Annotated in this window: 53 protein-coding genes (2 of these 53 running past the window's edge); 20 read left to right on the forward strand and 33 right to left on the reverse strand. The window is 66.5% G+C overall.

Annotation, left to right across the window (positions count from 1 at the left end):
- Together ACFW6D_RS17000 and phoU are read left to right on the forward strand one after the other, a co-directional pair.
- On the forward strand, nt 1–1,865 hold the 3' portion of the coding sequence (locus tag ACFW6D_RS17000; RefSeq protein WP_379329122.1) for an LCP family protein. Its footprint begins 241 nt before the window's first position; the window shows 1,865 of its 2,106 coding nt (coding positions 242–2,106); its start codon lies beyond the left edge, outside the window; it ends in the stop codon at nt 1,863–1,865.
- An 83-nt stretch (nt 1,866–1,948) separates the two neighbouring features.
- Nucleotides 1,949–2,614, forward strand: coding sequence for a phosphate signaling complex protein PhoU (gene phoU, locus ACFW6D_RS17005; protein WP_379233889.1), 666 nt, complete (start codon nt 1,949–1,951; stop codon nt 2,612–2,614).
- A gap of 499 nt (nt 2,615–3,113) precedes the next feature.
- Here the strand turns inward: phoU and pstB are convergent, their stop codons facing one another.
- The 6 genes from pstB to ACFW6D_RS17035 form a co-directional block, all read right to left on the reverse strand.
- The gene (pstB, locus tag ACFW6D_RS17010) at nt 3,114–3,890 is read right to left on the reverse strand and encodes a phosphate ABC transporter ATP-binding protein PstB (protein WP_056818713.1); all 777 of its coding nucleotides are present in this window, start codon (nt 3,888–3,890) and stop codon (nt 3,114–3,116) included.
- Nucleotides 3,891–3,910: 20 nt separating this feature from the next.
- Complete coding sequence (pstA, locus tag ACFW6D_RS17015) at nt 3,911–4,816, reverse strand: phosphate ABC transporter permease PstA (RefSeq protein ID WP_379329124.1); 906 nt, start codon at nt 4,814–4,816, stop codon at nt 3,911–3,913.
- Entirely contained in the window at nt 4,816–5,787 is a 972-nt protein-coding gene (gene pstC / locus ACFW6D_RS17020; RefSeq protein WP_379329126.1) for a phosphate ABC transporter permease subunit PstC, read from the reverse strand. Before pstC ends, pstA begins: the two co-directional genes overlap by 1 nt.
- 91 nt (nt 5,788–5,878) lie before the next feature.
- Nucleotides 5,879–6,991, reverse strand: a complete 1,113-nt coding sequence (pstS, locus tag ACFW6D_RS17025; RefSeq protein WP_379329128.1) for a phosphate ABC transporter substrate-binding protein PstS — start codon at nt 6,989–6,991, stop codon at nt 5,879–5,881.
- Between the two features lie 296 nt (nt 6,992–7,287).
- Nucleotides 7,288–8,196 carry a mycothiol synthase gene (mshD, locus tag ACFW6D_RS17030; protein ID WP_379329130.1) on the reverse strand — a complete coding sequence of 303 codons (909 nt, stop codon included), beginning with the start codon at nt 8,194–8,196 and terminating at the stop codon, nt 7,288–7,290.
- Between the two features lie 167 nt (nt 8,197–8,363).
- The gene (locus ACFW6D_RS17035; RefSeq protein WP_379329132.1) at nt 8,364–9,128 is read right to left on the reverse strand and encodes a winged-helix domain-containing protein; all 765 of its coding nucleotides are present in this window, start codon (nt 9,126–9,128) and stop codon (nt 8,364–8,366) included.
- A gap of 224 nt (nt 9,129–9,352) precedes the next feature.
- Between ACFW6D_RS17035 and ACFW6D_RS17040 the strand changes: the two genes are divergently transcribed.
- The 6 genes from ACFW6D_RS17040 to ACFW6D_RS17065 all read left to right on the forward strand — a co-directional run bounded on the left by ACFW6D_RS17040 (nt 9,353) and on the right by ACFW6D_RS17065 (nt 13,468).
- The gene (locus ACFW6D_RS17040) at nt 9,353–10,204 is read left to right on the forward strand and encodes an LmeA family phospholipid-binding protein (RefSeq protein ID WP_379329134.1); all 852 of its coding nucleotides are present in this window, start codon (nt 9,353–9,355) and stop codon (nt 10,202–10,204) included.
- Nucleotides 10,201–10,635, forward strand: coding sequence for a thioredoxin family protein (locus ACFW6D_RS17045; RefSeq protein ID WP_379329136.1), 435 nt, complete (start codon nt 10,201–10,203; stop codon nt 10,633–10,635). The genes ACFW6D_RS17040 and ACFW6D_RS17045 overlap by 4 nt, the downstream gene beginning before the upstream one ends.
- Before the next feature lie 312 nt (nt 10,636–10,947).
- A complete protein-coding gene (locus ACFW6D_RS17050; protein WP_379329138.1) occupies nt 10,948–11,418 on the forward strand; it encodes a DUF4395 domain-containing protein in 471 nt (156 codons plus the stop codon).
- A 32-nt stretch (nt 11,419–11,450) separates the two neighbouring features.
- A complete protein-coding gene (locus tag ACFW6D_RS17055) occupies nt 11,451–12,284 on the forward strand; it encodes a sulfurtransferase (protein ID WP_379329140.1) in 834 nt (277 codons plus the stop codon).
- A 5-nt stretch (nt 12,285–12,289) separates the two neighbouring features.
- Entirely contained in the window at nt 12,290–12,595 is a 306-nt protein-coding gene (locus tag ACFW6D_RS17060) for a DUF1416 domain-containing protein (RefSeq protein WP_379329142.1), read from the forward strand.
- Nucleotides 12,596–12,775: 180 nt separating this feature from the next.
- Nucleotides 12,776–13,468 carry an FABP family protein gene (locus tag ACFW6D_RS17065; protein ID WP_379329144.1) on the forward strand — a complete coding sequence of 231 codons (693 nt, stop codon included), beginning with the start codon at nt 12,776–12,778 and terminating at the stop codon, nt 13,466–13,468.
- A 60-nt stretch (nt 13,469–13,528) separates the two neighbouring features.
- Here ACFW6D_RS17065 and ACFW6D_RS17070 read toward each other — a convergent pair whose 3' ends face one another.
- The 6 genes from ACFW6D_RS17070 to ACFW6D_RS17095 all read right to left on the reverse strand — a co-directional run bounded on the left by ACFW6D_RS17070 (nt 13,529) and on the right by ACFW6D_RS17095 (nt 21,841).
- Nucleotides 13,529–14,107 (reverse strand): Uma2 family endonuclease, encoded by a 579-nt coding sequence (locus ACFW6D_RS17070; protein ID WP_379233870.1) that lies wholly within the window; start codon nt 14,105–14,107, stop codon nt 13,529–13,531.
- A 322-nt stretch (nt 14,108–14,429) separates the two neighbouring features.
- Complete coding sequence (cydC, locus tag ACFW6D_RS17075; RefSeq protein ID WP_379329146.1) at nt 14,430–16,265, reverse strand: thiol reductant ABC exporter subunit CydC; 1,836 nt, start codon at nt 16,263–16,265, stop codon at nt 14,430–14,432.
- The gene (cydD, locus tag ACFW6D_RS17080) at nt 16,262–18,115 is read right to left on the reverse strand and encodes a thiol reductant ABC exporter subunit CydD (protein WP_379329283.1); all 1,854 of its coding nucleotides are present in this window, start codon (nt 18,113–18,115) and stop codon (nt 16,262–16,264) included. Before cydD ends, cydC begins: the two co-directional genes overlap by 4 nt.
- Nucleotides 18,116–18,304: 189 nt before the next feature.
- Nucleotides 18,305–19,342: a cytochrome d ubiquinol oxidase subunit II gene (cydB, locus tag ACFW6D_RS17085; protein WP_379329148.1), complete on the reverse strand. Its 1,038-nt coding sequence runs from the start codon at nt 19,340–19,342 to the stop codon at nt 18,305–18,307.
- 9 nt (nt 19,343–19,351) lie between these two features.
- The gene (locus ACFW6D_RS17090) at nt 19,352–20,800 is read right to left on the reverse strand and encodes a cytochrome ubiquinol oxidase subunit I (RefSeq protein WP_379329150.1); all 1,449 of its coding nucleotides are present in this window, start codon (nt 20,798–20,800) and stop codon (nt 19,352–19,354) included.
- 135 nt (nt 20,801–20,935) lie between these two features.
- Entirely contained in the window at nt 20,936–21,841 is a 906-nt protein-coding gene (locus ACFW6D_RS17095; protein ID WP_379329152.1) for an aminodeoxychorismate lyase, read from the reverse strand.
- Between the two features lie 122 nt (nt 21,842–21,963).
- On the opposite strand from ACFW6D_RS17095, the gene ACFW6D_RS17100 reads away from it, so the two are divergent.
- The 4 genes from ACFW6D_RS17100 (at nt 21,964) to ACFW6D_RS17115 (ending at nt 25,109) form a co-directional block, all read left to right on the forward strand.
- Nucleotides 21,964–23,073 (forward strand): YgfZ/GcvT domain-containing protein, encoded by a 1,110-nt coding sequence (locus ACFW6D_RS17100; protein ID WP_379329154.1) that lies wholly within the window; start codon nt 21,964–21,966, stop codon nt 23,071–23,073.
- Nucleotides 23,070–23,765, forward strand: coding sequence for an MOSC domain-containing protein (locus ACFW6D_RS17105; RefSeq protein WP_379329156.1), 696 nt, complete (start codon nt 23,070–23,072; stop codon nt 23,763–23,765). The genes ACFW6D_RS17100 and ACFW6D_RS17105 overlap by 4 nt, the downstream gene beginning before the upstream one ends.
- Complete coding sequence (locus tag ACFW6D_RS17110) at nt 23,762–24,712, forward strand: asparaginase (protein ID WP_379329158.1); 951 nt, start codon at nt 23,762–23,764, stop codon at nt 24,710–24,712. Before ACFW6D_RS17105 ends, ACFW6D_RS17110 begins: the two co-directional genes overlap by 4 nt.
- A gap of 175 nt (nt 24,713–24,887) precedes the next feature.
- Nucleotides 24,888–25,109, forward strand: a complete 222-nt coding sequence (locus tag ACFW6D_RS17115) for a DUF3073 domain-containing protein (RefSeq protein ID WP_379329160.1) — start codon at nt 24,888–24,890, stop codon at nt 25,107–25,109.
- Between the two features lie 204 nt (nt 25,110–25,313).
- Here the strand turns inward: ACFW6D_RS17115 and purM are convergent, their stop codons facing one another.
- From purM to purF, 6 genes are all read right to left on the reverse strand, one after another.
- Nucleotides 25,314–26,393, reverse strand: a complete 1,080-nt coding sequence (gene purM / locus ACFW6D_RS17120; RefSeq protein ID WP_379329162.1) for a phosphoribosylformylglycinamidine cyclo-ligase — start codon at nt 26,391–26,393, stop codon at nt 25,314–25,316.
- 88 nt (nt 26,394–26,481) lie between these two features.
- Nucleotides 26,482–28,146 (reverse strand): ABC transporter ATP-binding protein, encoded by a 1,665-nt coding sequence (locus tag ACFW6D_RS17125; RefSeq protein ID WP_379329164.1) that lies wholly within the window; start codon nt 28,144–28,146, stop codon nt 26,482–26,484.
- On the reverse strand, nt 28,139–29,083 hold the full coding sequence (locus ACFW6D_RS17130) for an ABC transporter permease (RefSeq protein WP_379329166.1): 945 nt from the start codon (nt 29,081–29,083) through the stop codon (nt 28,139–28,141). Before ACFW6D_RS17130 ends, ACFW6D_RS17125 begins: the two co-directional genes overlap by 8 nt.
- Nucleotides 29,083–30,123 (reverse strand): ABC transporter permease, encoded by a 1,041-nt coding sequence (locus tag ACFW6D_RS17135; protein WP_379329285.1) that lies wholly within the window; start codon nt 30,121–30,123, stop codon nt 29,083–29,085. The genes ACFW6D_RS17130 and ACFW6D_RS17135 overlap by 1 nt, the downstream gene beginning before the upstream one ends.
- A gap of 53 nt (nt 30,124–30,176) precedes the next feature.
- Nucleotides 30,177–31,772 (reverse strand): ABC transporter substrate-binding protein, encoded by a 1,596-nt coding sequence (locus ACFW6D_RS17140; RefSeq protein ID WP_379329168.1) that lies wholly within the window; start codon nt 31,770–31,772, stop codon nt 30,177–30,179.
- A gap of 259 nt (nt 31,773–32,031) precedes the next feature.
- The gene (gene purF / locus ACFW6D_RS17145) at nt 32,032–33,612 is read right to left on the reverse strand and encodes an amidophosphoribosyltransferase (protein WP_379329170.1); all 1,581 of its coding nucleotides are present in this window, start codon (nt 33,610–33,612) and stop codon (nt 32,032–32,034) included.
- 143 nt (nt 33,613–33,755) lie between these two features.
- Between purF and ACFW6D_RS17150 the strand changes: the two genes are divergently transcribed.
- Complete coding sequence (locus ACFW6D_RS17150) at nt 33,756–35,168, forward strand: YhgE/Pip domain-containing protein (RefSeq protein WP_379329172.1); 1,413 nt, start codon at nt 33,756–33,758, stop codon at nt 35,166–35,168.
- Between the two features lie 5 nt (nt 35,169–35,173).
- On the opposite strand, the gene ACFW6D_RS17155 is transcribed toward ACFW6D_RS17150, so the two are convergent.
- Nucleotides 35,174–35,569 carry a sterol carrier family protein gene (locus ACFW6D_RS17155; RefSeq protein WP_379233839.1) on the reverse strand — a complete coding sequence of 132 codons (396 nt, stop codon included), beginning with the start codon at nt 35,567–35,569 and terminating at the stop codon, nt 35,174–35,176.
- Between the two features lie 58 nt (nt 35,570–35,627).
- Between ACFW6D_RS17155 and ACFW6D_RS17160 the strand changes: the two genes are divergently transcribed.
- Nucleotides 35,628–35,804 carry a hypothetical protein gene (locus tag ACFW6D_RS17160; RefSeq protein WP_379329174.1) on the forward strand — a complete coding sequence of 59 codons (177 nt, stop codon included), beginning with the start codon at nt 35,628–35,630 and terminating at the stop codon, nt 35,802–35,804.
- Nucleotides 35,801–36,001 (forward strand): hypothetical protein, encoded by a 201-nt coding sequence (locus ACFW6D_RS17165; RefSeq protein WP_379329176.1) that lies wholly within the window; start codon nt 35,801–35,803, stop codon nt 35,999–36,001. Before ACFW6D_RS17160 ends, ACFW6D_RS17165 begins: the two co-directional genes overlap by 4 nt.
- Here ACFW6D_RS17165 and ACFW6D_RS17170 read toward each other — a convergent pair.
- Together ACFW6D_RS17170 and ACFW6D_RS17175 are read right to left on the reverse strand one after the other, a co-directional pair.
- On the reverse strand, nt 35,991–36,539 hold the full coding sequence (locus tag ACFW6D_RS17170; protein ID WP_379329178.1) for a CPBP family intramembrane glutamic endopeptidase: 549 nt from the start codon (nt 36,537–36,539) through the stop codon (nt 35,991–35,993). The genes ACFW6D_RS17165 and ACFW6D_RS17170 overlap by 11 nt on opposite strands.
- Nucleotides 36,540–36,604: 65 nt before the next feature.
- On the reverse strand, nt 36,605–38,335 hold the full coding sequence (locus ACFW6D_RS17175) for an alpha/beta hydrolase (protein ID WP_379329180.1): 1,731 nt from the start codon (nt 38,333–38,335) through the stop codon (nt 36,605–36,607).
- Between the two features lie 128 nt (nt 38,336–38,463).
- On the opposite strand from ACFW6D_RS17175, the gene ACFW6D_RS17180 reads away from it, so the two are divergent.
- Nucleotides 38,464–38,751, forward strand: a complete 288-nt coding sequence (locus ACFW6D_RS17180) for a YiaA/YiaB family inner membrane protein (RefSeq protein WP_379233830.1) — start codon at nt 38,464–38,466, stop codon at nt 38,749–38,751.
- A gap of 48 nt (nt 38,752–38,799) precedes the next feature.
- Here ACFW6D_RS17180 and ACFW6D_RS17185 read toward each other — a convergent pair whose 3' ends face one another.
- Entirely contained in the window at nt 38,800–40,545 is a 1,746-nt protein-coding gene (locus ACFW6D_RS17185) for an alpha/beta hydrolase (protein ID WP_379329182.1), read from the reverse strand.
- 77 nt (nt 40,546–40,622) lie between these two features.
- Nucleotides 40,623–42,917, reverse strand: a complete 2,295-nt coding sequence (gene purL / locus ACFW6D_RS17190) for a phosphoribosylformylglycinamidine synthase subunit PurL (protein ID WP_379329184.1) — start codon at nt 42,915–42,917, stop codon at nt 40,623–40,625.
- A gap of 162 nt (nt 42,918–43,079) precedes the next feature.
- Here purL and ACFW6D_RS17195 point away from each other — a divergent pair, with 162 nt between their 5' ends.
- Nucleotides 43,080–44,366, forward strand: a complete 1,287-nt coding sequence (locus ACFW6D_RS17195; RefSeq protein WP_379329186.1) for a glycosyltransferase 87 family protein — start codon at nt 43,080–43,082, stop codon at nt 44,364–44,366.
- Nucleotides 44,367–44,476: 110 nt separating this feature from the next.
- Here the strand turns inward: ACFW6D_RS17195 and ACFW6D_RS17200 are convergent, their stop codons facing one another.
- Nucleotides 44,477–45,763 carry a M18 family aminopeptidase gene (locus ACFW6D_RS17200; protein WP_379329188.1) on the reverse strand — a complete coding sequence of 429 codons (1,287 nt, stop codon included), beginning with the start codon at nt 45,761–45,763 and terminating at the stop codon, nt 44,477–44,479.
- Between the two features lie 62 nt (nt 45,764–45,825).
- Nucleotides 45,826–46,263, reverse strand: a complete 438-nt coding sequence (locus ACFW6D_RS17205) for a MarR family winged helix-turn-helix transcriptional regulator (RefSeq protein ID WP_379329287.1) — start codon at nt 46,261–46,263, stop codon at nt 45,826–45,828.
- Between the two features lie 60 nt (nt 46,264–46,323).
- Here ACFW6D_RS17205 and ACFW6D_RS17210 point away from each other — a divergent pair, with 60 nt between their 5' ends.
- Entirely contained in the window at nt 46,324–47,397 is a 1,074-nt protein-coding gene (locus tag ACFW6D_RS17210; protein ID WP_379329190.1) for a substrate-binding domain-containing protein, read from the forward strand.
- A gap of 15 nt (nt 47,398–47,412) precedes the next feature.
- Here the strand turns inward: ACFW6D_RS17210 and purQ are convergent, their stop codons facing one another.
- Nucleotides 47,413–48,090, reverse strand: a complete 678-nt coding sequence (gene purQ, locus ACFW6D_RS17215; protein WP_378631755.1) for a phosphoribosylformylglycinamidine synthase subunit PurQ — start codon at nt 48,088–48,090, stop codon at nt 47,413–47,415.
- Complete coding sequence (gene purS, locus ACFW6D_RS17220) at nt 48,087–48,323, reverse strand: phosphoribosylformylglycinamidine synthase subunit PurS (RefSeq protein WP_056818769.1); 237 nt, start codon at nt 48,321–48,323, stop codon at nt 48,087–48,089. The genes purQ and purS overlap by 4 nt, the downstream gene beginning before the upstream one ends.
- Nucleotides 48,324–48,420: 97 nt before the next feature.
- On the opposite strand from purS, the gene ACFW6D_RS17225 reads away from it, so the two are divergent.
- Nucleotides 48,421–49,065: an MBL fold metallo-hydrolase gene (locus ACFW6D_RS17225; RefSeq protein WP_379329192.1), complete on the forward strand. Its 645-nt coding sequence runs from the start codon at nt 48,421–48,423 to the stop codon at nt 49,063–49,065.
- Nucleotide 49,066: 1 nt separating this feature from the next.
- Here ACFW6D_RS17225 and ACFW6D_RS17230 read toward each other — a convergent pair whose 3' ends face one another.
- The 5 genes from ACFW6D_RS17230 to ACFW6D_RS17250 all read right to left on the reverse strand — a co-directional run bounded on the left by ACFW6D_RS17230 (nt 49,067) and on the right by ACFW6D_RS17250 (nt 55,433).
- Nucleotides 49,067–50,410 carry a dipeptidase gene (locus ACFW6D_RS17230; RefSeq protein ID WP_379329194.1) on the reverse strand — a complete coding sequence of 448 codons (1,344 nt, stop codon included), beginning with the start codon at nt 50,408–50,410 and terminating at the stop codon, nt 49,067–49,069.
- 10 nt (nt 50,411–50,420) lie between these two features.
- Nucleotides 50,421–50,858: a hypothetical protein gene (locus ACFW6D_RS17235; RefSeq protein ID WP_379329196.1), complete on the reverse strand. Its 438-nt coding sequence runs from the start codon at nt 50,856–50,858 to the stop codon at nt 50,421–50,423.
- Complete coding sequence (locus tag ACFW6D_RS17240; protein ID WP_379329198.1) at nt 50,855–52,279, reverse strand: APC family permease; 1,425 nt, start codon at nt 52,277–52,279, stop codon at nt 50,855–50,857. The genes ACFW6D_RS17235 and ACFW6D_RS17240 overlap by 4 nt, the downstream gene beginning before the upstream one ends.
- 161 nt (nt 52,280–52,440) lie before the next feature.
- Nucleotides 52,441–53,142, reverse strand: a complete 702-nt coding sequence (locus ACFW6D_RS17245; protein ID WP_379329200.1) for a DUF2334 domain-containing protein — start codon at nt 53,140–53,142, stop codon at nt 52,441–52,443.
- Between the two features lie 143 nt (nt 53,143–53,285).
- Nucleotides 53,286–55,433 carry a S9 family peptidase gene (locus tag ACFW6D_RS17250; RefSeq protein ID WP_379329202.1) on the reverse strand — a complete coding sequence of 716 codons (2,148 nt, stop codon included), beginning with the start codon at nt 55,431–55,433 and terminating at the stop codon, nt 53,286–53,288.
- Between the two features lie 114 nt (nt 55,434–55,547).
- On the opposite strand from ACFW6D_RS17250, the gene ACFW6D_RS17255 reads away from it, so the two are divergent.
- A complete protein-coding gene (locus ACFW6D_RS17255; protein ID WP_379329204.1) occupies nt 55,548–56,585 on the forward strand; it encodes a DUF2330 domain-containing protein in 1,038 nt (345 codons plus the stop codon).
- 162 nt (nt 56,586–56,747) lie between these two features.
- Here the strand turns inward: ACFW6D_RS17255 and ACFW6D_RS17260 are convergent, their stop codons facing one another.
- Nucleotides 56,748–57,145: the final stretch of an alpha/beta hydrolase gene (locus tag ACFW6D_RS17260; protein WP_379329289.1), read on the reverse strand. The gene runs 535 nt beyond the window's last position; only the last 398 of its 933 coding nucleotides appear in the window; its start codon lies beyond the right edge, outside the window — the gene reads right to left on this strand; it ends in the stop codon at nt 56,748–56,750.

A 57,145-nucleotide genomic window follows, 5' to 3' on the forward strand; every position in this document is an offset into this window, starting at 1 on the left:
GCCGCGCCCGCGAACAGGCACCGCGGCCCACCCCGCGTCCCGATATCGCACCCCGCACCGACGGCTCGCCCGTCGTCGACGACATCGCGGGCACCAACCCTCCCGGCGCAAAAACACCCAGCGCAAAAACCCATCGCGCCGAATCCCCCGCCGACCGCACCGCGACCACCGCGCTGCCCGCCCAGGCGAACCCGTCCGTCCGCACCGCCGCACCCGCTCGCCGGATCGCCGACCAGACCGATCCGCCCACCGACATCCTGCCCCCGGTCACCGACACGACCGCCGCAGCGCCCCCCAAGCGGGCCAGGCCGGTCAAGACCACGGCCGCCGCACCGCCACGTCGCCCCGACGATCGCGCGGGACGCCGGAGCAAGCAGGCGCGCTACGCCGGGCGGGTCGCCCTGACGTTCGTCGCGGTCCTCGCCCTGGTGATCACCGGCGGCGGCTGGAGTTATCTGCAAGCCACCGGTAACAGCCTCAACCAGATCGACGCGCTCGGCGGCGGCGCCACCGGCGACGTCCTCGACGGTGACATGCAGCTCGGCGACGAGAACTACCTCATCGTCGGCACCGACACCAGAGCGGGCGTCAACGCCGACATGGGCGCAGGCTCGGCCACCGACACCGAAGGCGCCCGCGCCGACACGGCGATGCTGGTGCACATCCCGAAGAACCGTTCACGCGTCGTGGTCGTGTCCTTCCCGCGTGACCTCGATGTCACCCGGCCGGTGTGCGCGGCCTGGGACAACGAGAAGGCCGCCTACACCGACGAGAAACTCCCGTCGGCCATGAGCGACAAGCTCAACGCCGTCTACGCCCGCGGCGGGCCCAAGTGCCTCGTCGACGTGGTGCGCAAGATGTCGGGCCTGACCATCGGCCACTTCATCGGCATCGACTTCGCCGGCTTCGAAGCCATGGTCGACCAGATCGGTGGCGTCGAGGTGTGCTCGACCAAGCCGATCATCGACGGTGTGCTCGGCCCGGTGCTGGAGACCTCGGGCAAGCAGCGGGTCAGCGGCGAGACCGCACTCAACTATGTGCGCGCCCGGCATGTGGTCGGCGAGGAACGCAGCGACTACGACCGGATCAACCGCCAGCAGCGATTCCTCGCCTCGCTGTTGCGCGGTGCGCTGTCGAGCAAGGTGCTCTTCGATCCGGGCAAGCTCAACGGCTTCATCCAGGCGTTCAGCGCTCACACCTTCGTCGACAAGGTGAACCCGCAGGACCTGCTGCTGCTCGGCCGCTCCCTGCAGAAGATGGACGCCGGCGCGGTGACGTTCCTGACCATCCCCACCGCCGGCACCACCGCCTACGGCAACGAGATTCCCCGCGAATCCGACATCAAGGCCATCTTCCGCGCCGTCATCGATGATCAGCCGCTGCCGGGCGAGACCAAGGCGCCCGAGGTCCAGAGTTCGGCGCCGACGCCCGCACCGCCCGCGCCCAAGCAGTACGCGGTGGCGCCGAGCACGATGTCGCTGCTGGTATCCAACGGTTCGGGTTCCTCGGGCGCGGCGCGCACCGTCGCCTCCAAACTCGACTACCAGGGCTTCGGCATCTACAGCGTCGGCAACTACTCCGGCGGGACATCGACGACCTCGAAGATCCGCTTCGCCCCTGGCCTGGAAGCCGAAGCCGCCACCGTGGCGAGCACCATCCCCGGTGCGGTCCTCGAACAGGCCAGCGAACTGGGCAGCATCATCGAAGTGGTGGTCGGCTCCGACTTCGGCGGCACGGTGCGCACGGCGACTGCAGTCGGCGCGGAACTGCCCAACGTGCCGATGGGTGAGCCGCTCAGCGCGGGTCCGGTGGCGCTGCCGTCGGACCTCGAGCACATGAACGCCGCCGACGACACCTGCAAGTAACGCTGACCTGCCATGACACTGCCACGCGGCATTAACCCGGTGTTGGGTGACAGCGCACCGGGTACCCACTAGGGTCTGCCATTATGCGTGTCATCTACAACGAGCAAATGGCCGACCTCGCCAACCTCCTTGGTGAGATGGCCGGTCTCGCTGGCCAGGCCATGGAACAGGCCACCCAATCGCTGCTGCAGGCCGACCTCGGTCTGGCCGAGCAGGTCATCGGTGAGCAGGACCGGATCTCGGTGATGATCACCGAGGCCGAGGAGAAGGCCTTCGCGCTGCTCGCCCTGCAGGCCCCCGTCGCGGGTGATCTGCGTCAGGTCGTTAGCGCGATCCAGATCGTCGCCGACGTCAACCGGATGGGTGCGCTGGCGCTGCACGTGGCCAAGGTGACCCGCCGCCGCCACCCCGCCCACGCCCTGCCCGAGTCGGTCAACGGCTACTTCGCGGAAATGGGCCGCATCGCGGTCAACATGGGCGCCGGCGCCAAAGAGGTACTCGAGACCCGCGACCCCGAGCGCGCCGCCCAGCTCAACCAGGACGACGAGGCGATGGACGACCTCCACCGCCACCTGTTCACCCTCCTGATGGACCGCGACTGGAAGTACGGCGTAGCCGCCGCCGTCGACGTGACTCTGCTCGGCCGCTACTACGAGCGCTTCGCCGACCACGCCGTCGAGATCGGCCGCCGCGTGATCTTCCTCGTGACGGGTGTCCTACCGGCCGACGAAGACATCGAAACCAGCTGAGAGAGAACACGAAAGGCCCGTGCGTGATGCACGGGCCTTTCGTCTACCCCGGCCGAGTATCCCCTCGCGAGCGGATACGGAAGCTGCGCGAGTCGTTGTGTCTCCCAGAATGGTTCGGTACGCTTCGAAACAGGGGGCGAATTGGCGTACCCCTGTGTGAAATCTACTGAAGGGGAGCAGGATTCACGATGGTAGTACGAATGATTTCTGGTGCGTTGGTCGGTGTTGCCACGATCTTGACCGCGACGTTGCTTGCCCCGCAAGCCTCGGCTGCGCCGTCAGCGCGTTGCGACGCGTATACCGTTGGCAACACTCGGTATGAGGGCGGTACGAAGTGGCTGTGCTACTCGTACGGCCAGGGCAATTACGGATGGATCGCTGTCTGACAGCTATCCGGCTATCGCGGATGTAAAGCAGTAGGTTGATCAATGCAGACGCTCGGCTGGTATTTCCCAGCCGAGCGTCTCGCTGTCAATTGATCACCGAATCCAGCAGTGGCCTAACCGAAGCGGCCGGAGATGTAGTCCTCGGTGGCGCGCTGGGTGGGGTTGGAGAAGATCTTCTCGGTGTCGTCGATCTCGATCAGACGGCCGGGCTTGCCCTGCGCCTCGAGGTTGAAGAAACCGGTCTGGTCACTCACGCGGGCGGCCTGCTGCATGTTGTGGGTGACGATGACGATCGTGAACTCTTTCTTGAGCTCGGTGATCAGGTCCTCGATGGCCAGGGTGGAGATCGGGTCGAGCGCCGAACACGGCTCGTCCATCAGCAGCACGTCGGGCGAGACCGCGATCGCGCGGGCGATGCACAGACGCTGCTGCTGACCACCCGAGAGGCTGCCGCCGGGCTTGTCGAGGCGGTCCTTGACCTCGTTCCAGAGGTTGGCGCCCTTGAGCGAGCGCTCGGCGACCTCGTCGAGTTCCTTCTTGTTGCGCACACCCTGCAGCTTGAGCCCGGCCACCACGTTGTCGCGAATCGACATGGTGGGGAACGGGTTCGGGCGCTGGAACACCATGCCGATGGTGCGACGCACGCCGACCGGGTCGATCGAGGAGCTGTAGATGTCCTCGCCGTCGAGCAGCACGGCGCCTTCGACGCGGGCGTTGGGGGTCACCTCGTGCATGCGGTTGAGCGAGCGCAGCACGGTGGACTTGCCACAGCCGGAGGGTCCGATGAAGGCGGTGACGCTGCGCGGCAGCACGGTCAGTTCCACATTCGCCACGGCGTGGAAGCTGCCGTAATAGATGTTGAGATCTTTGACGTCGATCCGCTTGGCCATGAGGAGTATTCCGTTCGCTTCTATCGGTTCCGGGTGAGCAGCTTGTTGACGCCGGCGGCAGCCAGGTACAGCGCCGCGATCATCAGGATCAGCGTGAGCGCCGCACCCCAGACACGTTCGCGGCCCGCGGCCTCCGGGTTGGCCAGCTCTTGGTAGATCAACAGCGGCAGCGAAGCCATATTGCCGTCGAAGATGTTCTGGTTGATCGACTTGGAGTAGCCGACCAGCACGAGCACCGGCGCGGTTTCACCCATCACGCGGGCGACCGACAGCAGGATGCCGGAGATCATGCCGGGTGCGGCGGTGGGGATGACGATCCGCAGGATGGTCTTCCATTTCGGCACACCGAGCGCGTAGGAGGCCTCACGCAACTCGTCGGGCACGAGCTTGAGCATTTCCTCGGTGCTGCGCACGACCACCGGCAGCATCAGCAGCACCAGCGCCAGGGAGACGGCGAAGGAGCTCTGCGGCATGCCGAGCGTGGCGATCCACAGCGCGAAGATGAACAGCGCGGCGACGATCGAGGGCACGCCGGCGAGGATGTCGACCATGAACGTGGTGACCTTGGCCAGGCGTCCGCGACCGTATTCGACCAGGTAGACCGCGCCCATGATGCCCAGCGGCACCGCGATGACGGAGGCGACCGCAGCCTGCACGATGGTGCCGTAGATGGCGTGGTAGACACCGCCGCCGGTCTGGTCGGGCAGGATGCCCTTCTGCGAGTTGAACCACCAGTCGGAGCTGAGGATCGCGGTGAAACCCTTGCTCACGACCAGCCCGAGGACCCACACCAGTGGGATCAGCGCGATGAGGAAGCACAGGGTCACCAGGCCGGTGGCGATGTTGTTCTTGATCCGCCTTCCGGTACTGACGTGCCGGAAAGTCGGCGCCTTGAGCGGCTTGTCGAGGGTCGTCGAGGTGGTCATCAGCCGTTCACCTTTCCACCGGAGGCCAGGCGGGCCAGCGCGTTGACGACGAACGTCAGCGCGAAGAGAACGAAACCGGCGGCGATGTAGGCGCCGGTCGGCAGCGGTGAACTGAACTCCGAAGCCGCCGAGGCGATCTTGGAGGCGAAGGTGTAGCCGCCGTCGAACAGCGACCAGTTGCCCGCGTTGCTCGCGGTGCGCAGCACGACGAGCACGGCGATCGTCTCACCGAGCGCGCGGCCCAGGCCCAGCATGGAACCGGCGATCACACCGCTGCGGCCGTACGGCAGCACGGTCATCCGCACGACTTCCCACTTGGTGGCGCCGAGCGCCTGCGCGGCCTCGATGTGCGCGCGGGGGGTGAGCGCGAAGACCTCGCGGGCCACCGAGGTGATGATCGGCAGGATCATCACCGCGAGCACGACGCCGGCGGTGAAGATGGTGCCGCCACCGGCGATCGAGACGTTGCCGTCGGCGAACAGGAAGAACCAGCCGAGGTTGCTGTTGAGGAATTCCTGCACCGGCGCGATCTGCGGCGCCAGCACGAGGAAGCCCCACAGGCCGAACACGATGGACGGCACCGCGGCGAGCAGGTCGATCAGCATCGTGAACGGCTTGCCCAGCCGCGACGGCGCGTAGTGCGTGAGGAACAGCGCGATGCCGACGCCGATCGGCACCGCGACGATCAGCGCGAACACCGAGCTCAAGACCGTGACCATGAACAGGTCGCGGATACCGAAGCGGAGATTGTTGGCATCGCCGGTCGAGAACTCGGTGCTGGTGAAGAAGTTGGCGTTGTCGGCCATGAGCGAGGGGACCGCGCGGATCAGCAGGAACAGCGCGATCAACGCGATGGCCGCGACGATCGTCGCGCCTGCCGCGGTGGCCATCCATCGGAAGATCGTCTCGGCGTTCAGGCGGCCGGTACGACCCCCGTCAGGGGCCTTGTCGATTTTCGGTTCGGTCGGCATATTCGCAGTATCTCCGGCCGCCCGTGGGCTCGTCGAATCCGACGAGCCCACCGCGGTCACCTCAGGGTGCATGGTCATGGCCAGGTTGCGATCAGGAGATTGCGTTGATCGCGGTGGTGAGCTTGGTCTTGAACGCGTCGGGCAGCGGCACGTAGCCGGCCTCGGTCAGACCGTTCTGGCCGTTGGTGACGGCCGAGGTCAGGAACGCCTTGACGGCCTTGCTGGTCTCGGCGTCGGCGTACTTCGAGCACACGACCTCGTAGGTGGCCATGACGATCGGGTACGAACCGGCGACGGTCGGCTTGTAGAACGAGCTGGTGTCGAGGATGAGGTCGTTGCCCTCGCCCTTGATCTTCACGCCGTCGATGGCCTTGGCAGCGGTCTCCGCCGAGAGCTTGACCGGGTCCTTGCTCGCGGAGGTGATGATCTGCGAGATCGACAGGTTCTGCGCCTTGGCGAAGGACCACTCGTTGTAGGTGACCGAGTTCTTGGTGTTCTTGATGGCGGCCGAGGTGCCCTCGTTGCCCTTGGCACCTTCGCCGACGCCACCGTTGAAGGTCTTGCCGCCGCCCTTGCCCCACGCGCCGTCCGAGGCAGCGTCGAGGTAGAGCTGGAAGTTGTCGGTGGTACCCGACTCGTCGGAGCGGAAGATCACGGCGATCTTCTCGGCCGGGAGCTTGGCGTTGGGGTTCAGCGCCTTGATCTCCGGGGCATCCCAGGTGGCGACGGAGCCGTTGAACACCTTGGCGGCGGTCGGGCCGTCGAGCACGAGGTCGGTGACGCCGTCGATGTTGTAGGTGATGGCGATCGGGCCGAAGACGGTCGGCAGGTTCCACGCGGGGGCGCCACAACGCTCCGCGGCCTTGGCCGGCTCTTCCTTCTTGGAGCTCAGCGCCGAGTCGGAGCCACCGAAATCGGTCTGATTGCCGATGAACTCGTTGACGCCCGCGCCCGAGCCGCTCGAGGTGTAGTTGAGGGTGAAGCCGTCGCAGTTGGCCTCGTAGGCGGCGACGAAACGCTCCATGGCGTTCTTCTGCGACGAGGCACCGGACGCCTTGAGCGCCTTCTTGCCACCGCAGGCGACGCTGGTGTTGGCGGCGTTGCTGGCATCGCCGGTGCTGTTCTCGTCACTGCCACAGGCGGCCAGGGTCATGGCGCCCGCGGCGAGGACGCCGACCAGGGCACTGGTGCGCTTGAAGTTCACTTTTCCTCCGACAATGCTGGGTGTCTCACTCGGTCCCTCACCGGCCCGAGTGAGGCTGGCTGGCGCTCGCTGTCCCGAGGGAACGCGCTCACCAGGCGACGACGGTGCCGCCCAGAAGTAACCTAGGGTCGTCCGGTTGACAGTTGGCCCGATGTGGGTTAACGGAGAATGAACAGCCCGGCGCGATCGATGCCTCGCCTGTGACGTTAGCCCGAGTTTTACTCGCTCTTACCCGGCCATCCTCGCAATATTCTCCTGGCGCACCAGAATTCACTTTGCCTGTGAGGTGTCTCGCATCACGGCAGCGAGTAGGCCACGTCGATGTGCGCGGGGGCGAATCCGAGCTTGGTGTAGGTGCGCACGGCGGCGGTGTTGTCGGCCTCGGTGTAGAGCAGGACCTCGGTGGATCCGGTCGCGCGCAGGTGCCGCAGGCCGGCCAGGGTGAGCAATCGGCCCAGGCCTCGGCCCTGAGCGGACGGGTCGATGCCGACCACGTATACCTCGCCGGCGGGCGCGGCGTCGGGGTGCTGTTTGGTCCAGTGGAAACCGAGCAGGCGGGTCGGGTCGGCGGCGTCGAAAGCCAGGAACAGACCAGACGGTTCGAACCAGGATTCGGCACGGCGGGCCGCGATATCACGCTCGGTCCAGCCGCCCTGCTCGGGATGCCAGGCGAATGCCGCGTTGTTCACGCGCAGGAGTTCGCGGTCGTCGACCGGGCCCGCGTAGGTGCGCAGGATGATGCCTTCGGGGAGGTCGAGTTCCGGTAGCTCCGAGGTTGCCAGCGAGCGGCGCATCTGCCACAGCTCGCGGGCCGTGTTCAGTCCGAGACCGGTTGCCAGCGCTTTGGCGGCGGGCAGGTCACCGTGCGCCCAGACCCTCGCACCCGGACCACCCTCGGCCAGCGCGGCACGGACCAGATCCGCGCCGATGCCCGCACCGCGCGCGGCCGGATCGACGGCGACCTCAGCCATAGCGGGATGTTCGCCATGTGCCGCAACAAGATTCGCGTAACCGACCACCACGCCCTCGCGTTTCGCGAGCGCATGCCGGGTCGACGGATCGGCTTCGGCGAGCGACAGCACCGCCTGTTCGGAGACCGGGGCGACGCCGTCGACGTCAGCCGCGCGTTCGAGCAGTGCGCGCACCGTGTTCGCGGCGCCTGGCGCGAGCTGATCGGTCCAGGTCAGGGTTGCTGTATCCGGCATCGACATCCTCCTCGGTGCGCGGTGCGGGTCCGCCGCGCGGTCGGCCCGTGCTCGTGCGTTGCGCACTGCACACCGTATTGCGGCGCGCCGAGCAGCGCTACTACGCGCCACCGACCAGCGCGGCTATCGCGCGGTGCCGTCCGCTACTGCGCAGTGTCGACCGAGCGCTACTGCGCGGTGCCGTTGACCGGGACGTAGGAGTCGTCGCCGTCGATGTCCTCGTCGACGAAGGCCACCGCGGGCTCGCCCTTGGCCGTGGCGGTGCGGGCCGGGCGAACGGCCTTGTAGCCGACATTGCGCACGGTGCCGATCAGCGACTCGTACTCGGTGCCGAGCTTGGCGCGCAGGCGTCGCACATGCACGTCGACGGTGCGGGTGCCGCCGAAGAAGTCGTAACCCCACACCTCTTGCAGCAGCTGGGCGCGGGTGAACACCCGACCAGCGTGCTGGGCGAGGTACTTGAGCAGCTCGAATTCCTTGTAGGTGAGGTCGAGCGGGCGACCACGTAAACGCGCGGTGTAGGTGCCCTCGTCGATCACCAGTTCACCCAGGGTGATCTTGCCGGTGTTCTCCGGGCTGGCGACCCCACCGTTACGCCCGACCAGCAGCCGCAACCGGGCATCGAGCTCGGCGGGCCCGGTACCGGGCAGCAGGATGTCGTCCAGGCCCCAGTCGGCGTTGACCGCCACCAGGCCGCCCTCGGTCAGGACCGCGACCACCGGCACCGACGACCCGGTGCTACCGAGCAGCCGACACAGACCGCGCGCGGCGGCCAGGTCGGTTCTGGCGTCGACCAGCGCCACATCGGCACTACTCGCCTCCAGCAGGGACGACACCTCGGTCGGCGCGGGCCGGACGTTGTGCGCCAGTAGCGTCAACGACGGCAGGACCGCATCGGGGTTGGGGTCGGAGGTCAGTAGGAGCAGCTCCATGGGGCTCTCCTCCTATCTCGTTGCTCCGCGGACGACAGCAGCCGCGTAGCTACGTCGCCGAAACACAGGTTAAGTTCGTAGGCAACATTAGCGCCTCTATAGCCACGACCTCGCAACACGGCGTCCCTTTTGTGACTTTGGCGCTCACCCTGTGCGTCCGCGGCGTTGTCCTGGCTGCGGCCCGTCCGGCTTCTGGGCGGCGTCAGCCGCTACGCTCCCTAACTATGCGCAAGCTGATCATCGGGCTTCTCTGCCTGGCCGGTTTGGCGGTGGTCATCGATTTCGGCGCCGCCGCCTACACGGAGTACCACGTCTCCCGGCAACTGCGGGCGGGCGCGGATCTGTCCGCCGACCCGGAAGTGACATTCCACGGTTTCCCGTTCACCGCCCAGGCGATGAACGGCCGCTACGACGATGTGGCGATCCGGGCCCGCGGCATGCGTCCCGATATTCCCGGCGAGGTCGGCATCGAGGCCAAGCTGCAGGGTTTGCACGCCCCGGCGAGCGAGTTGCTCGACGGCGCGGCGCGCAAGGTGCAGGTCGACCGGATCGACGCGCTGATGCGTTTCGAGCCCACCGAGCTCGGCAAGATCTTCGGCATCCCGGACCTGCAGGTCCACACCCCGCCCGCCGACAGGTCCGACGGCACAGGCGGTTCCGGCGGTTCCGGCATGACGACCAAGGAGAACGTCCTGGTCCTCAAGGGCACCCTGCCGACTGCCCCGAACGGCCGCGTCCTACCCGTCGGCGTCACCCCGTCCAGTTCCGCGACGCGCGTGCCGGTGCAGATCCAGGCCGACCTGCTGCTCGAGGGCAACACGGTCCGCATCCAGGCGACCGGTTTCTACACCGACACCACCGGCTCGGTCGACACCACCACCGCCGTGAGCACCGATTCGAAGATCCCCGAGACCGATCACGCCGCCGTCCTCGCTCGATTCAGCCGTACGATCGATATCAAGGAGTTGCCGTTCGGCGTCGCACCCACCGAGGTGTCCGCGCTCGGCGGCCAGATCGTCGTCGAAGGTGTCGGCCGCAACGTCACCATCGACCTGGACCGATTGCAGCAGCCATGATCGAGTTCGTCATTCTCGCCGTCGTCATCGCGGCCGCCGTCGCGGTCGGGGTGTTTCTGTCGCGCCGACAGGGGCAGGTTCGTCCGGCCACCCTCGACCCCGAGACCCAACAGCGCGCCCGCCTGCTCGACGCCGCGGGGGTGACCGGCGCGGCCCCCGCGGTACTGCATTTCTCGGCCGACTGGTGCGGCCCGTGTGACGCTGTGCGCCGGGTCGTCGCGGGCGTCACCGCCGAGCTGTCGGAATCGCCGAATGCCCCGCGCGACATCGAGATCGACATCGACGCCGACCCCGCGCTGGCCCGCGAACTCAACGTCCTCTCCCTGCCAACCACCTTCGTCTTCGACGCCGAAGGCAAGGAACGCTTCCGGATCTCCGGCGTCCCCAAGCCCGGCGACCTCCGCACCGCCCTCGAACCCCTGACGGTGTGATTCGGCGGCTGGCGCCGCGGTTTGCGGCCGTCAACTGTGATCTAGCCCCCTATCCAGGGGCCCCGAGACATTCCCCGGAGAGACCGGGTAAACTACTTCTCGTGCAAACCGACCACGAGCTGATGCTCACCCGACGCCGCACAGTTGACCTGTGTCGCCTCGGTGGTTGTTGCTGCCTGTGCTGCTGACCGATCGGCTTTTTCTCTCCCGAGATTTCTGACGTCGATCCATGCCCGCCGTGCGAGTGATCCCTCGGATCCCCCGGTGACCAGGCAGATCCTTGACTTACTGACAAGCCCAGGAGTTCGCACAATGACCAATTCCTCGCAATCCCCACCGCGCGTCGATGTTCGCGGGCCGCGTTTCGTGGCCTGGATCACCACCGGCGTGCTGGTTCTGGTTCTCGCTGTCAGCGCTTTCTCGACCGCTGCCGCCGCGATCCTGATCGGCCTGCAGGCCGTCGTGTTCGCGCTCGGCGCGATCGGTGGCCCCGGTAAGAACCCCTACGGCCGGATCTACGCCGCGTTCGTCGCGCCGCGCAATGGTCCGCCGACCGAGACCGAGCCCGTCCCTCCGCTGCGTTTCGCGCAGGCGCTGGGTTTCGTGTTCGCCGGTCTCTCCCTGCTGGGCTTCGCGCTCGGCTCCTCGATCGTCGGCGCGGTGTTCGCCGGCTTCGCCCTGTTCGCGGCGTTCTTGAACGCGGCGTTCGGGGTCTGCCTGGGTTGCCAAATTTACCCGTTGGTCGCCCGTTTCCGCCGGTCACCAGCCCCGGCACCGAACTGACTCCCTTGCACGTCATCTCTGAAAGGAACAACATGGCTCGCTCCGATGTCCTGGTCTCCGTTGACTGGGCCGAAGAGAACCTCAACGCCCCCGGCATCGTCTTCGTCGAGGTCGACGAGGACACCTCCGCCTACGAAGGTGGCCACATCGAAGGCGCCATCCGCCTCGACTGGAAGGCCGACCTGCAGGATCAGGTCAACCGCGACTTCGTGAACCAGGAGCAGTTCTCCGACCTGCTGTCGGCTCGCGGCATCAGCAACGACGACACCGTCGTGCTGTACGGCGGCAACAACAACTGGTTCGCCGCGTACGCGTACTGGTACTTCAAGCTGTACGGCCACAACGACGTCAAGCTGCTCGACGGCGGTCGTAAGAAGTGGGAGCTCGACGGTCGTCCGCTCTCGCGTGACGCGGTCGTGCGCCCGGCCACCCAGTACAAGGCCGCCGCTCCCGATCTGAGCATCCGCGCGTTCCGTGACGAGGTCATCGCGGCCATCGGCACCAAGAACCTGGTCGATGTGCGCAGCCCCGACGAGTTCTCGGGCAAGATCCTCGCCCCCGCGCACTTGCCGCAGGAGCAGAGCCAGCGTCCCGGCCACATCCCGGGCGCGATCAACGTCCCGTGGTCGAAGGCCGCGAACGAAGACGGCACCTTCCGCAGCGACGCCGACCTGGCCGAGCTGTACAAGGACGCGGGCCTGGACGGCGAGAAGGAGACCATCGCCTACTGCCGCATCGGCGAGCGTTCCTCGCACACCTGGTTCGTGCTGCAGGAGCTGCTCGGCCACCAGAACGTCAAGAACTACGACGGCAGCTGGACCGAATACGGTTCGCTCGTCGGTGCACCTATCGAGTTGGGAGCGTAATCAATATGTGTGCAGCACCTACCCAGGGTCAGGCCATTCCGGCGGGCGTCGACGTGGAGAAGGAAACGGTCATCACCGGCCGTGTCCTGAGCACCGACGGCCAGCCCGTCGGCGGCGCGTTCGTGCGTCTGCTCGACGGCAACGGTGACTTCACCGCCGAGGTCGTCGCCTCGGGCACCGGCGACTTCCGCTTCTTCGCCGCGCCGGGTTCGTGGACCCTGCGCGCGCTGAGCTCGTCGGGCAACGGCTCGGCCGAGATCAGCCCCGAGGGCGCGGGCATCCACTCCGTGGACGTCTCGGTCGCGAAGTAAGAAAGCTCACAACGGCCCTGGTAGTTCCTGTGCGGGAACTGCCGGGGCCGTTTTCGTATCTGTTGCGGACAGTAGCTAGACTCCGATTGTGGTCATCTTCTTCGAGGTACTCCTTGTAGCCGTGTCGATACTCATCGGCTGGTTCGGCCTGTACGTCTTCTACCGGCTCTTCACCGAGTCATGAGCGGGCTCGCGAGCGAAGGTACCGATCCGGCCGAGCGAGCGAGTGACGAGCAAGACGCTCCGGCCGAGCGTCGTAGTGGCGACGAAGCGGTAAACGTCGCCGCCGAACGAGCGAAGGAAACCGGCGCCCGAAACATTTCGGTGCTGCCCGGTCTCCCCCTGCCCGAGGACACCGCGAACCTGCGCCTCGGCCCGGATCTGAACCACGCCATGCTGGCCCTGCTGCCGCTGGTCGGCGTGTGGCGCGGCGAGGGCGAGGGCAACCATCCCACCGAGGGCGACTACCGCTTCGGCCAGCAGATCATCGTCTCCCACGACGGTGGCGACTACCTGGCCTGGGAATCGCAGACCTGGAAGCTCGACGCCGAGGGCAACTACGCGTCCCCCGATCTGCGCGAGAGCGGCTACTGGCGGGTCGGCGGTGAGGGCACCGAGGAGATGCTCGAACTGCTGCTCACCCACAGCAATGGCGTCATCGAGCTCTACTACGGCAAGGCCCGCAACCAGGCCTCCTGGGAGCTCGCCACCGACGTCTCCATCCGCAGCACCTCCGGTGTGGTGGTCGGCGGCGCCAAGCGCCTCTACGGCATCGTCGAAAACGGCGACCTCGCCTATGTGGAAGAACGAGTCAACCCCGACGGTGCCCTGGTCCCCCGCCTCTCGGCCCGGCTGGTCCGCTACATCGGCTGACAATTCTTCGCGAACGGCCCGTCCAGAATCCTGGGCGGGCCGTTCGCGGCGTTTCATTCGTTAGTTGATCGCAGTCAGGTCGATGTCCAGTGCGAACGGGGCGCTGGTCTTCAGCCGGTCGTGGTATATCCCGACCGGCACGTAGCGCACGCTGACCGGGTCGAGTTCGTAGGCGTACACGACCACTCGATCCTCTGATCCACACTCGACCCGCCAATAGTGTGCGATGTTCGCTTTCGCGTACTTCCCCGGCTTCGTATCTCGGTCGCGCTCTTCCGAATCCGGCGACACCACCTCGACCGCCACGACGACATCCTCAGCGAAGTAGTAGGTGTCGGGGTCCTGCCTGGCATACGCCTCCGCTGTCACGACCACGACGTCCGGCTCTGGCATCTGACGGGGGCCCAATCGAACTGCCATCTCCCTGTCCGCACGCAATCCGCCGCGCGCCTGAGTATCGAGTTCACGCGCGAACATCGAGACGACGCGACTGTGCCACTTGCGCTGTGGACTCACGAAAACAAGACCCCCGTCGATCAACTCGGTGTGGTCGGGCAGGTCACGCATCTGGAGAAAGTCGTCAACGGTGAACCCACCGCTCGGCGGGATGGGCCAATCATGCACCGGGTCGACGGTCATGTTCACATCGTAGCGGTTCGCACTGCCTCTCAGCAGCGGGTTTTCGTGCCCTGACATGGAGCGACCCCCGAGCCGTTCCATCGCATTCGATGGTCCCGGTTGGATCGTCCGGGGGCTCGGGGGTCGGGTGACTGCCTGGGATTCGCTCTCAGCTCCGCTGGGGGCATCCCGCAGTGCAGCTGCTAGCGGGCAGCCACCTCACGCATCCGATGAACATACATTCTTCAGACCACCTCCTCTCTTGTGTACTGATGAATTTAGTCGCGCCCGCCGTCGTCGGCAATTGATTTAATTACGCTCCTGACCTGGGAATTTCGCCCGGTCACCTGGCTGGCATCGACGGTGCGCGGGAGTCGTCGACACGACAGGAGCCGTCGGCGTCGACGGTGACGACCGCGTCGGCTCGGTGGTCGGTGGGGAGTTGGTGGGTGACTACGACGACCGTGCGGTCGGCGGCGATTAGGCCGCTGTTTGCGTCGAGGAGGTCGCGCAGGAGTTGGTCTCCTTCGGTGGCTGCGAGGTGTTCGGTTGGCTCGTCGAGGAGGAGGGTGTGGGCTGGGGCGACGAGAACGCGGGCCAGGAGGAGGCGGCGGCGTTGGCCGCCGGAGACTGCGGCTGCGCCTGCGGTGAGGGAGGTGTGGACGCCGTCCGGGAGCGAGTTCAGCCATTGTTCGAGACCGACTGTGCGAAGGGCGTTTTCGGCCTCGTCGATGGTGAGGTCGCCGCGTGCCACTCGGAGGTTCTCGAGAATCGAGGTACCGAACAGGTGGGCGTCCTCGGCGAAGAACGTGACCCCTTCACGAGGTGTGTCGAACAGGCCCGCCCATGCCATCAGCAACGTTGTTTTCCCGGCCCCGCTGGGTCCGACAACCACCACGCGCCGCCCCTCCGGCATCGCCACGCGCCTCGCCTCGGCCAGAGCACCGGCGGGCACCTGCTTGTCGACGGACGACGGCTGTGTCCCGGGGAGCTGCACGTCGGTCGTTCCCTCGGACACGGTGCCCGTCGAGATGCCGCGGAGGCGGTGGAGGGCGGCGCGGGACGTGGTGAGGGTGGTTGCGGCGGTGGGGAGGGCGCTGACGGCTTCGAAGGCGGAGAGGGGGACCAGGACGAGGATGGTGAGGGCCATGGGGGTCATGCCGCCGGGGAGTCCGCCGGTCGGGCCGTATGCGGCGATGCCGACCAGGAGGGCACCGAATGCGCTGATCCCGATAGAGAGTGGGGTGGCTGCGGCGGCCCACGCGCTGCGGGAGGCAGCGGAGTCCTCGGCGGTGACTGCGCGATGAGAGGCGTTGTCCGCCACCGCGATTGCCGCATCGACTCGACCGGCGACCCGTAGTTCGGCGGCATGATCGAGCACGGTCAGCGCCTCGGCGGTGAACTCGGCCCGATCGGCGCGCACCGCCCGCTCGGCGTCCCGGGCGGCCACCGCGGACAACCACGGCGCGAGAATCCCCGAAACCCCCAGCGCCACAGCCAAAATCACCGCGGCCAACGGCGAGATGAATGCGATCAACCCCACCGCGGCGAACGACAGCACCACCGCCACCGCGACCGGCACCAACACCCGGACGACCACCGCGCCGAGGTCGTCGATATCGGCACCGATGCGCACCAACACATCCCCGCGCCGCAACTCACGATCCGCACCGTCCGCACCCGCCGGCACACGCGTATGACCAGATTCCGACTCCGCGCGATGCGACTTCCGCTCCTGCGCACCACCCTCGACGTCCGCTCCAAGGCTGATCCGCCGAGCAGCACCGGTGCGGACCTGCCCACCCGATGTCGCGCTGCGATCCCGCCACCACCACACGTCGGACTGAGCCAGCGTCCGATACACCGAGGTCCGCGCGGTGGTCATCGCCCGCAACGCCACATCGTGGGTCGCCAGCCGTTCCAGGTACCGGCACAACCCCCGCGAGATTCCCAACGCCCGCACCGCGACCACCGCGACACTCAGGTCGAGCACCGGCGGCATCTGCCAGGCCCGCGCGATCAACCACGCGGCTAGCGCCGCCAACCCGAGCCCGCTCCCCAACGCCGCCACACCCCACGCGATCGCGATCGCGACCCGCCCCGGCGACAATTCGAGCAGCCGCCATATCTCGCGCACATCCTGAACGACACCGCCGTTTTGCCTGTGTTCGACGCTCACGAGACTCGCACCTCCTGGCCGGTTCGGTCGGCCGTCATCACGTCGCCTGCAACCACCTGCACCACGACGTCAGCCGCGGCGAGAACCGTTGGGCGGTGGGCGATCACGACGACCGTGGCACCGCGGTGGGCGAGGGTGCGCAGCGTTTCCAGCACTCGTCGCTCGCTCTCGGGGTCGAGGTGGGCGGTGGGTTCGTCGAGGAGCAGGATCGGGCGGTGGGCGGCGAGGACTCGGGTCAGTGCGAGGCGCTGGCGTTGGCCGAGGGACAAGCCCGTGCCGTTCTGTCCGACGACGGTGTCCCAGCCATTCGGGAGTTCGGCAAGTACGGTGTCGAATCCAGTTGCCGCACTGATCACTTGCAGATCCTCGGCGCTGTGATCGGAGCGCGCGCCGAGCAGTTCGATGTTCTCGCGCAGGGTTCCGGGCACGAGCACCGGCCGCTGCGGCAACCAGGCGACCCGGCTCCACCACTCGTCGGGATCGAGTTCGCGAACATCGGTGCCGTCGACGATGACCGCCCCAGCGTCGGGCTCGATCAAGCCGAGAATCGCCTGCAGCGTGGTCGACTTCCCACACCCGTTCGGCCCGGTCAGCACCGTCACCACGCCGGGCGCGAGTTCGGCCGTCAACCGATCGGGCGCGGTCCCGGCTCGTGCGTCAACTGTCAAACCCCGCACCAGGATTCGCTGCTGCGCCAGATGATCACCGGACTCGCTGCCACCGCGGGGGCGCCCACCCTCCTCGGCACCACCGTTCGCCAACGCACGAGTTCTCGACCCGCCGCGCTCACCCGGCCGCGAAGCCAACTCGCCGTCGCCGCTCGCCAACGCACGAGCTTCGCCCGCATCCACGCCGCCCGAGCCTGCGGAATCACCCCGCTTCCGTGCGTCCCCTGGCTCGAGCACCGCGAACGCCCGGTCCGCCGCCGCCATCCCGTCCTGCGCCGCATGGAACTTCTCCCCCACCACCCGCAGCGGCCAGTACACCTCGGGCGCGAGGATCAGCGCCACCATTCCGCTGTACAGGTCCATTTCGCCGAACACCAACCGCAGCCCGATCGCGACGGCGATGATCGCAACACTCAGCGTCGCAAGACTTTCCAGCACCATCGACGACAGAAATGCCATCCGCAGCGCGCGCATCGTCCGTACCCGCAGCGAATCACCCAGCGCCTGTACCTGATTCACCATCGAAGGCCCGTCGGACCCTTCGCGTCCGAGTGCACGCAGCGTGGGCATGCCCGCGAAGAGGTCGAGGATCTGGTCGGAGAGGCGGGTCGTCGCGGCGAGCGTGGCCTGGGCGCGCCCCTGGGTGAGCAGGCCGATGAGGATCATGAAGATCGGAATCAGCGGCACCGTGATCACCGCGATCAGCGCGGAGGTCGGGTCGTGCAAGGCGATGACCACCAGCACCACCGGCGGCACCAGGCAGGCCAGCAGCAACGCGGGCAGGTACCCCGTGAACCACCCGCGCAGCCCGTTCAGACCGTTGCCGACAACGACCGCGATCTCGGTGCGCCGTGCGTCGAGTTCGCGCGGCGGCAGCTCGGCACCGGCCCGCAGCACCGCCGTCTCCAACTCCGCGACAACCGTGCTCCCGGCGCGATGCGCCAGCCGCGCCTGCCACCAGCTCGCCAGCCCCCGCACCGCGATCGCCAGCGCGAGAACGACCAATTCCGTGGTCCACGAGCTGAACTCGCGCTTGCCCGGATCGGTGATCAGGCCGGCCAGCACCCGGCCGAGCACGATGGCCATCACGACGATCGTCACCGTGATCACCATCGCCAGCGCGACCGCGATCACCAGGTGCGGCCGTGCCGACCGCGCGTACCGCCACAACCGTGGGTCCACCGGCCCGCGCCTCGACCGCTGCCGACCCGCATCGTCGCCCTGCGACGGTTCCGCCGCGTCGCGCTCCTGCTCGACCACCTCCGACGGCTCCGCCGATCCCCGCCCCGGTCCATCCTGCGACAAGCTTTCCGACACCACAGCGGTCCGACCTTTCGCGAGCAAAACCTTCCAGGGACGAGGCCTCAGCCTTTACTGCTCAGCGCCTTTACCACTCAGCGGCAAACCCACCGGCGGCGGAATCTGTTCGACCCGAATCCGTTGCCGGAAGACCCAATAGGTCCACCCCTGATAAATCAGCACCACCGGCGTCGCGATCACCGCCGCCCAGCTCATCACCTTCAACGTATACGCCGAGGACGACGCGTTGTAGATGGTGAGGTGGTAGAGCGGGTCGATGGTCGATGGCAGCACATTCGGAAACATCGACCCGACGATCAACACAGTCGCCGAAACAACAGTAAGCGTCGTGCCGACAAAGGCCCATCCATCACGCCCGGCCATATTCGCCAGTGTGGCGAGTGCGAGCCCGAGAACTGCCGTCACCAATACGATCCAGGTCCAGTCGGCTCCATAGGCGAGTTGTGTCCACAGCCCGAATCCGCCGACGACAACCGCAGCAGGAATCAGCAGTAACCGGACGATCCGCAATGCGTCGACACGAACCGCACCGGCGGTCTTGAGCACCAGGAACACCGCACCGTGCAGCGCGAACAACACAGCGGTCGCCAGCGCGCCGAGCAGTGCGTACGGGCTGAGCAGGTCCCACACCGACCCCACGACCTGTTTCTCCGCGTTCAGCGGCACCCCTCGCACCATGTTCGCGAACACCCAGCCCCAGGCCAGCGGCGGAATCCACGATCCGATCCCGATCCCGATATCGCACCAGGCCCGCCACTTCGGATCATTGATCTTGCCCCGGTACTCGATCGCGCACACCCGCAGAATCAGCGCGACCAACAGCAGCAACAGTGCCAGATAGAACCCGGAGAACATGCTCGCGTACCACTCGGGAAACGCCGCGAACAGCGCACCGGCGGCGGTGATCAGCCAGACCTCGTTGCCGTCCCACACCGGCCCGATCGTGTTGAGCACGACCCGCCTGCGCGCATCGGACCTTCTACCGAGAATCGGCATCAACATGCCCACCCCGAAGTCGAACCCTTCGAGCACGAAGTAGCCGGTGAACAGCACGCCGATCAGTACGAACCAGAACTGTTGCAGACCCATCGTCGGCTCCTAGTACGCGAAGGAAAGTTGGTCGTTGTCAGGGCCGTCCGAACTCGGTTTCGGCGTGTCCGGCCCCGCGACGACATACCGTCGCATCAGGTAGAACCACACCACCGCGAGTGCGCCATAGAGCAGCGTGAACACCACCAGCGAGAACAACACGGTCCCGGCGGAATGCTCGGATACCGCCTGCTGCACCGTCATTCGAATATTCGGGTCACCGGTCGGATTGGGCACCACCGCCCACGGCTGCCGCCCCATCTCGGTGAAAACCCAGCCCGCGGCATTGGCCAGAAATGGAGTGGGAATCGCGAGCAGACTCAACCAGGAGAACCACCGCTGATCCGCTACCCGCCCACCGCGCGTCACCCAGAATCCGGCCAACAGCAACGCCACCGAGCCGCCCGCCAGTCCGATCATGGCGCGGAAGGACCAGTAGGTGACGAACAGATTGGGCCGGTAATCGCCGGGCCCGTAGGCCACGTTGTAGGTCTTCTGCAGGTCGACGACACCATCGAGGGTCACGTCACTGAACTCGCCCTTGGCGAGATACGGCAGCACATAGGGCACTTCGAGTACGTGCACCACACTGTCGCAATTGTTGTGCGTCCCGACCGTCAGAATCGAGAAGTCGGGATCGGTCTCGGTGTGGCACAACGATTCCGCCGAAGCCATTTTCATCGGCTGCTGTTCGAACATCAGCTTGCCTTGGATATCGCCGGTGAAGATCAATGCGGCGCCCGACAGCGCGACCACCACCAGCGAGGCCGGTCCGACGGGTCGCCACATTGTCTGCGCCGCTTCGCGTTTCGCCGCATCACCACTGCGCGCATTACGCACCATCCACCAACCGGCGATACCGGCGACGAATGTGCCCGCGGTCAGGAACGAGCCCGCCACCACGTGCGGAAAAGCAGCCAACGTCGTGTTGTTGGTCAGCAGCGCCCAAATATTTTCCAGCTCAGCACGTTTGGTCTCGGGATTGTACCGAGCCCCCACTGGATGCTGCATGAACGAATTGGCGGCGACAATGAAATACGCCGACGCGTTCACTCCGATCGCGACGATCCAGATCGTCGCCAGGTGCACCAGTTTCGGGAGCCGGGTCCACCCGAAGATCCACAATCCGATGAACGTGGACTCCATGAAGAACGCGATCAGCGCCTCCAGAGCCAGTGGCGCACCGAAGACATCGCCGATGAAGCGCGAGTACTCGCTCCAGTTCATCCCGAACTGGAATTCCTGCACGATGCCCGTGGCGACGCCGAGGGCGAAGTTGATCAGGAACAGCTTGCCGAAGAATTTGGTCAGCCGGTACCAGCGTTCGTCGCCCGTGACCACCCAGGCGGTCTGCATCATCGCGATCAGCGGCGCGAGGCCGATGGTCAGCGGAACGAACAGGAAGTGGTAGACGGTCGTGATCCCGAACTGCCACCGGGAGACATCAAGGGTGTCCATCCGACCTCCACCGATCTACTACGACAACTTGTAGTAGATCGTACGCCGGGAATCACCGCATTCGAGCGTGACAACCGCCACGGCGCGTGAAAAGCCTTACCGCAGGGGCGCGCCCACCCGCGCCCCACGCACGGATCACCAGTCCCCGATGGTCCCCGGCCGATCGATGCCGAGGTCGACCATGTCGATGATCTCCTGGGCGTTGTCGGGCGCCGACAGGCGGATGCCGTCGAGCTGGTTCACGCGCGCCGCGAGGGTCACACTCGACAGCAACCAGATGCTGTCACAGTCGAAAAGGTCTGCGGTGAACAGGGTTTGGTACTTGCACTCCCACCCGGCCTTCTCCGCGACGTTGTAGAGCGCCCGCTGCGTGACACCGGGCAAGACACCGCTTTTCGCCGGCGGGGTGATGAGTTCCTTACCGCGCGCGATCACCACCGACGAGCGCGGGCCTTCCAGGACCTTGTGCTCGGTGCTGTGGAAGATCACGTCCTCGGCGCCCATCCGCCGCGCGAACCGCAGCGCCGCCATGTTGGTCGCGTACGACAGCGTCTTCGCGCCGAGCAGCTGCCACGGCGCCGCCTGCGCGAGGTCGACCGAGATGCCGCGTGCCAGCGACATCACCTTCACGCCCTCGGCGCGTGCGGTCGCGACCCGCGCGGGGACCGGGGAGACGAGCACATACGCGGTGGGCTGCGGATCCTCCGGCGCCAGTTCCGAGCGCGGCGCGTCGAATTCCGAGTCGCGGCCGCGCGTGTAGATCAGCCGCAACATTCCTTCCTCTTCCGGACCCCACTCCTTGACGGCCAGTTCCACCGCCGAGCGCCAGCGCGACAGGCCGGGCTCCGGTAGTTCCAGCGCCTGCGCCGAGCGACGCAGCCGCGCCAGGTGGAATTCCAGCGCGGTAGCCACTCCGCCGCGCACCAAAATCGTTTCGAATACGCCATCGCCGCGTAGGGCGCCGATGTCGTCGGCATAAAGCGACGGCACGTTCGCGTCAGCGACCGTCCCGTCGAGTGTCACAAGAACCCGTTCTCCCATGCGCCGAGCGTAGGCGTTATCGCACCGTTACGCCTACGGCTGCATCGAATCGAGCTCGCGACGCGCGTTACGAAGGACACCAAGTGCGGCGCGTGTCGGCAGACGCGCCTACAGTGGGTGTCGTGTCACAGGTCGTCGTCCCCAGTCCTGTTCTCCATACTCCGGGTGCCGTGGCGGGTGCTCCCGATACCCCGGATGCCGCGGTCGCCTGGCATTACGGTGATCCGTTCGGCGAGCAGAAGGCTGCCACGCAGCGGGTCGCGGTCGTGGATCGCTCCCATCGCAGCGTCGCGAAGATCACCGGCGCCGAGCGCCTGAGCTGGTTGCACACCATCACCAGTCAGCACATCGCCGCGCTGCCCGACGCGCACAGCGCCGAGACCCTCGACCTCGATCTCAACGGCCGGGTCCTGAACCATTTCGTCCTCACCGACCTCGACGGCACCCTCTGGCTCGACACCGAAGCCGACCGTGGACCCGAGCTCCTGTCGTTTCTGCAGAAGATGGTGTTCTGGGCCGACGCGAAGCCCGTGGCCGCACCCGATCACGCCGTGCTGAGCCTGCTGGGCCCCAAAACGGTCACCCTCCTCGACGCGCTCGGCATCGCGCAACTGCCCGAGACCTACGCCGCCGTCGCTCTTCCCGGTGGCGGGTTCCTGCGCCGGATGCCTGGCGCGGACTCCTTCGACCTCATCGTGCCCCGCGACGAGCTGTCGACGTGGTGGAGCAAGCTCACCCAGGCCGGTGCCGAACCGGCGGGCATGTGGGCCTACGAGGCACTGCGGGTGGCCGCCCTGCGCCCCCGCATCGGCATCGACACCGACGAACGCACCATCCCGCACGAGGCCCGCTGGATCGGCGGCATCGACGAACTGGGCGCCGTCCACCTGAACAAGGGCTGCTACCGCGGCCAGGAAACCGTCGCCCGGGTACACAACCTCGGCAAGCCGCCGCGCAATCTCGTGCTGCTGCACCTGGACGGTTCGGCCGACGAACGCCCCTCGACCGGCGACGACGTCACCGCGGGCGGTCGCACCATCGGGCGCCTCGGCACCGTCGTCGACCACTTCGAACTCGGCCCGATCGCCCTGGCCCTGGTCAAACGTTCGGTTCCCGCGGGCACCGAGCTGGTGGCAGGCAGCATGGCCGCCGCCATCGACCCCGACTCGGTCCCCGCCGACGACACCGAGCAGGCGGGCCGCGCCGCCGTCAACCGGTTGCGCGGGCGATGAACCGCCCGGTCATGCGCGTCGGTGACACCGGCCGCGTCGAGGCCGTTTGCGTGGTGCACGCCGAGATCGAGGTGCGCTCCCGCGTCGGTCGCAGTGCCATCGACAAGCGTCCGGTCGACGGTCGCGTCGGCGTCGCCGCCCTCGGCCTGGCAGGTGACCACGTCTGCAACACCGTCCATCACGGCGGTGTCGATCAGGCCGTCTACGCCTATGCCGACGAAGACGCCCGCCGCTGGGCCACCGAGCTCGGCCGCGAACTCCCCGCGGGCTGGTTCGGCGAAAACCTGCGTCTGACCGGCCTTCCGGTCAGCGATGCGGTGATCGGCGCGCACTGGGCGATCGGCGAGACCCTGCTCGAAGTCAGCGCACCCCGCGTCCCGTGCGCGACCTTCCAGCAGTGGTCCGGCGAACCGCGCTGGGTCAAACGCTTCGCCCTGCAGTCCGATACCGGGGCCTACTTCCGCGTCCTCACCGAGGGCACGATCGGCGCGGGCGACGACGTCCGCGTCGTCCACGTCCCCGAGCACGGGATCACCGTCCGCGACCTGTTCACCGGCGCCGACCCCACCCGCCTCGAACGCCTGCGCGCGGAGGAACCCTCCCTGTCCACAGATGTCCACATGCAGATCGACCGGCACACCAGAACCCGCTCCGACAGCGCAGCGGACGAGATGACCGAGGTGAGTGCGTGAGCGTCGAACTTGTAGAAGTCGTCCGTTCCGGTTTCCGTGAGTGCGTACACCGCGGCTCCGTGGTCATCCTCGACCCCTTCGGCACCCCCACCCTCGAACTCGGTGAGATCCACGGCCCGATCTTCCCGCGTTCCACCAACAAACCGATGCAGGCACTGGCCTTGCTGCGCAACGGTTTCGACCCCGTCGACGACGACGAACTCGCCATCGCCACCGCGTCACACTTCGGCGAGTCCGACCACATCGCCCTGGTCCGCCGCCTGCTCGACCGTTACGGCTTCACCGAGAACGACCTCGCCTGCCCACCCGACCTCCCGTTCGAGGAGAACGCCCGCGCCGCCGCGATCACCGGCGACGGCAAGAGCAGGCTCTACATGAACTGCTCGGGCAAACACGCCGCGATGCTGGCGACCTGCGCGATCAACGACTGGCCGCGCACCGGATATCTCGACCTCGACCACCCCTTGCAGCAATCGGTCCTCGCCACCATCGCCGACGTCACCGGCGAACCGGAGACCGATCTCGGCATCGACGGCTGCGGCCTGCCGATCGTGCCCGTGTCGCTGATCAACCTCGCGCGCGCCTTCGCCGGCTTCACCACGGCCGAGCCCGGCACCGCGCCGCGCCGGATCGCCGACGCCGTTCGGGCGAATCCGCGAGTGATTTCCGGCACGAGCGGACCCGATTTACTGGCTATGTCGGCGACCCCTGGGCTGTTCTGCAAGATCGGCGCCGACGGCGTGCACGCGGGTGCGCTGCCCGACGGACGGGCCTTCGCGTACAAGATTTCCGACGGTGCCGATCGGGCCCGGATGCCGCTGACGCTGGCGGTATTGCGCGAACTGGGCGTCGAATGGACCGATCAGCACACTCAGCTCGCGGCCACCGCGGTCCTCGGCGGCGACGCCAGAGTCGGTGTGATCCGCGCGATTCCGGGGGTCTTCTGAGACCGGGCGGTCTGGGCGAAGAAGGGGCAAACCGGGGCGCTTCGACAGGTCTTCACCCACTCCTGGGAGCGCGACGCTCTGACACACGCTAAAGTGTCTGTCAGGAAGAGTATTAATTCGAACGGGGCCGCCAACAAACCCCAGGCCGCCCCGCAGTGACGCGAGGGGGTCAGCCATGGGCCGTGGCCGGGCTAAGGCAAAGCAGACCAAAGTCGCACGTGAGCTCAAGTACAGCTCCGCGCCGACCGACTTCGCGAGCCTTCAGCGCGAGCTGTCGGATAGCGATGCTTCGCCCTACTCCGCACCAAGGAGTAGTGCAGTGCTGTCCGATGAGCCGGACGAGCCGTCATCTCGTTGGAACGACGAGGACGACGGCTACGACAGCTGGCGCCGTTGAAGTACTAGCGAATACCTGAATACACGAACGAGCGTCCTGTGCCTGCACAGGACGCTCGTCGTGTTCGTCGCCTCGGGGCCCCGACCTCCCCGAGCCGACAGGTCTGACCCCTTCGGGTTAACCGCTCGACGGCCGGAACAAACCCCGAACGCACGTGAGCCGGGTCGCAACTGTCGCGACCCGGCTCACGTGTTCGGTCAGAGATCAGAACCTGGGGTGGTCACCCAGCAGCACCGCACGCGGCGCTTCGACGTCGGCGGCCTTCTTGACCTGGCCGAGCGTCCAGCAGTCGATGTGGCGGGCGGTGAGCACCGCCAGCGCACGGTCGGCATCCTCGGGCGCCACGATCGCGACCATGCCGACGCCCATGTTGAACGTCTTCTCCATCTCGATGCGCTCCACGCGTCCGCGCTGGGCGATCATCTTGAACACCGGCGCCGGGTTCCAGGTGCCACGATCCAGCTCGGCCACCAGGCCCGCCGGCAGCACGCGCGCCAGGTTGGCGGCGAGGCCACCACCGGTGACGTGCGAGAACGTGCGCACATCGGTTTCGGCGATCAGTGCCAGGCAGTCCTTGGCGTAGATGCGTGTCGGCTCGAGCAGTTCCTCACCCAGGGTGCGGCCGAATTCCTCGACGTAGCCGGTGAGCGACATCCGGTCGATGTCGAGGAGTACCTTGCGGGCCAGGCTGTAGCCGTTGGAGTGCAGACCCGACGAGCCCATCGCGATGACGACATCGCCCGGCCGCACCCGGTCGGGGCCGAGGACCGAGTCGGCCTCGACGACACCGATGCCGGTGGCGGACAGGTCGTAGTCATCGGGATCCATCAGACCGGGGTGCTCGGCGGTCTCGCCACCGAGCAGTGCGCAACCGGCCTTGATGCAGCCTTCGGCGATGCCGGCGACGATCTCGGCGACCTTCTCCGGGATGACCTTGCCGATGGCGATGTAGTCCTGCAGGAACAGCGGCTCGGCGCCACACACCACCAGGTCGTCGACGACCATGGCGACCAGGTCCAGGCCGACGGTGTCGTGCTTGTCCAGGGCCTGGGCGATGGCGATCTTGGTGCCGACGCCGTCGGTGGAGGCGGCGAGCAGCGGTTCCCGGTATCCGCCCTTGAGCGCGAACATCCCGGCGAAGCCGCCGATGCCGCCCTGCACCTCGGGTCGGCTGGCCTTCCTGGCCAATGGTCCGAACAATTCGACGGCGCGGTCACCGGCTTCGATGCTCACGCCCGCCGCAGCGTAGGAAGCGCCTGCACCGCTGGGGTTCTGTTCAGTCATTGTGGGGGAAAGCTCCAAACCGAATCGGCGGATAGATGCCTAGTAACTCTAAGTGATCCGCCGGTTCAGCTGTCGTGCGGCTCCGAACTCATTGTTCCGGTTCGGTGGCGAATGTGGCCGCGATCTCAGCCCGGCGCCTGCGCTGTTCGACCGGGTCGGGGACCGGAACGGCGGCCACGAGGCGGCGGGTGTACTCGTGTTGCGGGTTGCGCAGGATCTGCTCATTGTCGCCTTCCTCGACGCAGGATCCCTCGCGCAGGACCATGATCCGGTCCGCGAGCTGGTCGACCACGGCGAGATCGTGGCTGATGAACAGACACGCCCAGCCGCACGAACGCTGCAGTTCGGCGAACAGTTCGAGCACCGCGGCCTGCACCGAGACGTCGAGCGCGCTGGTCGGCTCGTCGGCCACGAGCAGATCCGGGTCGAGCACGAGCGCGCGCGCCAGACTGGCCCGCTGACGCTGCCCGCCGGACAGCTCGTGCGGATACCGGTTCTCGGTGCCCGCGGGCAGTTGCACGTCGTCGAGCATGTGCCTGACCCGTTCGCGGATGCTCGCCTTGTCGCCGATGCCGTGCACGACCAGTGGTTCAGCCACACACTCGCCGACCGTCAGGCGCGGATTCAGCGAGCCCGCCGGGTCCTGGAACACGAACCCGAAGCGTCGTCGGATCGGCCGCAGCTTGCGCTGGGACAGATCCGCGATGTCCTGCCCGCGGATCAGCACGTGCCCTTCGGACGGCCGTTGCAGCGCGGCCACACAGCGTCCGATCGTCGACTTGCCCGACCCCGACTCACCGACCAGACCCAGGGTCTCCCCCGGCCTGATCTGCAGGCTCACCCCGTCGACGGCACGGAACGCGGGCCTGCCGAACGGTCCGGGGAACGTGACGACGAGGTCCTTCACATCCAGCACCGGCTCGACGGACTGGTCGATCGCCGGTCGCTCAACGGTCGACGCACCGAGATGCGGCACCGCCTCGAGCAACGCCTTGGTGTAATCCTGCTGAGGACTGGCGAACAGTTCGTGCACCGGCGCCTCTTCGACCACCTCGCCCGCGCGCATCACCACCACGCGGTCGGCGAGGTCGGCCACGACACCCATGTTGTGCGTGATCAGCACGATCGCACTGCCGAGCCGGTCGCGCAGATCCCGCAGCAGTTCCAGGATCTCGGCCTGCACGGTGACGTCGAGCGCGGTGGTCGGCTCGTCGGCGATGATCACCTTCGGCTCACACGAGATGGCGATCGCGATCATCACGCGCTGCTTCTGCCCGCCGGACAGCTGATGCGGGTAGTAGTCCACCCGGTGTTCCGGATCGGGCAGACCCACCGAACGCAGCAGCTCGATCGCCTTGGCCTTGGCGGCTTTTCGGCTCATGTCGCTGTGCGCGCGCAGGGCTTCGCAGATCTGGAACCCGACGGTGAACAGCGGGTCCAGTGCTCGCGCGGGCTCCTGGAACACCATCGACACCTCGCCACCGCGCAGTGCGGTGAGCTGACGTTCGGTCATCGAGGTGACCGGCTTGTCACCGATCGTCACCAGCCCGCGCACCGACGCCGAATGCGGCAGCAGTCCGATCGCGGTGCGCGAACTCACCGACTTGCCCGACCCGGACTCGCCGACAATCGCGAGCACCTCGCCGGGGAACACCTCGTAGGACACGTTGCGGACCGCGTTCACCGGTCCGGCGTCGGTCGAGAAAGTCACCGACAGGCCCGAAACAGCCAGTGCGGCAGTCTTTTCACTCATCGACCGTCTCCTTCGAAGTGACCGCGCGCCGGGTGCGCAGCATCGGATTGAGCGTCTCGTCGAGGCTCTCGCCGACCAGCGTCATCCCGAGCACGACCAGCACGATCGCGGTGCCGGGGAAGATCGAGGTCCACCAGATGCCGTTGGAGACATCGTTGAGCGCCTTGTTCAGGTCGTAACCCCACTCGGCGGCCTGGGTCGGCTCGATGCCGAACCCGAGGAAACCGAGCGCGGCCAGGGTCAGGATCGCGTCCGCGGCATTGATCGTGACGATCACCGGCAGCGAGCCGGTGACGTTGGACAGGATGTGGCGGAACATGATTCGCGTCGTCGACGCCCCGGTCACCCGGGCGGCGTCCACGTACGGCTCGGTTTTCACCGCGACCGTCGCGTTGCGCACCACCCGGAAGTACTGCGGCACATAGACAACCGTGATCGCGATGGCCGCCGACAGCATGCCGCCGAGACTGCTCGACGTACCACCGGCCACGACGATCGACACCACGATGGCCAGCAGCAGCGACGGGAACGCGTAGATGGCGTCCATGATCAGCACCAGCGTCTTGTCGACCCAGCGCCCCACATACCCCGACAGCAGGCCCAGCGGCACCCCGATCAGCAGCGACAGCGTCACCGAGATCGCGATCACCAGCAGCGCGGTCCGCGCACCGTAGAGCACCCGCGAGAGCACGTCCTCACTGCGCACCGAGGTGCCGAACCAGTGCTCGGCCGACGGACCCTGCTGCGGCACGAAAGCCACACCGTCAGCGGAGTTCTGGGCCAAACCGTAGGGCGCGAGCAACGGCGCGAACGCCGCCACCAGCACGAACCCGGCCACCAACACCAATCCGGTGATGAGCGTGACCCTTTGCAACCCACCGGTTTTCGACAATAGCTCGGCGCCCGGCAGCCGCCTGCGTTTCACAGCGGTAGTCATCAGAACCTCACCCTCGGGTCGATCAGCGCGACGATGGCGTCGACGATGAAGCTCATCACCGCGACAACCAGCGCGATGAACGCCACGATGCCCTGCACCGCGATGAAGTCACGCGCCCGCAGATACTCGGCGAGCTGATAGCCCAAGCCTTTCCATTCGAACGTGGTCTCGGTGAGCACCGCACCGCCGAGCATCATGGCGATGCACATGCCCATCACCGTGATGATCGGGATCAGCGCGTTGCGCACCGCGTGCCTACCGGTGACCACCCGCGAGGACAACCCGCGCGCCCGTGCCGCCTCGACGAAATCGCTTCGCAGCGTCTGGATCAGGTTCACCCGGACCAGCCGCAGGAAGATGCCGCCGGTGAGCAGCCCGAGGGCCAGCGCGGGCAGCACCGCGTGTTCGAGCACGTCGAGCACGTACGCCGGTTCGCCGTACAGGATCGAATCGATGATCAGGATGTTCGTCTTCGGCGAAACATGTTGCAGCGCAAGCTCGACGTCCGTGCTGGCCCGGCCGCCGACCGGGAACCAGCCCAGCCACACCGAGAAGATCAGCTTCAACAGCATGCCGACGAAGAACACCGGCGCCGCGTAAGCCAGCACCGCCGAGAACCGCAGGAACGCGTCCGCGGCCGTATCCCGGTGTGTCGCAGCGTATCTGCCCAGCGGGACACCGACAGCGAAGGCGACGAGCAGACCCCAGAACACGAGTTCGAACGTCGCCGCACCATAGGTGATCACCACATCGGCGATCGCCTCGTTGTCCTGCGTGCGGCCGAAATCGCCGTGCAGGAACCCGGTGATGTATTCCCAGTACTGCGTCAGGATCGGCCGGTTGAGCCCGGCCGCTTCCTTGCGCTCGTAGATCTGTTCCTGGGTCAGCCGGCCACCCATGGCCGCGCTGATCGGGTCACCGATCACCCGCATCAGGAAGAACACCACTGTCACCAGCAACCACGCGGTCGGCAGAATCAGCAACAGCCGAATCAGCAGGTACCGCAGCAAAGCCACCTGGCGGGAACCCCCGCCGCGCATCCACCCGAAACGCTGCGCCCGAGCCGGTGACTCGGGCGCAGCAGCAACGTCACTCACTTGCTCAGGACCGTGAACCGGAACTTGAAGGAGCCGTCGAGGGTCTGGTCGACACCGTTGACGCCCGGCTTCGACACCGCGACCTGCTTACCCGAGAGCAGTGGCAGGGTCGGCAGGAAGTTCTGCGCGAGATCGGCCTGGATCTTCTTCAGCAACTCGGTTCGCTTCGCCGGATCGGACTCGGTGGCCTCGGCGGTGAGCTGGGCGTTGATGCCGGGGTTCTCGAAGTGCGACTGCAGGAAGTTGTTCGGACCGAAGAACGGGGTCAGGTAGTTGTCGGCGTCCGGGAAGTCCGGGAACCAGCCGAACTGGTACATCGGGTAACCGTCGGAGGCGCGCTCCTTCTGGTAGGTCACCCACTCGGTGGACTGCAGGTTCACCTTGAACAGACCCGAGGCCTCGAGCTGCGACTTGACCGCCGCGTACTCCTCCGACGAGCTGGAGCCGTAGTGATCGGGGTTGTACTGCAGGTTCAGGGTCACCGGTGCGGTGACGCCCGCGTCTGCCAGGAACTTGGCGGCCGCTGCCTTGTCGGGCTTGGCGCCGTAGAGATCCTTGAGCGGCTCGGCCGAACCGACCATGCCCGAGGGCACGTAGCCGTAGGCAGGCTGGTAGGTGCCCTTGTAGACACCGGCGGCCAGCGCCTCACGGTCGATCGAGGACGCAAAGGCCTTGCGTACCGCCAGCTTCTGCTCCGGGGTGTTGCCCGGCATGGTGTTCATGTTGAACACCACGTAGCGCAGCTCGCCGCCGGGGCCGTCGGTGACCTTCACCTTGGAATCGGCCCGCAGCGAGTCGATGTCGGTGGGGGTGAACGAGCGGTAGCCGACGTCGATGGCGCCGTTCTGCAGGTCCAGCTTCAGGTTGTCGGAGGTGGCGTAGTACTTGGTCGACACCGTGGTGTTCTTCGGCGTGCCGAGGATGCCCTGGTAATCAGGGTTGGCCTTGTACTCGACCAGCTTGTTCTTGTCGTAGCTGCTGATCGTGTACGGACCCGAGTAGCCCTTGGCCTTGACGACTTCTTCGTCGGTGGCGACCTTGTCGGCGGGCAGCGACTTCTCGTCGACGATGGGACCGGCCTGGGTCGGCAGGATCGTCGGGAAGGTCTGATCGTTAGCGACCTTGAGCGTGAACGCGACGGTGAGATCGTCGATCAGATCGGTCTTGTCGAGATTGCCGAGCAGCGAGGCGGGGCCGTGCGCGTCGTTGATCTTGACCATCCGGTCGAAGGAGAACTTCACGCTCTTGGCGGTCAGCGGGTTGCCGTTGGCGAACTTCAGGCCCGGCTTGATCTTGCAGGTGTAGACCGTGGGGCTGGTGAATTCGCACTTCTCCGCCGCATCGGGCTTGGGCGTGGTGTCGCCCGGTGCGAAATTCAGCAGGTAGGAGTAGATCTGGTTCTCCACCAGCAGCGACCCGTTGTCGTAGGCCGCGGCCGGGTCGAGGGAGAAGATCTTGTCGGTGGTGCCGACGACCAGACCCGCACCGGAGCCCGCCTCATCGGTACGGCCGGAGCCACAACCGGCCAGCGCGGCCGCGACCACCGCGGCAACACCTACCGCGCCAACTTGTTTCGCACGATTCTTCAACATCAGGTCCCATTCTCGAACGCTGCGCGGCCGCCGGAACCCGGGTTTCGAGAGCGGCGGCCGCGCGTTTGAGCTAGCGATATAACCGGGGGACCGTACAGGTGAACCATTACCGGCCAGTTTCAAATGAGCCGAATTATTGCCTTCATGTTATGAACTAATCTTACGAAATTGTCGATAGCCGGAATTACTCCCGTACACAACACAAAAAGGGCCGAACAGGTTTATCCTGTCCGGCCCCTTATGTGAACACAATGAACTTTTATGGGCGGCTCAACGCATCCACATTGGCATTGTCACCGAGTAGCGTGGATTCCGGCTTGCCCGAGAGCATCCCTTCCAGAACGTTCTTGCCGATGGCGGCCTCCGGCGGCAGTTCGATCGGGTAGTCGCCGGTGAAGCAGGCGGTGCACAGGCGCGAGCGCGGCTGTTCGGTGGCCGCGATCATGCCCTCGGTGGAGACGTAGCCGAGGGTGTCGGCGCCGATCGAGCGGCGCACGTTCTCGACCATGTCGGCGTAGCTGTCGTCGGCGCCCGCACCATTGGCGATCAGCTCCGCGCGCGAGGCGAAGTCGATGCCGTAGAAGCACGGCCACTTCACCGGCGGCGACGCGATGCGCACATGGATCTCGAGCGCACCGGCCTCACGCAGCATGCGGATCAGCGCGCGCTGGGTGTTGCCGCGCACGATCGAGTCGTCGACGACGATCAGCCGCTTACCGCGGATGACTTCCTTCAACGGGTTGAGCTTGAGCCGGATACCCAGCTGACGGATCGTCTGGCTCGGCTGGATGAAGGTGCGACCCACATAGGCGTTCTTCATCAGACCCTGGCCGTACGGAATGCCGGAACCCTGGGCGTAACCGACCGCGGCGGGCGTACCCGACTCTGGCACCGGGATCACCAGGTCGGCGTCGACCGGGTGCTCCTTGGCCAGCTTGCGGCCGATCTCCACGCGGGTGGAGTGCACCGAGCGACCGGAGATCGTGGTGTCGGGACGGGCCAGGTACACGTACTCGAAGACGCAGCCCTTCGGCTCCGGATTGGCGAAGCGCATCGAGCGCACACCCTCGGAGTCGATGGCCAGCAGTTCGCCCGGCTCGATCTCACGGACGAACGCGGCGCCCACGATGTCGAGCGCGGCGGTTTCGGAGGCGACGACCCAACCACGATCGAGCCGACCGAGCACCAGCGGGCGCACGCCGTGCGGGTCACGCGCGGCGTAGAGGGTGTGCTCGTCCATGAAGGTGAGGCAGAACGCTCCGCGCAGTTGCGGCAGCAGCTCCATCGCCGCGGCCTCGATGCTGGAATCGGCCGAGGCGTGCGCCAGCAGCGCGGTGACGATGTCGGAGTCGGAGGTGGCGCCGGTCATCTGCGGGCGGCCGTCGATCACACCCGCACCGATCAGGCCGAGTTCGCGTGCGCGCCCGGCCAATTCGGCGGTGTTCACCAGGTTGCCGTTGTGGCCGAGCGCCAGGCCGGAGCCGACGGAGGTGGTGCGGAAGATCGGCTGCGCGTTCTCCCAGGTGACTCCACCGGTGGTGGAGTAACGACAGTGTCCGACGGCGATATGCCCCGGCATGGCGGCCAGGGTCTGCTCGTCGAAGACCTGGGAAACCAGGCCGAGATCCTTGAAGACCAGGATCTGGGAGCCGTCGGAAACGGCGATTCCGGCCGCTTCCTGCCCGCGATGCTGCAGGGCATACAGGCCGTAGTAGGTGAGCTTGGCCACGTCTTCGTCAGGAGCCCAGACGCCGAAGACGCCACACTCCTCGCGAGGCTCGTGTTCGATCTCGTCGGAGGTGTTGGGCGTGGGGACGATCGTGGGATCGACGTCGGTCACCGTTTGCTCCCTGTTCGGGCGGGCTGGGGGCAGTGTTCAGTCTACGGGTCATCTACGACATGGCGTACGGCCACCAGCATCCAGGCGGTCAACACCTGCATTTTGTCGCTGATTCATTGCTGATGGCTGTTACCGTGCCGGTTGTGACCACGGACGACAGTGCGAACGAAAAGACCGGTCGGACCGGTTCGGACAGTGACAACGCCGAAACCGCGTCCGGGAATTCCGGTGGCCGCAACAGCGGCCGAGCGAGTTCCGCCACACGGAATCTGCGCCGTGGCGAGTTCGGCCGGATGATTCTTCGTCCCACGGTCGTGCTGACGATCCTCACCGCCCTGCTCGGCGTCATGTATCTCGATTACGTGGCCGATCCGGAGGGCAATCTGCACGGCTTCCCGATCGCCGTGGTCAACATGGACGTGGGCGATGTCACGGCCACCGGCGCCAAGGTCGACTTCGGTAAGCAGGTCACCGACGCGCTGGTCGCGGGCATCCCGGCGGACAAGGTTGACCTGCGGGTGATCGGCGTCACCGAATCCGAGCGGCAACTGCGCAACGGCGAGATCTACGGTGCGATCGTCATCCCCGGCGATTTCAGCAAACGTCTCGGCATCCTCGGTGCCGGGTCGATCGTGGCGGGCGAGATGGAACGCCCGGTGATCACCCTGCAGACCAATCCGCGTCTCGGCGCCTTCGGTACCCAGATCACCGAGCGCATCGGCCAGCAGGCGCTCACCGAGGTCGACAAGCAGGTCGGCGTCCAGCTCACCGACCAGGTGAAGGCGGCGCTGGCCGAAGGCAACCCGGCACCGCAGGTGTCCGGTGCGGCGATGCTGACGTTGCAGCATCCGGTCGACATCGTCGAATCCGAGTTCCGTCCGCTGCCCAACGGCACCGGCGAAGGCCTCACCGCCTTCTTCTATGCCCTGCTCCTGCTGCTCGCGGGCATGATCGGCGCGATGATCGTGCACACGATGACCGATGCCCATCTCGGTTTCGTACCCAACGAATACGGCCCGTTCTACCTGCACCACGAACCGGTGAAGATCTCCCGCTTCGGCACCCTGCTGGTGAAATGGGCTGTGATGGTGGTGGTTTCGCTCGTTGTCGCACTGGTCTACATCCTCGTCGCCGAGGCGCTGAACATGCCGATCGGCAACGCTTTCGGCCTCTACCTGTTCTCGGTGCTGTGCCTGATCGCCTGCGGCTGGACCGGCCTGACCGTGCTCGCAGCCTTCGGCACTCCCGGCCTGATCATCAACATGATCCTGTTCGTCATCCTCGGCCTGCCTTCCTCGGGCGGCACGGTCCCGATCGAGGCCACCCCCAAGTACCTCACCTGGCTGGCCGAGTTCGAACCGATGCACCAGGTCTACCTGGGCGTCCGCTCGATCCTCTACTTCGATTCCAACTACGACGCGGGCCTCGGCCGAGGCACCTTCATGGCCTTCCTCGGCATCGTCATCGCGGTAGTCCTCGGCACCGCGGTCACCAAGTACTACGACAGCAAGGGCCTGCACCGCGAAAACCTGCTCGCCCGCCCCATCGGCACCTGACCCGGCTACTCGACCCCGCGCAGCGGCACGATCGGCAGCCACCCCGCGATCTCCGCCGCCCTGGTCCCCGACGCACTCACCACCCCCTGCTCCACCGCCTCCTCGAACCCGAGCAGCCCGGTAGCCAGCAACAACCAGGTCCGCGCATCCGTCTCCACCACATTCGGCGGATTCCCCCGAGTATGCCGAGGCCCCTCGATACATTGCACCGCCACGAACGGCGGCACCCGAACCTCCACCGAATGCCCCGGCGCACTCCCCGCCAACGCCCGAGCAGTCCCCTTCACCGCCGCTGCGATCTCCGCCCGCCCCGGCACCTCCCCGTCCCCCCGCAACCACCCCTCCACACCCAACACAGCCGCCCGCACCACCGCAGGATCCACCACATTCCGCCCAGCCATACCCAAGAAACTACCGAGCGCCACCGACATCTCGCCCCAGGCGCTAGCGTATTTCTCGATGAGACGCGCGACAGCCTTGATCTCGATCCCCGCCGCGACCCTGATCGCCGCCTGCGTCTGCGAACACCTACCGGGCCGCACAGCAGTGCACGACAACAACTTCCAACAACATCTTTGGAATGGCACCGCTACCCCCGAATCCGAATACCTGAACTGGGAAACGGAAGCGCCATGACTACCTACCGAATCGAAGTGTCCCGGGACGCCAACTGGTGGATGCTTCGGATTCCCCAGCTCGATGGCCTCAACGGCAACATCGAAGGCCTCACTCAGGCACGTCGCCACGCTGACATTCCGACAGAAGCAACCGACTACGTCTGCACAGTCGCAGACATCGCGCCCTCCACCGTCGATCTCGTGATCACCTTTTGAGCTGATCGATTCGCTGTGCGGCGAGGGGAGCGAGGGCTCCGCCTGCGTTGATTGCCAGGTGGAGGAAGGCGGGGGCGGTGGCGCTTCCCGAGCGGCGGCGGAGGTCGGAGAAGAGCAGACCGGCGAGGGTGGTGGCGAGGATCGTGAGGGGGATCGAGTCGTTGGCGGCTTTGGCGGGGTGGATGTGCCAGAGGCCGAAGTCGAGGGCGCTGAGGGCGGGGGCTGATTCCGGAAGTAGGGGGTCGAGGGTGCCTCGGAAGATTGCCTCTTCGGCGAGGACGGTGCCTACGGGGATGTGTAGAGCTATCCATTCGAGGGTGGAGGTTTCCGGTGCGCGGATGGTGATTTCAAGGGGTAGGCGACGTAAGGGTGGGATCGACAGGGCTATTGCGTAGCCGGTGAGGACGACGGCCGCGCTACCCAGTCCCCATCGGAAGCCGCTAGGCGACAACCAGTTCGGGCGTCCGCGGAACAGCAACGTGTATCCGGTCGCGAAGGTGACGTTCGCGGCGGTGCGTCCACGCAGGGGCAAATCCAACGAAGGGAGGACCCGGTTGTTCCACAAGAGCGGAAGTAATAGTGCGGCAATGGTTTTGAACCGACTCACTTGACCTCCCGCTCGTACTCCTCCGCCGATTCCAGTGCGGCACGGATACTTTCGACAACATCACCGCTCACACCATCCGGCGCCCCGACCGACAACCACCCGTCCAGCACCAACGACCCGTACCGATGCCCGTGCCCGTCGACAACCCCTTGCGCATTGGTGAGATCGGCCGTGACCTGCCAGAACGTCACGAACGGCGCCCACCGCATCTGCGTGGACACATCGGACCCGCGCGGCTCGCTCAGCCAGTCGGGCCGAGTGAAGATCAGATCCGCCGACCACCACACGATCGGGTCGGACGGGTGCTGCAGGTAGGCGATGCGGGGTTCGCGCCAAGGCTCGGAGCTTGCGAAATCTGTTGCATCATCGGCGAATCGAACGACAAGCCCGTCCGCGTACACCGGCGCCACCTCGGGCGACCCCGGATCACGGCGCTCGACGAACTGCCGCCACAGCCGATTCGAATTCGGCGGCCCCACCCACAGCGCACCGTCGACCTCCTCGCGCAGATCCGCCAGCCCGTCGAACGCCTCCTCCGACCCCTGCGAACCGAGACTCTCCCCGTAGACGAACAGCTTCGGCCGCTGCCCTTCCGGCTGTGCCAACCACCGCTGGTACACCGCGTCGAACAACTCCCGGCTTGCCGCGGCCGCCTTCTCCCTGTCCGACAGGAACGACAGCACACTGGGCAGATACGAGAACTGGGTCGCCACGATCGCCGTATCACCGCTGTAGAGGTATTCGATCGCCCCCGCCGCCATCCCGTTGACCCAGCCGGTCCCGGTGGTCGTGACAACCACCATCGCCTCCCGTTCGAAGGCTTTGGTCCGCTCCAACTCGGCAACCGCTAATTGCGCCGCTGTCTGGTCCCTGGTCACCGACTCCAACCCCACATACGCCCGAATAGGTTCGCGCGCAGCCTTTCCCGTCACCTCGGTGATCGCGGCGGCACTCGGCCCGTTGGACACGAACCACCGCCCCTCGAACCCCAACGTCCCCCACGGCGCGAGCGACCCGGCACTGCCCGACCGCTCCGGCGCAATCGGCTGCACCGCATACGGCGTGCTGCGATCGTTGCGAACGCTGAACGCCGAGTTGGCGACAGCGAAGAACGCCCGCGAAGCAACACCGTTGAAAATCGTCACGGCCAGCACCACCAGCACGAGCAACCCGGCCGCGGGCGCCACTTCCCGCGGCACCCGCACCCACCGATTGAGCTGACGAGCCAGCCCCAACACCATCACCCGAACCGTCCGATACGCGGCCACCACCGCCACCCCCACAGCCACGCTGAGCAGCCCGGTCCGCAGATACGCGGGCGTGGTGGTCCCCGCCATCCCCATCAGCGACGTGATCTCGCGCTGCCACCGCGCCGACTGCACCAGCATCCCCGCCGCGACCAGCCCGCACCCCACCAGCACGGTCGCCTTGATCGCGTACCGCAGCCGGTCGGACGGACTGGGAATCGGCAGCCGCGACCGCACCCACCGCCGGAACACCCACTCCAGCACGCACCCGAGCCCGTACCCGATCGCCGCGTTGATCCCGCTGATCAGGCCCTGGAAAAGCCAGTCACGCGGCACCAGCGACGGCGTCACCGACAGCCCGAAGAACAGCGTCGCCAGCACCAGCCCGGGATAGTTCAGATCGACGACGTCCTCCACGCGGCGCGCGATCACGCCGCCGCGCGCACGCAGCGTCGCCACCGTCGATGCGCCCTCGGTCACTGCCCCAGTATGGCCGCCGGGTCTGACAATCACCGGATTTGCGCCTGCGGTACGGCTCACAAACTACCCACGGCACTCGAGTAGTTGTACGCGCGATCGCGAAGCCGCCGATCAGCACACTGAGAACCATGAGCACAAACCACAAGCCGAAGAACACCTCGGCCTACATGGCCCAGGCCGCGATCGCCTTCGCTGTCAGCCTGTTCGGGACCGGCGCCGGCATCGCCTACCTGCCGTTGGACGGCTGGCAGCGCGCGTTCCTGGCGATGTCGGGCCTGTTCCTGGTGACGAGCTGCTTCACCCTCGCCAAGGTGGTGCGCGACCAGCAGGAGACCCAGTCGCTGCTGAGCCGCGTCGACGAGGCGCGGCTGGAACAGCTGATCGCCGAACACAATCCGTTCAAATCGGTGTCGTAGCCGAACCGGGGCAGCCTCGATCGAGGGGTTCGACGCTGCCCCGGTTCGTCACTTCAGCTGCCGTTCGGTAGCTGCGGCCTCGAACAGGAAACTCTGGATCCGTGCGGCCAATTCCGGTGTGTAGTCCGGTGGTTGGGCCACCGCGGCCCACGCATCAGGCACCAGGTTTCCGTAGTTGTGACCGTGCCCGTCCGAAACCGTCTGTGCCCGTGGCAGATCCGCGGCCACCTGCCAGAACGTGACGATCGGATACCACGACATCGCCGGTGACACATCGGGTCCGCGCTTCTCGGTCAACCAATCCGGCCTGCCGAACAGCAGATCCGGCGACCACCACACCACCGGGTCGGATGCGTGCTGCAGGTAGACGATGCGCGGTTCGTTCCAGTTCGGCGTCGGCTTGGACAGCTGATCGGCGCTCGCGGCGAACCGCACCGACATCCCGTCGGCGTAGATCGGGGTGATCTCCTCGGTTCCTGGGTCACGCCTGGCCACGAATTCCGACCAGAGCCGGTTGGAGTTGGGCGGTCCCACCCAGAGCACGCCGTCGGTGCGGTTGCGGATATCGGCCAGCCCCGAGAACGCGCCTTCTGACCCCTGCGAACCGAGACTCTCGCCGTAGACCAGCAGCTTGGGGCGAGCGTCTTCGGGCAGTGCCGACCAGCGGTCGTACACCTTGTCGAACAGCGTGCGCCCCATGGTCATCGACTTGTCCCGGTCGGACAGGAACGACAGCGCGCTGGGCAGATACGAGTACTGCGTCGCCACCAGCGCGGTGTCCCCGCCGTACATCAGCTCGACCGCCATGGCACTGGTCGTGTCGACCCAGCCGGTGCCGGTGGTGCTGATCACTACGAGCACTTCGCGATCGAATGCCTTGGTGCGCTCCAGTTCCGCGATGGCCACGTCGGTCTGTGCCTCGACACCGTCACCTGATTCCAGCCCCGCGTAGACCCGAATCGGTTCGCGCGCAGGCTTTCCGGTGACCTGGCCGATCGCCAGCGCGGTCGGCGCGTTCGCGACGAACCACCGCCCCTCCGAACCGAGGGTGTCCCACTTGGCCAAAGACTCAGGGCTGCCGGAACGTTCGGGCAGCGTCGGCTGGACCGCGTTCGGCGAGGTGTGAGTGTTGCGCGCGCTAAACGCCGAATTGGCCACGGCGAAAAACCCTTTCGCCAACACACCGTTGAACAACATCGCCGCGACCACCACAACCACCAGTACCCCGAGCGGCTTCGCGATCGCCGTCGGAATCCGCACCCACTGGTTCAGCCCCCGGGTCACCCACCGCACCAGCCGAACCACCAGCCGTGAAATCCAGATCAGCAGCCCCACCACCACCGCGCCGAGCAGCACGGTCCGCGGATACCCCGCGTCCGATACCGGCGCCATCCCCATCAGATCGGTGATCTGGCGCTGCCACTTCGACGACTGCATGCTCATCAGCACCGCGAAGACCAGGCACGTCACCACGATCGCGCCCCGCACCGCCACCAGCGTCCAACTCGGCCGCCGATCCCATGCCTGGCTGACCTGCGCGGGCAGGGTGATCTTGGGTGCGGCCCACTTGCGCCAGGCCCAGGCCAGCGCACAGCCGATGCCGTAGCCGATGGTCGCGTTGATGCCGCTGATCAGGCCCTGAAAGAACCAGTCGCGCGGCAGCAGCGACGGTGTCAGCGACAGTCCGAAGAACATCGTGGCCACGACTAGCCCGGCATAATTGGGATGAAAAAACCTGTCCACCAGGTGTAATCCCCGGACGAACAGGTTCTCGTGCACATGCTTCTCTGGCACGTGACTTCCATGCACCGCAGGTTGAGAAGTCGAGCTCGTATCCTCAGTGGTCAAGCTCGACTCCTCATCCGATCAACTCAGGCGGTGTGCGCTCCGAACAGCTTAGGCAGCGTGCCCTCGAACGCCTCGCGCAACTCAGCGAGTGTCACCGAGAACTGCCCCTGCACCTCGACCGAATCCGAGCCCTGGTCGACCACGCCGATGCGCACCCACGGCAGCTGCCGCGCATCGCACATCTTGGTGAACCGGGTCTCCTCCGAGCGCGGCACCGCGACGAGCACGCGCCCGGCCGATTCCGAGAACAGCTGCACGAACGGGTCCGAGCCCTCGGGAAGCACGATGCGGCAACCGGTTTCGCCGGCCAGGGCCGCCTCGACGACAGTCTGCGCCAGACCACCTTCGGACAGGTCGTGCGCGGCGGAGATCATGCCGTCACGCGAACCCGAGGTGAGCACCTCCGAGAGCAACTGCTCACGGGCGAAGTCGACCTGCGGCGGCACGCCACCGAGGTGATCGTGGAAGACCTGCGACCAGATCGAGCCGTCCAGCTCGTCGCGAGTCTCGCCGAGCAGGATCAGCGACTCGCCCGGCTCGAGGCCCAGGCCCGTCGGGATGCGGCGGTGCACATCGTCGATCACACCGAGCACGGCGACCACCGGCGTCGGCAAGATCGCGTCTTTGCCGGTCTGGTTGTAGAAGCTCACGTTGCCGCCGGTGACCGGAATGCCAAGGGCCACACAGCCATCGGCGAGACCGCGCACGGCCTGCTGGAACTGCCACATCACGCCCGGGTCCTCCGGCGAACCGAAGTTGAGGCAGTTGGAGACGGCCTTCGGGGTGGCGCCGGTGGTGGCGACATTGCGGAAGGCCTCCGCCAGCGCCAGCTGCGCGCCGGCGTAGGGGTCGAGCTTGGTGTAGCGGCCCGAGGCATCGGTGGCCAGGGCGATACCGCGGCCTGTGGCTTCGTCGACGCGGACGACACCGGCGTCGGCGTGCTCGGCCAGCACGGTGTTGCCGCGCACGTAGCGGTCGTACTGCTCGGTGATCCACTTGCGGCTGCACAGCGCCGGGCTGGCGATCATCGTCAGCAGGGTTTCGCGCAGCTCGTCGCCGGTCTTCGGGCGGGTGAGCGTGGCGGTGGTATCGGCGATCAGCGCGTCCTGGGTATCGGGACGCTGGACGGGGCGCTCGTAGACCGGCCCGTCGTGGGCGACGGTGCGCGGCGGCACGTCGACCACGGTCTCGCCGTGCCAGGTGATCACGAGATTGTCGCCGTCGGTGACCTCACCGATGTCGGTGGCCAGCACGTCGTGCTTGCGGCACACGGCCATGAACGCTTCCACGTTCTCGGGCGCGACCACCGCGCACATGCGCTCCTGCGATTCGCTCGACAGGATCTCCGCGGGGGTCATGTAGGCGGCGCGCAGCGGAACCTTGGTCAGGTCGATGTGCATGCCGCCGTCACCGGCTGCGGCGAGTTCGGAAGTGGCACAGGACAGTCCGGCGCCGCCGAGGTCCTGGATGCCGACGACCAGCCCGGCCGCGTACAGGTCGAGACAGCACTCGATGAGCACCTTCTCGGTGAACGGGTCGCCCACCTGAACTGCGGGCAGCTTCTTGCGGCCGGTGCCCGACTCGTCACCGGAGAAGGAATCCGAGGCCAGCACGGACACGCCGCCGATGCCGTCGAGGCCGGTGCGCGCGCCGAACAGGATGATCCGGTTGCCGTTACCCGAGGCGAAGGCCAGGTGCAGGTCTTCCACGCGCATCGCGCCTGCGCACAGCGCGTTCACGAGGGGGTTGCCCTGGTAGGAGGCATCGAAGACGGTCTCGCCGCCGACATTGGGCAGGCCGAGCGAGTTGCCGTAACCGCCGACGCCGCGCACCACACCGTCGACGACGCGACGGGTGTCGGGGGCATCAGCGGCGCCGAAACGCAGCTGGTCCATCACCGCGATCGGGCGCGCGCCCATGGCCATGATGTCGCGCACGATGCCGCCGACGCCGGTGGCCGCACCCTGGTACGGCTCGACGTAGGACGGGTGGTTGTGCGATTCGACCTTGAAGGTGACGGCCCAGCCGTCGCCGATGTCGACCACGCCGGCGTTCTCGCCGATCCCGGCCAGCATGGAGGCCTTCATCTCGTCGGTGGTCGTTTCACCGAAGTAGCGAAGGTGCACCTTGGAGGACTTGTAGGAGCAGTGCTCGCTCCACATCACCGAGTACATCGCCAGCTCGGCATCGGTGGGCCGACGGCCCAGAATTTCCTTGATGCGGGCGTACTCGTCGTCTTTGAGACCGAGTTCCTTGTACGGCTGCGGAGCATCCGGGGTGGCTGCGGCGGTAGCGACGGTGTCGACCTGCAGTGTCACGGGAGACCAGGGTCCTTTCGGCCGGGGGAACTTGATCTGCAGAGTCTAATGGTTATGAGGTGACCGCCTTCCGCCCGTACCCGCCCGCACGCTGGGTAGCGGCCGGATTCGGTCTGGTCACACTTGCGGTGGGCGGATTGGAGTACCCATTACTCTGACGCTGTGAACGAAAGTCCGGGGGTTACCGAGCAGGTCGAGCCGCCTGTTCCCGCGCGGAGCGCGGAACCGAGCTCCATTTCTTTCGAACAGAACTCCGACCGTCAACGCCGCTGGCTGACCGTCGCGATCGGACTGTTCGTGGCCTCCGCCGCCATAGCGCTGTTCGCGCACTGGTGGCACGGGTTCATCGACCTGCAGGTCTACCGCAACGGCGCCCGCGTGTGGCTCGACGGCGGCGACCTCTACGGCCCGATGCCGCCGGTCCACGGACTCGGCCTGCCCTTCACCTATCCCCCGCTGGCCGCGATGTTCTTCGTGCCGCTGGCGTTGATGCCGTTGGTGGCGGCCGAGGTCGTGGTGCTGCTGACCTCGCTGGCGAGCCTGGGCATCGTGCTGTGGCTGGTGCTGGTTCGCGTGCGCCCCGAGCTCGACCGGATCTCGGTCCTCACCGTGGTGATCGCGGCACTCGGCCTTGCCCAGTTCCTCGAACCGGTTCGCCAGACGTTCAACTTCGGCCAGATCAACCTGATCCTGATGGCCGCGGTCACCATCGACATTCTGGTGCGCAAGCCGTTCTGGCCGCGCGGGATGCTGATCGGTATCGCGGTGTCGATCAAGCTGATTCCGGCCGGCTACCTGCTCTACTTCCTGCTGCGCCGGGATTGGAAGGCCGCGGCCACCATGGTCGTCTCGGCCGCGGGCGCGATCGGCGTGGGCTTTCTGCTGTTCCCGAAGGACTCGGTCGAATATTGGTTCCACACCGTCGCCGACACCGGCCGCATCGGCACGCCCTACTTCGCGGGCAACCAGTCGATCAAGGGCACGCTGTTCCGTCTCGGCATGGACGAGTCACTGGCGACGGGCTTGTGGATCGGCCTGTCCGCGCTGACGATCGCGCTGGCCGCGGTGTGGATGTACCGCCTGATCGGCGCGGGCAACGACGTGGCCGCCCTGCTGGTGAACGCCGCCGCGGTGCTGTTGGTCTCGCCGGTGTCGTGGTCGCACCACTGGGTGTGGGTCGCCCCCGCGCTGGTCGTCGCCGTGAGCCTGGCCATCAGCCGCCGCTCCCGCGCCTTCACCGCCCTCATCGCCGTATTCACGGTGATGTTCATCATCGGCCCCCAGTGGGTCCTGCCCCATTCGGGCGACAAGGAACTCGCCTGGGCCTGGTGGCAGCAGATCATCGGCAGCAGCTACGTATGGACCACCTTCGCGGTGATCCTCTACGCGGTGATCACCTACCACCCGACCCGAAAGCCATCGGCTGCACCGGAACTCGCGACCCCCTGAGCGACTCACCCGACACCCCAAACCTGGGCAGTCGATCACCATGCTCTGACGCAGTTCCCTCTCGGGCGATGCTTGCGTGAGTACATGGTGATCAACCGTCCGAGGGCGGGTCAGGATTCGGGGGTGAGGAAGGCGGCTAGGGCGGAGGCGTAGGCGGGGACGTCGGCGGCGCCCATGAGTTCGCGGCAGGAGTGCATGGCCAGTTGGGGGGCGCCGACGTCGACGGTCGACATGCCGGTGCGGGCCGCCGTCATCGGGCCGATGGTCGAGCCGCACGGCAGGTCGGCGCGATGGACATAGCGCTGCAGCGGCACATTCGCCTGCGCACAGGCGAGTGCGAAGGCACCGGCACCCGCCGCGTCGGTGGCATAGCGCAGGTTCTGATTCACCTTCAGTACCGGCCCACCGCCGACCTCGATGCGGTGCGCGGGCTCGTGCCGGTCCGGATAGTTGGGGTGCGTCGCGTGTGCCATGTCACCGGACGCGACCACCGAACCCGCAAGCGCGGCAAGGTAATCCGCGCGTCCGCCACCGCGGGCGAGCACGATTCGCTCCAGCACCGCGGGCAGCAGATCCGACTGCGCCCCACGATCGGACTGGCTGCCGACCTCTTCGTGGTCGAACATCACCAGCACCGCCGTCGCGGCCCCCGGCTCATCGGCGGCCGCGAGGAAAGCCTGTAGTCCGGCGTAGCAGGTTCCCTGGTTGTCGAGTCGCGGCGCGCTCACCAGATCGAGGTCGCGTCCGACGATCGTGCTGGACGCGAGGTCGTGGGTCATCAGTTCCCAGCCGAGTACGTCGGCGCCGTCGACCTCGGCCCGCTCGGCGACGAAGTCGAGGAAGGAGGCAGGCGCGTCGCCGATCCCCCAGATCGCGTTCACGTGCCGTTGCGGGTCGAGGGTGACCCCGCGCCGGTCCTCGGACAGGTGGATCGCCAACTGCGGCACCCGCAGGATCGGTTCGTCGATGCGTACCAGCACATCCCGCATCCGCGAACCCTCGCGCACGCTGAGCCGCCCCGACAGCCCGAGCTCGCGGTCCAGCCACGAGTTCAGCCAGGCCCCGCCGTACGGCTCGAGCCCGACGAGTTGCCACCCGGCCCCGGCCAGATCAGGATGCTGCTTCACCCGCAGGTTGGGGCTGTCGGTGTGCGCGCCGACCACCCGGAACGGCGCCGCGGGCACCGCATCGTAATCGGCCCACGCGATCAGCGAACCACCGCGCACCACATAGTGTTTGCCGCCCGCGTCGCCCCACGCCGACGCCTCGGTCAACGGCGTGAACCCGTTGCCGTCCAGCTCGGCCGCCACCGTCGCGCACACGTGAAACGGCGAGGGCGACGCATCAATGAAGGCACACAATCCGCTGGCCGTGGCCGCTGTCAGAGAAACCGGCATCCTGCGATCCTAGGCACGACAGCCCGCCCGGGCACCTCGCCCCGGAATACTTCCCGCTCGGATCAGTCGTCGCGTTCGGCGATAATCGAGAGCGCGGCCAGCATTTCGCCGTAGCGGCGAACACCGAGCCGAGATCGTAGGTCTTCCTCGGCGAGCTTTTCCTGCGCCCGAATCCGGGCCGCCAACTTGGCACCGAGGCTGCTCAGCCCGATCAGGATCCGACGGCGATCGTCGGTGGCGGCGACGCGGAAGATCAGGCCGCGTTCGGCGAGATTGTCCGCGTGCCGGGTCGCCGACGACGGTGGCAGCCGCGCCTGGGCGGCCAGCTCCGACATCGTCATGCCCTCGTCGGTGGACAACTGCGACAGAATCGCCCAATGGTCAGCCGTGAGGTTGTCGGCCGTCAGCGCCGCGTCGAGTCGACTCACCCAGTTCCGCTCCGCGGAGCGCAGGGCGCCGTGCAGCGTGGAATACCCACTTATAATGGCCACCGATTGCATTCCCACCTGCCGAGAAATTCATTCGAACAATCCTGTTCGCGCTAGGCGATAGGATACAGAATGCCGAATTTTGGCCAGAGCCGGGATGAAACGATCGAGATTCTCTCGATTGTCCCCACGCAGGGCCCGGGCGGCATCATCGCGCCGTCGTGCACCGCGGCAATTGCCCTTGCTGTGGACGAAATCAATAGCGGCACAGGAATTCTCGGCCGAGAAATCCACCTCACGACCATCGACGGCGGCCGCGAACCGCGCGAAGTAGCCGCCGAAGTCGAGGCCTTTCTGGCCACCGGAATGGTCGGTGCGATCACCGGTTGGCACACCTCCGCGGTGCGCCGGACCGTTGCCGCGGCGGTGGACGGCCGCGTTCCCTACCTCTACGCCACCGACCATGAAGGCCTGCCCGACGAGCGGCCCGGCGTCCTGCTGGTCGGCGAACATCCCGACCACCAGACCGTCCCCGCAGCGGCTTGGATGGCGCGCGAATTGGGCGTGCGCCGCTGGGCGGTCATCGGCAACGACTACATCTGGCCGCGCCGGACCGCGCACGCCCTACGCCAGTCTCTGCCGGACCCGTACGACATCATCGTCGAGCAGTACGTCCCCCTCGGCACCACCGATTTCGACGATTTCCTGTCGAACCCGGCGCTGCTGCTGGCCGACGGGGTGCTGATCCTGATGGTCGGCGCCGACACCGCCCGCTTCAACCGCCAGTTCACCGCCGCGGGCTTCCCCGCCGTGATGCCCCGTCTCAGCCCTGCGGTCGACGAAAACGTCCTGCTCAGCGCGGGCCCGTCGGCGAACACCAACCTGTACGTGGCCTCGAGCTTCTTCGTGGACAATCACACCGACGAGGGCCGTTCCCGCCAGGCGCGCTATCGCCGACATCACGGCCAATTCGCCCCGGCGCTGACCACTTTCAGCAACTCGACCTACGAAGCGATCCACCTGCTGAACACTCTCGCCGACACGACGGGCACCCTCGACGTGGAACAGATCTCCGCCGCAGTCGAAACCGGCCTGGTCCTGGACGGCCCCGCCACCCGTCGAGGTTTCCTGGGCAATCAAGCAGTCGGCCCCGCCCACCTGGCAAGGGCGAACGGGGTCGACTTCGACATCATCGACGCTCTGTAGTGCAGAGCGGGTTGATCAGGCCTTGACGAAACTGTCGATGACCGAGAAGAACATGCCGAGACCGTCGTCGCTGGGTCCGGTCAATGCCTCGGTGGCGTGCTCGGGGTGCGGCATCAGGCCGACGACCCGGCCGTTGGCCGAGGAGATCCCGGCGATCCCGCGCTGCGAACCGTTCGGGTTGTCGCCCGCGTACCGGAACACCACGCGGCCTTCGCCTTCGAGTTCGTCGAGAACCTTCTCCGAAGCCTGGAACCGACCCTCGCCCGACTTCAGCGGAACGAGAATCTGCGCACCCGGTTCGTAGCGCGAACTCCACGCGGTGTCGGTCGCCTCGACCTTCAACCACTCGTCGCGGCAGATGAAGTGCAGGCCCTCGTTGCGGGTCAGCGCACCCGGCAGCAGCCCGGCCTCGCACAGCACCTGGAAGCCGTTGCAGATGCCGAGCACCGGCAGACCCTGCCCGGCCGCGCGCACGACCTCGCCCATCACCGGCGCGAACCGCGCGATAGCGCCACAGCGCAGGTAGTCCCCGTAGGAGAATCCACCGGGCACGATGACCGCGTCGACACCCTTGATATCGGCATCGGCATGCCACAGGCTCACGGCCTCGGCGCCGGCCAACCGCACCGCCCGAGCGGCGTCGACATCGTCGAGCGTCCCGGGGAAAGTAATTACGCCAATGCGTGCGCTCACGAGACCCGAACGACCTTCCAGTCCTCGATCACCGTGTTGGCCAGCAGCGCCTCGGCGATCTGCTCGAGCTGAGCGTCCGACACACTGTCGTCCACCTCGAGCTCGAATCGCTTGCCCTGCCGCACATCCGAGATACCGGCGAATCCCAGACGAGGGAGCGCGCCGACCACGGCCTGCCCCTGGGGGTCCAGAATCTCGGCCTTCGGCATGACCTCGACCACGACTCGTGCCACGCGTTGCTCCTCAAGTGGTGTGTGGGTTACCCCAGAAATCCTAGTTGAGGGGGCCGTCGTGCCCGCGTTCCGGGGTCACGGCGGCTTAGCATCGGGTATGCGCATCGCCCACTTCGGACATTCCTGCATCCTCGTGGAACTGCACGGCGTGAAAGTGCTGTTCGACCCCGGCACCTTCGCGCACGGGTTCGAGGGCATCACCGGTTTGGACGCGATCGCGGTGACCCACCAGCACCCCGACCACATCGATCCGAACCGCATCGGCGATCTCATCGAGAACAATCCCGGCGCCCGCCTGCTGTCCGACCCCCAGACCGCCCAGCAGCGCAGCGAGGGCTGGGAGCCGGTTTCAGCTGGTCAGGTGCTCGATATCGGCGACTTACAGATCACCGGCGGCGGGGGCAGGCACGCGGTGATCCACCCGGAGATCCCGGTGATCGACAACACCGTCTTCCAGCTCGGCACCGAGGCCGACCCCGCCCAGCTCGTCCACCCCGGCGATTCACTGTGGGTACCGCCGGTCCCGGTCGGCGTCCTCGCCATCCCGGCCGCCGCCCCCTGGATGCGCATCTCCGAGGCCGTCGACTACCTGCGCGCGGTCAATCCGCGCACCGCGGTGCCCATCCACCACGGCATCATCGACCCGTCCGCCTATGGCGTCTACTTCGGCAGACTGACCGAAATGGCCCCGGCCGGCACCGAGTTCCGCGTCCTCGAATCCGAGGACCAGGGCCAGTTCTGAGTCAGCGGTAGCTGGTCAGGAACAACGCCTCGGCCAGTGCCATGTGCTCGATCTCGCTCGGGTCGACGCTCTCGTTGGGCGCGTGGATCAGGCATTTCGGCTCTTCGACGCCGATCAGCATGATCTCGGCCTTCGGGTAGGTGTCGTGGAAGACATTGCACAGCGGGATCGACCCGCCCTGCCCTTCGGTGGTGACCGGTCGCCCGTAGGACGCCTCCATCGCCTTGGCCAGCGCGTCGCGGGCGGGTCCGTGTTCGGAGGCGACGAAGGGTTCGCCGAGCGATTCGAGTTCGATATCGAGGTGGGCGTTCCACGGCAGGTGCGCCCGCAGATGCTTCTCCAGCAGGTCGTAGGCCGATTTCGGCTCGGTGCCCGGTGGGATGCGCAGGTTGAGCCGGGCGCGGGTGCTCGGCTGGATCGCCGCCGACGACCCGACGACGGCGGGCACGTCCATCCCGAGCACCGTGATCGCGGGCCGCGACCACAGCATGTCCGACACGGTGCCGCTGCCGAGCAAGTCGACGCCGTCGAGCACGCCCGCGTCGGATCGGAAGTCGGCGGGTGGGTACTGCGCGCCGGACCACTTCTGATCATCGGTGAGACCGTCGATCGTGGTGTTGCCCTTGTCATCTCGCAGCGACGACAGCAGGTGGATCATCGCGGCGAGCGCGTCCGGCGCCGGTCCGCCGAACATCCCTGAATGCATCGGGCCTTCCAGGGTTTTCACGGTCAGCACGACATTCACGAGCCCGCGCAAGGTCTGAGTGAAGGTGGGGACGCCCACGGCGAAGTTGCCGCAGTCGGCGACGAGGATCGCATCCGATTGCAGCAGAGCGGGATTGGCGACGACGAACTTCTCCAGCCCGCCCGTACCCTGCTCCTCCGAACCCTCCGCCACCACTTTGATCCCGATCGGGAAGTCCGGTCCGATCGCGCGCAGGGCCGTGAGATGGGTGACGATGTTGCCCTTGCAGTCGGCCGCGCCGCGCCCGTACCAGCGCCCGTTCTTGTCGGTCAGGGTCCACACCGGCGTGTGCCAGGCATCGTCGCCGAGTGGGGGTTGCACGTCGTAGTGGCAGTACAGCAGCACGGTCGGCGTTCCCGGCGGCCCCGGCTTGGACGCGATGACGGCCTTGCTCCCGTCGGGCGTCTCGTGCAGTGCCACATCGGGCAGGCCCGCCGCGGCGAACGCGTCGGCCACCCACTGCGCGGCCTGCTCGCACCCCGAGGGCGGGAACTGGCGCGGATCGGCCACGGACTTGAACGAGACGAGCCGGGCCAGATCGGTTTTCGCCTGACCCATCAGGCCGGAAACCTTGCCGCGCAACGCATCAACATCGGTCATCGATCAAGCCTCACTTCGTCGTGTCATCGAGCTTCAGGGTTTCGAGATGGTCGATATAGTCCTGCAGGCGCTCCGGGCAGTAGACCTGGATGGTCAGCGATACCGCCTGCGCGCTCTGGGTGGGTGCGATCACCGGACGTTGGCCGGGTCCGGCCGCGCCGTTGGTGATGGCCGACTGGTACCTGGCCTTGATCATCGGATCGTTGGGGTTCTGGCAGACCGAACCGCCGTCCTCGCCGAGCGCGTCGGCGATGATCTTGGGATCCGGTGCGGGCAGACCCGCTTCGGCCAGATTGTCATGCAGCTGTTGAGCTTTCGCGTCGACCCGGCCGCTGCGGTGGATCTCGGTGAAGGTGAAAAGTCCGGTCAGCATGAACACCACCAGCAGCACACCGGCCGTCAGATAAATCCAGTGCCGCTTGCGATCGGGCGCGTCCCCGGTGGTCATACCTGCTCTCCCTTCGGCACGTCGAATTTCCAACTGTCCCTGCGGTTTCGATAGAACAGATAGGGAACGAGCAGCCCGACGACGCCCATTCCGCCGCCGACGATGAGCAGATACACCAGCGGACTGCCGCTGCCGAATTGCGAGGGCGGCACGAACCCGATCGCGAACGCCGCGACCGAGGACAGCGCACCCAGCCAGCACAGCGCGTACAGCGCGGGCGCCCGATATCCGCGCGGATGATCCGGCTTGTTCTTGCGAAGTTTCGCGGCCGCGGCGAACATCAGCACGTACATGATCAGATACACCTGCGTGGTGATCACCGACAGGATCCAATACGCGCTCGAGACGTTGGGAATGAACGCGTAGAGCAATGCGATCAAAGTCGTCACCACGCCTTGGGCCACCAACATGTTCTGCTGCACACCGTGCTTGTTGAGTCGGGTGAGAATCGGCGGCAGATATCCCTCGCTGCGCCCGATCAGCAACAGCCCCTTCGACGGCCCGGCCAGCCAGGTGAGCATTCCACCCAATGCCGCTGCCACCAAGGCGAATCCGATGATGGGCGTCAGGAATCCGACACTGAAATGGTTGAAGAAGGCGTCGAAGGCCTGCATCACGCCCGCGGTGAGGCTCAAACTCGCCGACGGCACCACCCAGCTGATCGCCAGCGCGGGCAGAATGAAGATCACCAGTACCAACCCGACCGCGAGGAACATCGCCTTCGGGTATTCCCTACCCGGATTACGCAGCGACGACACGTGCACCGCGTTCATTTCCATCCCCGCGTAGGACAGGAAGTTGTTCACGATCAGCACCAGGCTCGCCAGGCCGGTCCACGCCGGTAGCAGGTGGCTCGAATCCATCGGCGCCGCCGAGTGATTGCCCTGGCCGAGGAACACCAGACCCAGGATAACCAGCACCGCACCGGGAATCAGCGTGCCGATCACCAGGCTGATACTCGACAACCCGGCCACCGTCTTGGTCCCCTGCGAGGACACATACACCCCGGCCCAGTAGATCGTGATGATCACGATCGCCACATACACGCCGTTCGACGCGAGCGACGGATGAATGATGTAGGCGAAAGTACTTGCCACATAGGCCAACAGGCTCGGATAGTAGAAGATCGTCATGGCGGACTGACACCAGACGGCCAGGAATCCGAGCGGCTTGCTCAATCCCTCACTGACCCATTTGTACACTCCCCCTTCCCATCCCGAAGCCAGTTCCGCGGCGACCAGAGAGGTCGGCATCAGGAACAGAATGGCGGGAATGATGTAGAGGAATACGCAGGCCAATCCGTAGACTGCCATTGCCGGTGCCGAGCGGAGACTGGCCACCGAACTCGTGGTCATCAGCGCCAATGTCACCCAGGACATATATTTCGTCGTCGTCGCGACTTTCGTCGCGGAGCCCGTCATCAGCGCTGCCTCCTGCTGCGTTGTACACAACTAGCGGAAACCACTCGAACAACTGCTCGTGGATGGTACCGCCGCGGATATGCGCAGACAGGCAGGAAACACCGTGCGTAAAAAGGCCGCCGCCGCGCGCTGATCGCCAGTACGCGCGCGGCGACGGCCGGTCAGGCGGCTCTGGCCGCGGTGTCGGGCTCCCAGCGGTACACGTCGCTGCGGGCCCCGTGATAGAGCGCGAGATCGACCGCGTCGAGCATCGCCTGGCGCGGACCGGAGCGCTGCAACTGCGCCGCCGACACCGCCAACCGCAGCACCCCACCGCGGCGCGCAGTGCGCTCGGCACCCATCACCAGCGCCCGGCACCACCACGGTTCCGCCCGGAACCCCTCACCGATCCCGTACACCCGCGCACGTTGGGCCACATCGCGTTCCAGGTCGAGCATGCTGGTGAGCCCGAACGCCATCCGGAACCCCACATCGGGCAGCGCGGCCAGCGCACCGGCCGAAGCGTCCCAGCGCGGGGCGGCGAACAGCCGGGTGCGCAGTTCCACCCGCTCCATCACCCGATCGGCCGCTTTCAGCCGCAATGTCGCCTCGTGTCGCGGCAGATCGGCGAACTCCGCCCGCCGCGTCTTGGTGGCGGCCTGGTCGTACCCGTGCAGCACGATCGCATCACCCTCGAGCCGACGCCCGCGCAGCCACGACTGCGTAGCGGGGTCGTCGACCAGCCGGTACTTGCCCTTCAACCGGGGCGCGACCAGCAAGGACAGCCGCACACCCCGATCATCCATCGCCGCCGCGAACTCGATCGCGGCATCGCGAGTCGTATCCCGGATCCCCGACACCGAAACGATCAACTCAGCGTTCATGCACCCCACAGTGACACCCGGAGGTGACGCCAGCGTGCTACCCCGATGACGCCCGAACGAACTTCGGCGCACTCCTGCGCGTGGTGATCGATGCGGCGATCACCACGCGAAATGGGTGCCGACCAGTTGGTCTGCGTCTCTGATCACGCGTCGGCGAGACCCACCCGGTCCAGCACCCAGGCGTACTCGAAGGCGACTTCCTTCCACTTCTCGTAGCGCCCGCTCACGCCGCCGTGACCTGCGGTCATCTCCGTTTTGAGCAGCACCTCGTTGTCGCCGGTCTTGGTGGCGCGCAGCTTGGCGACCCACTTGGCAGGCTCCACGTAGAGCACGCGGGTGTCGTTGAGGCTGGTGATCGCCAGGATGGCCGGGTAGTCCTTGGCTTCGACGTTCTCATACGGCGAGTACGACTTCATGTACTCATAGACATCCTTGTCGGCCAAGGGATTTCCCCACTCGTCCCATTCGATCACCGTCAGCGGCAGCGACGGGTCGAGGATGGAGGTGAGCGGGTCGACGAAGGGGACGTTGGCGAGGATGCCGGTGAACAGCTCCGGCGCCAGGTTGGCGACGGCGCCCATCAGCAGCCCGCCCGCACTACCGCCGTCGGCGATCAAACAGTCAGGTGCGGTCACACCGGTGTCGATGAGATGCTGTGCGCAGGAGACGAAGTCGGTGAAGGTGTTCTTCTTCAGCAGCGTCTTGCCGTGCTCGTACCAGAGCCTGCCCATCTCGCCGCCGCCGCGCACATGCGCCACCGCGAACACCGCACCACGGTCGAGCAGCGATAGTCGTGACACCGAGAACGACGGATCAATACTGGCCTCGTAGGAGCCGTATCCGTAGAGCAGCAACGGTTTCGGGCCTTCGGGCAGTCCGGTGCGCTTGATGATCGAGATCGGGATCCGGGTGCCGTCGGCGGCGATGGCCCAATCCCGGTGCTGCTCATAGTCGTTCGCGTCGTAGCCACCGAGCACGACCTGCTCCTTGCGGAGGATCAGGTCACCACTGGCAGGGACATAGTCGAATACCTGCAGCGGCGTGATGAACGAGGTCACCCCTACCCGCAGTGTGGGCTGTTCCCACTCCGGGTTGGAACCCGCACCGGCGGAGAACAATTCGAGCCCGAAGTCGAGTTCGGTCAGCTCACCGAGACCCTCGGGTGTCAGCGGCCACACGGACAGCCGGGGCAGGGCTCCACGCCGGTAGCCGAGCACCAGATGATTGGCAAAGGAGTCGATGTCAGCCAAACGAACGTCATCGCGATGCCCGATCAGCATCGTCATATCCGACGGGTCGCTGGCGGGGGCGATTTCGAGCACGAAGTTCTCGGCCTTCACGCCGTCGACCACATCGTTGTGCATGATCAGGAACTTGTCCTCACCCGCGACCACCGCATGCTCGGCCGAGTACTCCACCCCCTCTCGGCGAGGAAGCAGTACCCGGAACTCGCCCTCGGGATTGTCCGATTCCAGGATCCAGCCTTCGGTGGTGATCTTGGAGCCGAGCCAGATCATCAAGTATTTCTCGGAGCGAGTCGCGTCAACGCTCACCCAATAGCGCTCGTCGGGCTCGTGGAACACCGTCACGTCAGTGTCGGACGCGGTGCCGACGCGGTGGCGCCACACGGTGTCAGGACGCCAGGACTCGTCCACGGTCTGGTAGAAGATGTGCGTGCCGTCCAGCGACCAGGTCGCCCCCGGCCAGACGTTGTCCACCTCGTCGGGCAGCATTTCACCGGTGCGCAGATCCTTGATCCGCAGCATGTAGCGCTCGTCGCCGGTGCTGTCGAACGAGTACGCGAGCAAATTGCCGTCGTGGCTCAACGAGAACGCACCGAGCGCAAAGAAATCGTGCCCCTCGGCGAGGGCATTCAGGTCCAGCAGCACCTCCTCACCCTCGATCTCTACCCCGACCTCGAGCTTCGGCGGCGTCCAGGCATCAATGCCCTCGGCTTTCGTGTCGATAGGACAGCGACACTGCACGCCGTACTGTTTGCCCTCGAAGCTGCGCGAGTAATACCAGTACTCACCCAGTCGCGTCGGCACCGAGAGATCGGTCTCCTGAGTACGCGCTTTGATCTCGTCATAGATCTTGTCGCGCAGGGGCTGCAGCTGGTCGGTCTGCGCCGCGGTGAACGCGTTTTCCGCCTCCAGATACGCGATGACCTCGGGATCTTCCTTGTCCCGCAGCCACTCGTAGTCGTCGACGAACGTGTCACCGTGGTGGACCCGCTCGAAGGGCGCCCGCTTCGCGATCGGCGCCGACACGGTCTCATTCTCGCCAGCCATCCGTCCACCGTAGCCGTACCCCTCCCACCGGGCCCGCCAACTCGGCTCCCGTGGCGGCCGGGACTGAGTATTTCTGCGCATCTGCCGACGCCCGCTCCTGCGTAACCTGACCGCATGGGGATGCGGTACGCACTGCGATCGTTGGTCGTGACTGTCGGAGTGGCGCTGGCCGCGGGATCAGGGGCGGTGATGTCGGCGAACGCGTGTGCGTGCGGCGGCATCGTCAGCGGGGACAGTTCGGCGCGGGTGGACAGCGAGACGGCCGTCCTCGGCTGGGACGGCAGGCGCGAAACCATCCTCATGCGGCTGGGGATGCGCTTCGAGGGCGCCGATGCGGCGCTGATCGTCCCGACCCCGACACCCGCGACCGTCTCGGCCGGGACAGCGGCCTCGTTCACCGAGTTGGCGCGCATGACCGCACCCGAACGGGTCACCGAGTACGACTGGTTCGGCAGCGGTCCCCTCGGCGGCGATTCGTCCGCCGCCGCACCGGGTTCCGGCCCCGACGTGCTGAGCCAGGTCCAACTGGGCCCGCTGGAGGCGACCACCCTGCGTGGCGGCGACCTCACCGGCGTCCGAGAGTGGTTGGACGCCAACGGCTATCAACTCCGCCCCGAGGTCAGCGCCACCCTCGACCCCTACCTCCGCGAAGGCTGGTCCTTCGTAGCCATGCGCCTCACCAGCGCAAAGCCCCTCTCCGGCGCCCTCGACCCGGTCCGCCTCACCTTCGACTCCGACCGACTCGTCTACCCGATGCGCATGTCAGCCGCCGCGACCACACCCCAGTCCGTGCGCCTCTACATCTTCAGCGACCACCGCATCGCCCGCATCGACCCCGACACGAATTCCCAGACCACCACCACCGAATTCGCTTCCCCGATAACCGAACCCACCGATCCAGACCTGAAAGCCCTGTCCGCAGGCAACAACTACCTCACCGAACTCTCGATCCGTATCGCCGACCCCGCGTCCATCACCACCGACTTCCTCCTGGCACCCGCCAGCAAGGACGTCCCGGTAAGAGATCGCATAGTCACCAAGGAATACGTCGAAATCCTCGGCCTCCCAGCCGGTTACGTCCTGATCCTCACCGGCCTGTCCGTGCTCGGAGTAATCGCGAGCGTCGTCCTGCGCCGCCGGTCAACGCGGTAGCGGCGATCTCCCACGGCGGGGCCGACCCCCGCCGATTCCCGCTGGGGGGGCAGCCAACCGAGGCGATCACGTTCACAGTTGACGGCCCGGCAGGGACCCAGCCGACCCCTGAACACACCCGACCCGGCCCCCTGCTGGAGAACCGGGTCGGGTGTCAGATGCTCAGGCGCCGAGTGCAGGCCCGATGACCGGCCAGGAGTGATGCAGCGCGTCCTGCCAGTACGACCAGGAGTGCGTGCCCACCGGGTGGTAATCGATCCTGGCCCCGATACCCGCCGCACGCAGGCGCTGGTCGAAGGCCACCATGCAGGTGTTCACACCGAGTTCGATCGGCCCGCCGAGGAAGATGTTCTCGGCGAGTGTCGGCTTGAGTTCGGCCTCGTGCGGCCCGGGGATACCGGTGCCGGTCGACATGTACAGCGCCTTACCGCGCAGCCCTTCGATCATCAGGGCCGGATCGTGCGAGGCCCATTCGGGGCTGCCGGGCGCGCCCCACATGTTGCCCGGGTTGCCGCCGCGGTTGGCGATGGAGAACATCATCGCCCCCGCCGCCATCGCGA

Origin of the sequence: Nocardia sp. NPDC058705, from assembly GCF_042749305.1 — a bacterium.
Lineage (GTDB): Bacteria > Actinomycetota > Actinomycetes > Mycobacteriales > Mycobacteriaceae > Nocardia.

What these genes read in the sequence shown, in the direction of transcription:
- ACFW6D_RS17200 (WP_379329188.1), bottom strand. Translation starts at nt 45,763, where the DNA reads ATGCCGGTTTCTCTGACAGCGGCCACGGCCAGCGGATTGTGTGCCTTC.
- ACFW6D_RS17250 (WP_379329202.1), bottom strand. Translation starts at nt 55,433, where the DNA reads ATGGCTGGCGAGAATGAGACCGTGTCGGCGCCGATCGCGAAGCGGGCG.
- ACFW6D_RS17060 (WP_379329142.1), top strand. Translation starts at nt 12,290, where the DNA reads ATGTGTGCAGCACCTACCCAGGGTCAGGCCATTCCGGCGGGCGTCGAC.
- pstC (WP_379329126.1), bottom strand. Translation starts at nt 5,787, where the DNA reads ATGCCGACCGAACCGAAAATCGACAAGGCCCCTGACGGGGGTCGTACC.
- ACFW6D_RS17050 (WP_379329138.1), top strand. Translation starts at nt 10,948, where the DNA reads ATGACCAATTCCTCGCAATCCCCACCGCGCGTCGATGTTCGCGGGCCG.
- ACFW6D_RS17105 (WP_379329156.1), top strand. Translation starts at nt 23,070, where the DNA reads ATGAACCGCCCGGTCATGCGCGTCGGTGACACCGGCCGCGTCGAGGCC.
- ACFW6D_RS17180 (WP_379233830.1), top strand. Translation starts at nt 38,464, where the DNA reads ATGAGCACAAACCACAAGCCGAAGAACACCTCGGCCTACATGGCCCAG.
- phoU (WP_379233889.1), top strand. Translation starts at nt 1,949, where the DNA reads ATGCGTGTCATCTACAACGAGCAAATGGCCGACCTCGCCAACCTCCTT.
- ACFW6D_RS17245 (WP_379329200.1), bottom strand. Translation starts at nt 53,142, where the DNA reads ATGAACGCTGAGTTGATCGTTTCGGTGTCGGGGATCCGGGATACGACT.
- ACFW6D_RS17165 (WP_379329176.1), top strand. Translation starts at nt 35,801, where the DNA reads ATGACTACCTACCGAATCGAAGTGTCCCGGGACGCCAACTGGTGGATG.
- mshD (WP_379329130.1), bottom strand. Translation starts at nt 8,196, where the DNA reads ATGCCGGATACAGCAACCCTGACCTGGACCGATCAGCTCGCGCCAGGC.
- pstB (WP_056818713.1), bottom strand. Translation starts at nt 3,890, where the DNA reads ATGGCCAAGCGGATCGACGTCAAAGATCTCAACATCTATTACGGCAGC.
- ACFW6D_RS17140 (WP_379329168.1), bottom strand. Translation starts at nt 31,772, where the DNA reads ATGTTGAAGAATCGTGCGAAACAAGTTGGCGCGGTAGGTGTTGCCGCG.
- ACFW6D_RS17155 (WP_379233839.1), bottom strand. Translation starts at nt 35,569, where the DNA reads ATGGCTGGGCGGAATGTGGTGGATCCTGCGGTGGTGCGGGCGGCTGTG.
- pstA (WP_379329124.1), bottom strand. Translation starts at nt 4,816, where the DNA reads ATGACCACCTCGACGACCCTCGACAAGCCGCTCAAGGCGCCGACTTTC.
- ACFW6D_RS17130 (WP_379329166.1), bottom strand. Translation starts at nt 29,083, where the DNA reads ATGACTACCGCTGTGAAACGCAGGCGGCTGCCGGGCGCCGAGCTATTG.
- ACFW6D_RS17095 (WP_379329152.1), bottom strand. Translation starts at nt 21,841, where the DNA reads ATGGGAGAACGGGTTCTTGTGACACTCGACGGGACGGTCGCTGACGCG.
- ACFW6D_RS17225 (WP_379329192.1), top strand. Translation starts at nt 48,421, where the DNA reads ATGCGCATCGCCCACTTCGGACATTCCTGCATCCTCGTGGAACTGCAC.
- ACFW6D_RS17115 (WP_379329160.1), top strand. Translation starts at nt 24,888, where the DNA reads ATGGGCCGTGGCCGGGCTAAGGCAAAGCAGACCAAAGTCGCACGTGAG.
- cydB (WP_379329148.1), bottom strand. Translation starts at nt 19,342, where the DNA reads ATGGGTCTGCAACAGTTCTGGTTCGTACTGATCGGCGTGCTGTTCACC.
- ACFW6D_RS17040 (WP_379329134.1), top strand. Translation starts at nt 9,353, where the DNA reads ATGCGCAAGCTGATCATCGGGCTTCTCTGCCTGGCCGGTTTGGCGGTG.
- ACFW6D_RS17035 (WP_379329132.1), bottom strand. Translation starts at nt 9,128, where the DNA reads ATGGAGCTGCTCCTACTGACCTCCGACCCCAACCCCGATGCGGTCCTG.
- ACFW6D_RS17235 (WP_379329196.1), bottom strand. Translation starts at nt 50,858, where the DNA reads ATGACCACCGGGGACGCGCCCGATCGCAAGCGGCACTGGATTTATCTG.
- purM (WP_379329162.1), bottom strand. Translation starts at nt 26,393, where the DNA reads ATGACTGAACAGAACCCCAGCGGTGCAGGCGCTTCCTACGCTGCGGCG.
- ACFW6D_RS17160 (WP_379329174.1), top strand. Translation starts at nt 35,628, where the DNA reads ATGAGACGCGCGACAGCCTTGATCTCGATCCCCGCCGCGACCCTGATC.
- ACFW6D_RS17125 (WP_379329164.1), bottom strand. Translation starts at nt 28,146, where the DNA reads ATGAGTGAAAAGACTGCCGCACTGGCTGTTTCGGGCCTGTCGGTGACT.
- ACFW6D_RS17045 (WP_379329136.1), top strand. Translation starts at nt 10,201, where the DNA reads ATGATCGAGTTCGTCATTCTCGCCGTCGTCATCGCGGCCGCCGTCGCG.
- ACFW6D_RS17070 (WP_379233870.1), bottom strand. Translation starts at nt 14,107, where the DNA reads ATGACCGTCGACCCGGTGCATGATTGGCCCATCCCGCCGAGCGGTGGG.
- ACFW6D_RS17135 (WP_379329285.1), bottom strand. Translation starts at nt 30,123, where the DNA reads ATGCGCGGCGGGGGTTCCCGCCAGGTGGCTTTGCTGCGGTACCTGCTG.
- ACFW6D_RS17055 (WP_379329140.1), top strand. Translation starts at nt 11,451, where the DNA reads ATGGCTCGCTCCGATGTCCTGGTCTCCGTTGACTGGGCCGAAGAGAAC.
- ACFW6D_RS17205 (WP_379329287.1), bottom strand. Translation starts at nt 46,263, where the DNA reads ATGCAATCGGTGGCCATTATAAGTGGGTATTCCACGCTGCACGGCGCC.
- ACFW6D_RS17255 (WP_379329204.1), top strand. Translation starts at nt 55,548, where the DNA reads ATGGGGATGCGGTACGCACTGCGATCGTTGGTCGTGACTGTCGGAGTG.
- ACFW6D_RS17210 (WP_379329190.1), top strand. Translation starts at nt 46,324, where the DNA reads ATGCCGAATTTTGGCCAGAGCCGGGATGAAACGATCGAGATTCTCTCG.
- ACFW6D_RS17090 (WP_379329150.1), bottom strand. Translation starts at nt 20,800, where the DNA reads ATGGACACCCTTGATGTCTCCCGGTGGCAGTTCGGGATCACGACCGTC.
- ACFW6D_RS17230 (WP_379329194.1), bottom strand. Translation starts at nt 50,410, where the DNA reads ATGACCGATGTTGATGCGTTGCGCGGCAAGGTTTCCGGCCTGATGGGT.
- ACFW6D_RS17240 (WP_379329198.1), bottom strand. Translation starts at nt 52,279, where the DNA reads ATGACGGGCTCCGCGACGAAAGTCGCGACGACGACGAAATATATGTCC.
- ACFW6D_RS17065 (WP_379329144.1), top strand. Translation starts at nt 12,776, where the DNA reads ATGAGCGGGCTCGCGAGCGAAGGTACCGATCCGGCCGAGCGAGCGAGT.